Annotated in this window: 47 protein-coding genes (1 of these 47 running past the window's edge); 25 read left to right on the forward strand and 22 right to left on the reverse strand. The window is 62.1% G+C overall.

Annotation, left to right across the window (positions count from 1 at the left end; all coding sequences use genetic code 11):
- Positions 1–517 precede the first annotated feature (517 nt).
- The 5 genes from B0919_RS20610 to B0919_RS20630 all read right to left on the reverse strand — a co-directional run bounded on the left by B0919_RS20610 (position 518) and on the right by B0919_RS20630 (position 8,577).
- A complete protein-coding gene (locus tag B0919_RS20610) occupies positions 518–1,792 on the reverse strand; it encodes a M16 family metallopeptidase (RefSeq protein ID WP_078014187.1) in 1,275 nt (424 codons plus the stop codon).
- Between the two features lie 3 nt (positions 1,793–1,795).
- Entirely contained in the window at positions 1,796–2,989 is a 1,194-nt protein-coding gene (gene porV, locus B0919_RS20615; RefSeq protein ID WP_078014188.1) for a type IX secretion system outer membrane channel protein PorV, read from the reverse strand.
- Between the two features lie 53 nt (positions 2,990–3,042).
- Positions 3,043–7,017 (reverse strand): type IX secretion system sortase PorU, encoded by a 3,975-nt coding sequence (gene porU / locus B0919_RS20620; RefSeq protein WP_078014189.1) that lies wholly within the window; start codon positions 7,015–7,017, stop codon positions 3,043–3,045.
- A 135-nt stretch (positions 7,018–7,152) separates the two neighbouring features.
- Complete coding sequence (locus tag B0919_RS20625) at positions 7,153–7,926, reverse strand: CDP-alcohol phosphatidyltransferase family protein (RefSeq protein WP_078014190.1); 774 nt, start codon at positions 7,924–7,926, stop codon at positions 7,153–7,155.
- Positions 7,927–7,938: 12 nt separating this feature from the next.
- Positions 7,939–8,577 (reverse strand): MBL fold metallo-hydrolase, encoded by a 639-nt coding sequence (locus B0919_RS20630; protein ID WP_078014191.1) that lies wholly within the window; start codon positions 8,575–8,577, stop codon positions 7,939–7,941.
- 90 nt (positions 8,578–8,667) lie between these two features.
- On the opposite strand from B0919_RS20630, the gene B0919_RS20635 reads away from it, so the two are divergent.
- The 8 genes from B0919_RS20635 to ccsA all read left to right on the forward strand — a co-directional run bounded on the left by B0919_RS20635 (position 8,668) and on the right by ccsA (position 19,708).
- Positions 8,668–9,765 (forward strand): NAD(P)/FAD-dependent oxidoreductase, encoded by a 1,098-nt coding sequence (locus B0919_RS20635; protein WP_078014192.1) that lies wholly within the window; start codon positions 8,668–8,670, stop codon positions 9,763–9,765.
- Positions 9,766–9,798: 33 nt separating this feature from the next.
- Positions 9,799–13,032: a PD40 domain-containing protein gene (locus B0919_RS20640; RefSeq protein ID WP_078014193.1), complete on the forward strand. Its 3,234-nt coding sequence runs from the start codon at positions 9,799–9,801 to the stop codon at positions 13,030–13,032.
- A gap of 127 nt (positions 13,033–13,159) precedes the next feature.
- Positions 13,160–14,707: a T9SS type A sorting domain-containing protein gene (locus B0919_RS20645; protein WP_078014194.1), complete on the forward strand. Its 1,548-nt coding sequence runs from the start codon at positions 13,160–13,162 to the stop codon at positions 14,705–14,707.
- Between the two features lie 186 nt (positions 14,708–14,893).
- The gene (locus tag B0919_RS20650) at positions 14,894–15,526 is read left to right on the forward strand and encodes a heme exporter protein CcmB (protein WP_078014287.1); all 633 of its coding nucleotides are present in this window, start codon (positions 14,894–14,896) and stop codon (positions 15,524–15,526) included.
- Between the two features lie 82 nt (positions 15,527–15,608).
- Positions 15,609–16,280 (forward strand): cytochrome c biogenesis protein, encoded by a 672-nt coding sequence (locus B0919_RS20655; RefSeq protein ID WP_078014195.1) that lies wholly within the window; start codon positions 15,609–15,611, stop codon positions 16,278–16,280.
- The gene (locus B0919_RS20660; RefSeq protein ID WP_078014196.1) at positions 16,261–16,512 is read left to right on the forward strand and encodes a CcmD family protein; all 252 of its coding nucleotides are present in this window, start codon (positions 16,261–16,263) and stop codon (positions 16,510–16,512) included. The genes B0919_RS20655 and B0919_RS20660 overlap by 20 nt, the downstream gene beginning before the upstream one ends.
- Before the next feature lie 109 nt (positions 16,513–16,621).
- Complete coding sequence (locus B0919_RS20665; protein ID WP_078014197.1) at positions 16,622–17,050, forward strand: cytochrome c maturation protein CcmE; 429 nt, start codon at positions 16,622–16,624, stop codon at positions 17,048–17,050.
- Between the two features lie 57 nt (positions 17,051–17,107).
- Positions 17,108–19,708, forward strand: coding sequence for a cytochrome c biogenesis protein CcsA (ccsA, locus tag B0919_RS20670; RefSeq protein ID WP_317043903.1), 2,601 nt, complete (start codon positions 17,108–17,110; stop codon positions 19,706–19,708).
- 103 nt (positions 19,709–19,811) lie between these two features.
- Here ccsA and B0919_RS20675 read toward each other — a convergent pair whose 3' ends face one another.
- The 3 genes from B0919_RS20675 to B0919_RS20680 form a co-directional block, all read right to left on the reverse strand.
- Positions 19,812–21,710, reverse strand: coding sequence for a T9SS type A sorting domain-containing protein (locus B0919_RS20675; RefSeq protein WP_078014198.1), 1,899 nt, complete (start codon positions 21,708–21,710; stop codon positions 19,812–19,814).
- A 299-nt stretch (positions 21,711–22,009) separates the two neighbouring features.
- Complete coding sequence (locus B0919_RS24900) at positions 22,010–22,540, reverse strand: hypothetical protein (RefSeq protein ID WP_139362295.1); 531 nt, start codon at positions 22,538–22,540, stop codon at positions 22,010–22,012.
- Between the two features lie 18 nt (positions 22,541–22,558).
- Positions 22,559–24,511, reverse strand: coding sequence for a T9SS type A sorting domain-containing protein (locus tag B0919_RS20680; protein ID WP_078014199.1), 1,953 nt, complete (start codon positions 24,509–24,511; stop codon positions 22,559–22,561).
- Between the two features lie 259 nt (positions 24,512–24,770).
- On the opposite strand from B0919_RS20680, the gene B0919_RS20685 reads away from it, so the two are divergent.
- From B0919_RS20685 to B0919_RS20755, 15 genes are all read left to right on the forward strand, one after another.
- Positions 24,771–25,559, forward strand: a complete 789-nt coding sequence (locus B0919_RS20685; protein ID WP_176133158.1) for a Rossmann-like and DUF2520 domain-containing protein — start codon at positions 24,771–24,773, stop codon at positions 25,557–25,559.
- A gap of 169 nt (positions 25,560–25,728) precedes the next feature.
- Positions 25,729–26,061 carry a 2Fe-2S iron-sulfur cluster-binding protein gene (locus tag B0919_RS20690; protein ID WP_078014201.1) on the forward strand — a complete coding sequence of 111 codons (333 nt, stop codon included), beginning with the start codon at positions 25,729–25,731 and terminating at the stop codon, positions 26,059–26,061.
- Positions 26,062–26,199: 138 nt separating this feature from the next.
- Entirely contained in the window at positions 26,200–26,436 is a 237-nt protein-coding gene (gene iscX, locus B0919_RS20695) for a Fe-S cluster assembly protein IscX (protein ID WP_078014202.1), read from the forward strand.
- 119 nt (positions 26,437–26,555) lie between these two features.
- Positions 26,556–27,032 carry a KdsC family phosphatase gene (locus tag B0919_RS20700; RefSeq protein WP_078014203.1) on the forward strand — a complete coding sequence of 159 codons (477 nt, stop codon included), beginning with the start codon at positions 26,556–26,558 and terminating at the stop codon, positions 27,030–27,032.
- A 114-nt stretch (positions 27,033–27,146) separates the two neighbouring features.
- Positions 27,147–27,341: a cold-shock protein gene (locus B0919_RS20705; RefSeq protein WP_078014204.1), complete on the forward strand. Its 195-nt coding sequence runs from the start codon at positions 27,147–27,149 to the stop codon at positions 27,339–27,341.
- Positions 27,342–27,479: 138 nt separating this feature from the next.
- A complete protein-coding gene (locus B0919_RS20710; protein ID WP_078014205.1) occupies positions 27,480–28,388 on the forward strand; it encodes a geranylgeranylglycerol-phosphate geranylgeranyltransferase in 909 nt (302 codons plus the stop codon).
- Positions 28,389–28,505: 117 nt separating this feature from the next.
- Complete coding sequence (locus B0919_RS20715; protein ID WP_078014206.1) at positions 28,506–29,693, forward strand: BamA/TamA family outer membrane protein; 1,188 nt, start codon at positions 28,506–28,508, stop codon at positions 29,691–29,693.
- Positions 29,694–29,868: 175 nt separating this feature from the next.
- Positions 29,869–31,044 (forward strand): BamA/TamA family outer membrane protein, encoded by a 1,176-nt coding sequence (locus B0919_RS20720; RefSeq protein WP_078014207.1) that lies wholly within the window; start codon positions 29,869–29,871, stop codon positions 31,042–31,044.
- Between the two features lie 179 nt (positions 31,045–31,223).
- Positions 31,224–32,804 carry a bifunctional phosphoribosylaminoimidazolecarboxamide formyltransferase/IMP cyclohydrolase gene (gene purH / locus B0919_RS20725; protein WP_078014208.1) on the forward strand — a complete coding sequence of 527 codons (1,581 nt, stop codon included), beginning with the start codon at positions 31,224–31,226 and terminating at the stop codon, positions 32,802–32,804.
- 184 nt (positions 32,805–32,988) lie between these two features.
- Complete coding sequence (locus B0919_RS20730) at positions 32,989–34,014, forward strand: rod shape-determining protein (protein ID WP_078014209.1); 1,026 nt, start codon at positions 32,989–32,991, stop codon at positions 34,012–34,014.
- Between the two features lie 96 nt (positions 34,015–34,110).
- On the forward strand, positions 34,111–35,034 hold the full coding sequence (mreC, locus tag B0919_RS20735; RefSeq protein ID WP_078014210.1) for a rod shape-determining protein MreC: 924 nt from the start codon (positions 34,111–34,113) through the stop codon (positions 35,032–35,034).
- Complete coding sequence (locus B0919_RS20740; protein ID WP_078014211.1) at positions 35,034–35,558, forward strand: hypothetical protein; 525 nt, start codon at positions 35,034–35,036, stop codon at positions 35,556–35,558. Before mreC ends, B0919_RS20740 begins: the two co-directional genes overlap by 1 nt.
- A gap of 163 nt (positions 35,559–35,721) precedes the next feature.
- Positions 35,722–37,569: a penicillin-binding protein 2 gene (mrdA, locus tag B0919_RS20745; protein WP_078014212.1), complete on the forward strand. Its 1,848-nt coding sequence runs from the start codon at positions 35,722–35,724 to the stop codon at positions 37,567–37,569.
- Between the two features lie 20 nt (positions 37,570–37,589).
- Entirely contained in the window at positions 37,590–38,882 is a 1,293-nt protein-coding gene (gene rodA, locus B0919_RS20750) for a rod shape-determining protein RodA (RefSeq protein WP_078014213.1), read from the forward strand.
- 96 nt (positions 38,883–38,978) lie between these two features.
- Positions 38,979–40,280 carry a hypothetical protein gene (locus tag B0919_RS20755; RefSeq protein ID WP_139362296.1) on the forward strand — a complete coding sequence of 434 codons (1,302 nt, stop codon included), beginning with the start codon at positions 38,979–38,981 and terminating at the stop codon, positions 40,278–40,280.
- On the opposite strand, the gene B0919_RS20760 is transcribed toward B0919_RS20755, so the two are convergent.
- Positions 40,242–41,360, reverse strand: coding sequence for a hypothetical protein (locus B0919_RS20760; RefSeq protein ID WP_078014215.1), 1,119 nt, complete (start codon positions 41,358–41,360; stop codon positions 40,242–40,244). The two genes, B0919_RS20755 and B0919_RS20760, sit on opposite strands and share 39 nt — an antisense overlap.
- Before the next feature lie 12 nt (positions 41,361–41,372).
- Positions 41,373–42,701 (reverse strand): hypothetical protein, encoded by a 1,329-nt coding sequence (locus B0919_RS20765; RefSeq protein WP_078014216.1) that lies wholly within the window; start codon positions 42,699–42,701, stop codon positions 41,373–41,375.
- A 41-nt stretch (positions 42,702–42,742) separates the two neighbouring features.
- Here B0919_RS20765 and B0919_RS20770 point away from each other — a divergent pair, with 41 nt between their 5' ends.
- The gene (locus B0919_RS20770; RefSeq protein ID WP_078014217.1) at positions 42,743–43,069 is read left to right on the forward strand and encodes a 2Fe-2S iron-sulfur cluster-binding protein; all 327 of its coding nucleotides are present in this window, start codon (positions 42,743–42,745) and stop codon (positions 43,067–43,069) included.
- Positions 43,070–43,269: 200 nt separating this feature from the next.
- Here B0919_RS20770 and recO read toward each other — a convergent pair whose 3' ends face one another.
- The 7 genes from recO to B0919_RS20805 form a co-directional block, all read right to left on the reverse strand.
- Positions 43,270–43,992 carry a DNA repair protein RecO gene (recO, locus tag B0919_RS20775; protein WP_078014218.1) on the reverse strand — a complete coding sequence of 241 codons (723 nt, stop codon included), beginning with the start codon at positions 43,990–43,992 and terminating at the stop codon, positions 43,270–43,272.
- A gap of 80 nt (positions 43,993–44,072) precedes the next feature.
- Positions 44,073–46,403 (reverse strand): T9SS type A sorting domain-containing protein, encoded by a 2,331-nt coding sequence (locus tag B0919_RS20780; protein ID WP_139362297.1) that lies wholly within the window; start codon positions 46,401–46,403, stop codon positions 44,073–44,075.
- Between the two features lie 58 nt (positions 46,404–46,461).
- Entirely contained in the window at positions 46,462–47,088 is a 627-nt protein-coding gene (locus tag B0919_RS20785) for a thymidine kinase (protein ID WP_078014220.1), read from the reverse strand.
- Positions 47,089–47,241: 153 nt separating this feature from the next.
- Entirely contained in the window at positions 47,242–47,673 is a 432-nt protein-coding gene (locus B0919_RS20790) for an FKBP-type peptidyl-prolyl cis-trans isomerase (RefSeq protein ID WP_078014221.1), read from the reverse strand.
- A gap of 17 nt (positions 47,674–47,690) precedes the next feature.
- Positions 47,691–48,233: an FKBP-type peptidyl-prolyl cis-trans isomerase gene (locus tag B0919_RS20795; protein WP_078014222.1), complete on the reverse strand. Its 543-nt coding sequence runs from the start codon at positions 48,231–48,233 to the stop codon at positions 47,691–47,693.
- Positions 48,234–48,326: 93 nt separating this feature from the next.
- On the reverse strand, positions 48,327–49,346 hold the full coding sequence (locus B0919_RS20800; protein ID WP_078014223.1) for an FKBP-type peptidyl-prolyl cis-trans isomerase: 1,020 nt from the start codon (positions 49,344–49,346) through the stop codon (positions 48,327–48,329).
- Between the two features lie 113 nt (positions 49,347–49,459).
- Positions 49,460–50,500: a DHH family phosphoesterase gene (locus tag B0919_RS20805; RefSeq protein ID WP_078014224.1), complete on the reverse strand. Its 1,041-nt coding sequence runs from the start codon at positions 50,498–50,500 to the stop codon at positions 49,460–49,462.
- A 367-nt stretch (positions 50,501–50,867) separates the two neighbouring features.
- Here B0919_RS20805 and B0919_RS20810 point away from each other — a divergent pair, with 367 nt between their 5' ends.
- Positions 50,868–51,287: a nucleoside-diphosphate kinase gene (locus B0919_RS20810; RefSeq protein WP_078014225.1), complete on the forward strand. Its 420-nt coding sequence runs from the start codon at positions 50,868–50,870 to the stop codon at positions 51,285–51,287.
- A gap of 145 nt (positions 51,288–51,432) precedes the next feature.
- Here B0919_RS20810 and B0919_RS20815 read toward each other — a convergent pair whose 3' ends face one another.
- The 5 genes from B0919_RS20815 to B0919_RS20835 form a co-directional block, all read right to left on the reverse strand.
- Positions 51,433–52,554 (reverse strand): AAA family ATPase, encoded by a 1,122-nt coding sequence (locus B0919_RS20815; protein ID WP_078014226.1) that lies wholly within the window; start codon positions 52,552–52,554, stop codon positions 51,433–51,435.
- Positions 52,555–52,679: 125 nt separating this feature from the next.
- Positions 52,680–53,969: a nucleoside permease gene (locus B0919_RS20820; RefSeq protein WP_078014227.1), complete on the reverse strand. Its 1,290-nt coding sequence runs from the start codon at positions 53,967–53,969 to the stop codon at positions 52,680–52,682.
- 146 nt (positions 53,970–54,115) lie between these two features.
- Positions 54,116–54,730, reverse strand: a complete 615-nt coding sequence (locus tag B0919_RS20825; RefSeq protein ID WP_078014228.1) for a superoxide dismutase — start codon at positions 54,728–54,730, stop codon at positions 54,116–54,118.
- A 234-nt stretch (positions 54,731–54,964) separates the two neighbouring features.
- Entirely contained in the window at positions 54,965–55,426 is a 462-nt protein-coding gene (locus B0919_RS20830; protein WP_078014229.1) for a nucleoside deaminase, read from the reverse strand.
- Positions 55,427–55,700: 274 nt separating this feature from the next.
- Positions 55,701–57,671: the 3' portion of an ABC transporter permease/M1 family aminopeptidase gene (locus B0919_RS20835; protein ID WP_254846637.1), read on the reverse strand. It continues 1,674 nt past the right edge of the window; only the last 1,971 of its 3,645 coding nucleotides appear in the window; its start codon lies beyond the right edge, outside the window; the stop codon is at positions 55,701–55,703.

Genomic DNA, 57,671 nt, shown 5'->3' on the forward strand with positions numbered 1-57,671 from the left:
GTTAAGCCCCGGAGCGCCCATGGTACTGCCTTCGCCGGCGGGAGAGTCGGTCGCCGCCAACCTTGTCCCTCGCTTCGCCCCCTCGCGGTTCGCCCGCCGAGGGGGCGTCGCTGTTTCTACCCCCCCCCACGGCCCCGCCCTAGGCGCACTCCTCCCGCGTGAGCTGCTCGTTGCAGCTGATGGCCGCCTGCGCCCCTTCCGCCGCCGCCACCAGCGCCTGCTGCGCCGCCGGCGTGGTGTCGCCCGCCGCGTACACCCCTGGAACTGTCGTTAGAATTAGAGCATTATGGGCAACTTTTGCTGTAGCCTATGCCTACACGATATATAGGGCCTGGGTACGTCATGGCCTACGGTATACTATGTATAAGGACGAATCGAGTATTATGAAGTGGCATGCGGGAGTGTGTTGCTCGCCTTAGTCGTATTCTATCGACTGTAAAATCATATACCTAAACTGCTACCATCAGGTACAGATCTAAAAAAGGGAACCTGCATTAATGCAGATTCCCTTTTGCAGTTAGAGCTGGGGGCCAGCTATTACTTCGGTTAAAGAGCTCGGCGACAGATATTCTTGAGCCAGGTTTAGTAACTGTTCAGAATTAACTGATTCTACCTCCGTCAGGAAGCGAGTGTAAAAGTCTGTTGGTAGGCCTAAAAGGACCGTGGAGCGATATTTATCCGTTTGTTCGAAGATGGTACCCAACTCGTTCAAGAACTTGCCCAGAATGTAGTTTCGGACGGTTTCCAGTTCATCAGTCGGGATGGGTTCCTCCTGTAGACGAGCCATTTCTTTGTGTATTTCCGCTACGGCTACAGAGGCATTGCTGGCGTTGACATCAGAACCGATGATTAATGAGCTGGCGTGCTCACGATGCGAGATGCTAGCGTAGATACCGTAAGTAAGCCCCTTGTCTTCGCGAATGTTCTTCATTAGACGTGAGCCAAAGTAGCCGCCTAAGACTTTAACGAGTACTTGGAGGCGGTGGGTCTCGCTGTACTGCGCATTAGGCCATAGACGCCCTAAACGCAAGCTTGCCTGGAGGCTTTCAGCTACAGTTACGTGGTCTAAGCTGGGACCCGGGGTAATGGTCGCGTTAGAGGAAAGAGGAGAGGTGTCGTTTGACGCAGTACCCAAAGCATCGGCAAGTTCACTGATCTGCGTAGGGCTTACATCGCCACAGAGAAATATCTCAGCTTGGGTTAAGTTGTAAGCTTGCTGATGAAATGCTTGCACAGCTTCCGCCGACAGTTGCTGGAAAGTGCTTTCGTTGAAGGCAGAGCCGTAGGGGTGCGTGGGGCCGTAGAGGTTCTGAGAGAATCGCTCAACGGCGCGGTAGCTGGTTTTTTGGCGCTCAACCTTAATGTTCTGAATGGTGCGGGTTTTTATCTGCTCAATTTCAAAAGCCGGGTAAGAGGCGTTGAGCAGTATATCCTGCACCAGCGGCAGCAACTGGCTGAAATGCCGCGACAAACAGAAGAGCGTAAGGGTAGCACGGTCAAACCCTTGTTCGCACTCAAGCGAGGCACCATAAAACGCAACCTGCTCGGCAATCTGCCGAGCGGTACGGGTAGGAGTTCCTTCGAGTATTGCGCGAGCAGCCAGCAGCGACGTGCCGGGCGCGGTGTCGTACCAGCGGCCGGCGGGCAGCACTACCTGCAGGCGAATTACGGGTTGGGCATCGTGAAGCAGCACGTGTAGGCGGGCACCGTTGGCCAGCTGCGACACTTCGGCCGTAGGCAAATCGACCCGGCCAAGTGGCCGGGTCGGGGGAGGAGCAAGACGGTTGAGCATAGATTAGTTGGAGGGCGTGTCGCTGGGAGCCGTGTCGTCGTTTTGGTTGCCGTTGAAGTTGAAGTGCAACGATACGCGGATGGTGTTGGCCAGCGGATTGGCCTGGGAATTGGGAACCAGATAGGCAGCGTCGACGCCGAACACCTGGTACCGCAGGCCCAGACCCAACGACAAGTAGCGACGGTCGCCTTTCATGGGGTTTTCGTAGAAGTAACCTACGCGGGCCGATAGTAGGTCGTTGTACCAATATTCGGCACCGGCCGAGATGTTGATTTCTTTCAGCTCTTCTTTGAAGCCGCCGGGAGCGTCACTGAAGGAGCCGAGAATACCGCTAACAACGCCTTTATTGGCAATTTCCTGGTTTTTGGCTACCACCTGGGCATTGTTGTTGGGCACACCGTCAATGTAGTACGGCGTAGGCACCAGCAGCTTGTTGGCATCGACGGTGAGGGTAATCTTGTTGTAAGCATCCAGCTCGCGCGTGATGGCGGTACCCAGCTTCAGGTTGGTCGGCAGGAAGTCGGCCTGATTGGCGCGCGTGTAGGTGATTTTGTTGCCGATGTTGGACACCGCTGCCCCGAACGAGAGATTATAGTCGGAGGCGGCGATGGTGACGTCGCGGGAATAGTAGGCTCCCAGATCAACGGCTACGGCGTTGCCCGGGCGGCTGTCCTGGCCCTGGTTGCCGGTGAGGTTGGAGCGGATGTAGCGCGCCGTGGCCCCGATGCCAAAGTACTCGCTAAGCTTCTGGCCATACGATACACTGACCGAGTACTCCTTCGGGTTGAAGGTGCCGGTTTCGATGTTGTTGTTGTCGCGGAACTGAATTTCGCCCAGATCAAAGTAGGTGAGCGAAGCAGCCAGCGCCGACCGTTGGCCGAACTTTTTGTACCCCGACAGTGCCGAAATGCTCATGTCGTCGGTCACGTTGCGCAGCCACGGCGTGTAGGAAGCCGATGCGCCGTAAGGGTTCTGCAGAAACCCAAGCTTGCCCACGTTGTGAAAGGGCGCATTGGCATCGGGTGACGTTGCTGCTCCCGCATCACCGAGGGCGGCAGCCCGGGCATCGGGGCTGATCGTGACGAACGGAACGGCCGTAGTGATGGTGTTAGGCTGTTGCTGGGCCTGAGCAGAGGCAGCCCAAGCGAGCAGGGCGGGCAGCAGCAAATGCGAAGCCGTCGGTTTCGGGAAAAACATACGCGAAAGAAGAGTTCGGGAAAGTCGGAAGGTAGACAAAAGGCAGAAAGTGGTTAGTTGAGCAACACCAGCTTTTCGAATTTGCTGACTTGCGCGTCGCGGGAGGTGCGCACGCTGATGCGGTACACATAAACGCCCCGCGCCAGCTGATCATTGTAATCGTCGCGCCCGTCCCACGAGATGCTGCGCACGTGCGAGTCGCTATTGGGAATATTAGCAATCAGGGTACGTACAAGCTTACCGGAGACGGTGAAGATTTGTACCTGCACGTCCAGGTCCTCGCCGAAGCGGTTGTGGTCGAAGTGGAAGGTGGTGTGGTTGGCAAACGGGTTGGGGTAGTTCAGCACGTGGTCCAAGGCCATCTTATCATTCTTGGCCACGATGAACTCAATTTCCTTCTCGGACGAGTTGTTGAACGTATCCCAGGCCTTGACACGTAGCACGTGAGGCCCTACGGTCAGGTTTTTGAACAGGTACCGCACTTCCCCGCGCGTCAGGCTATCGGTATCGGCTGAGTAGAACTCGTTCAGGACCGTTACCTTGGTGGGGTCGTTGTCGAGGGTAGCGGTCAGCTCGTGGCCGATGCCGGTGCCGGCCGTATTGATGCCACTCGCGTCGCGGAGCTTGGCAATAAGCTTGGTATCTGTCTTGGTCAGGCCACCAAACACGAATGCCTCGGTATCCATGGCCAAGCGGATGTTGGGCGGAATGGTGTCGTTGAGGGCCGTGGGGGCAGCGCCGCCTACCACTACGCGCGGGCTGGAGCCGTGCGCATCGACGTTATTCTGCTCGTCGTAGGCGTAGAAGCTGATCTTGCCGAACCCGTAGCGGTAGTTAATGTCTTTGGGCACCACAAACTGCACGGAGAAGCGGCCGCCGGTGACGGTGGCTTTGCCGTCGTAAATCACGTCGCGCTGCACGCGCACCGACACCGTATCGTTTTCGTTGCCGAGGGTGCGTACGAGCGAGGGTTTCTCATATACCGTGATTTGGGCTTCTCCCTTGAAGCCCGCTTGCAGGACCCGCGAAGTCGGATCAATTACCTCCCCTTCCAGCTGCACCCGTTGCAGAGCCCGGATGGTGTCGAGGGGCGCGTGGTTGGGGTCGTTGGCGGCGCTGAGGCGCGTGGTGCGCACGGCGAGCTGTGGCAACGCCAGGCGCATGGTGGGGTCGCCAATCAGAGTGAAGTTGCGGTTGACGACATCCAAGCCATCGTTGTTCTTGCCAAACACGATTACATCACCCAGACGCGGCCAGCTACCATTGGCGTTGCGCTTGAACTGAGCTTCGTAAAAGCGGCTGGCCAGGGCTTGGTTGTTGTTAGAGTACACCAGGCGAGTAGTAGTGAACAGCCCGATGGCCCCGGCGGGGGTATCAGTAAATACCTGTTCGCCCGCCGATACAAACTTCGGGTCGTCGTACCAGGCGAAGTCACAGGTAGCGGTGAGCAGGAAAGACAGGCGCTGCTGGTTTTGCAACTGCGCAATCGAGGCGTTGTTCAGGATCTGTTCGTCGGTCCAGCCCTGCGGCCCGCCGTGCCCCGAATAGCTGACCATCAGGGAGCCTTGCTCCAGGGCCGCATCCAGGGCCGCGCTGGCGTCCGGGGAGCGTTGGCCGCCCGAGGTGCTCAGCTGCGGGTACATATCCAGGTATACTTTATTGACCTGGAAATCTGGGCGGTTCTGAACAAACGGGGCCGTGGCGGTTTCCGAGTCGTAAAGGTGCAGGTTGGAGTCGCCGTCATCGGCCACGAAGGTGAGACGGTTGCGCCACTTGCCCTGGGTGCCGCTAGCTTCGCCAGCCCGGTCATAGGCTTTGATTTTGGCTACCAGCCCGGTTGCATCGAGCGTGGCCGTGCCCTGCGTATTGCGCAGGCGCACCGGCAGACGTCCAATCGCCGCATCCATCATATCATTGCTGGCGGAGCCATCTTCCGCCCACTCGCCCTCCTCGTCGTCCAGGTAGCCGTAGTAGTCATCAGAGCAGTAGGAAGGCTGCACGCCTACCTTGGCGAAGGACGAGATAGACTCGTAAGTGGGAACGTAGTTCTGGTTGTCGGCATCCTTCAGCACGCGGTTGCTCCACCAAGCGGGCAAGTCGGCGACGCTGTTCGACGGGTCGCTCTTGTAGTCGTAGGACGCGTCGCCGAAGAGGAGCACGTACAGCTTGCCGGTCCGGCCGGTGGGCCGGTCGTAGATCATCTTGATAAAGTCGCGGATAGCGGTAACGTCCTGGCCACCCGAGCTGAACTCGTTGTAGATCTGGTTGGTCGTAACGACCTGCGGGTGAAACCCGTCGTGCGTTTCGCGGTAGCGACCCAACTCAGTGGCCTGCGCCACAAATGCCGGCGACGTAATAATGAGGAGGTCAACGGGGGAGGTAGTGGCCAGCGCGTGCAGGTTTTGGCGGCCTACCCGGCCAAACGCACGCGGCGTGCTCGTGCTGGTGCTACCGGGCGTAAAGGCGACGTATTCGCGCACAGCACTGGTGCTGGCCAGAAAACGGCCGCTACTATGTGCGACGTTTTGTACCTGCAGCGGGTTGGTAACGTCCCAGACAACGGTATTGGCGGCCACGTTCTGCACCTCAAAGGTGCTGAGGGCGTTCGGGGCTACGTTCGTGAGTGAGCGAAAGAGCAACGGGGTGCCGCCTAGCGTAAGTTGGCGCCGCGCCTGGATTTCGATGTAGTCGAGGTAACCAACGGCCGAGGGGTCGACGGCAGATCCGTTGAAGGTGAGTTCTACGGTCAGATCCGTCGTGCCAGCGGGGGCCAGCGTGGAGTACGTCTTTACGTCAGTATTGGCAAGCTCGGGGTAACAGTACGGCGTGCTGGGGTCGCAGCTGAGGCTACGAACAGTTTGCGGCGCGCCGAGGCTGGTGCCATTGAGCGTCAGACCGAAGCTACTGGGGGCAAAAACCTGCCCGGGCAGCGACGTGGCCGCTACCGATGAGGTAACCAGCAGCGGGGAGCCGGGCACCAGGTTGGTGATTTCGCGGAACGGCGCCGTCTTGGAGGTGTTCGGGTTCAGCCCTTCACCCAGCCACTGGCGGCCGGAGTGAAGCAGGTTGATGTACTCCCGTTCGTAAAAGAAGTGGTCGGTGTACTCGCGGATGGTAGCCGTGGGCGTACCACTGACGGCAGGCCGGTTGGTCACGCGCCGGCCGTTGGTATTGCCGACCGTCAGAAAGTAGTAAGCGGTATCGGTGTAGATGTTAAGCTGGTGGGCAAACTGCTGGTTCTGGAGCTTCCAAGTGTGCGGGCCCGACGAATAAAACAGGAAATACTCGTCGCTGTCGAAGGTGGCGTTGTTGCTGCCGTTATCGGCGAAGTAGATGGCATTTTCCACCAAGTCGTCGGGGCGGGCGGCGCGGTTGGACTGCGGAAGCATGCCGAGGCCGTAGCCATACAGCTGCAGGCGGCGCGGGTCAAGCGACTGAACAGGCAGGCCCAGGGCCTGTAGAAAGTTGCGGTCGAGCTTGAACACGCCCCCATTACCAACCTCGTTGCTGGGCACGCCAATCTTAAACCAGTCGCCGGTGTTCAGGGCCGAAGTGGTGGCGTACGTGCGCGTGGTGCGGGCCTGCGGCGGCGTTTCGGTGCGGAACGTGTATTGGAAGCTGGTAAGCTTTTCCAGTTGCCCGCTGAGGGCATTGCGGCGTACGGCCGTCACGGAGGCCAGCGTCAGAGCCTGGTGGTTGGAGGTGCCGTGATGCAGCGTAACCTGAGCGGCCGCCGGCACCTGAACGCCGGCAAAAGCGGCGGCTTCCTGGGTGGTAAAAGCCGCGTAGCGCGGCTCCACGATCTGTACTTCGCTTACGTAGCCGTCGAGGGACAGGCTCACGCTCGGAATGCGCTGGCCGGGCTCAAAAACGGCATCGGTGAAGCTAGGAACCCGGACGCCCGCGCCGCGCGTGGGAAATACCGTGGCCTGACCGCTCCAACTCAGCGTCACTGGCGCATTGGTAGCCTGGCCGTGCGCCTGCCACGTAAAGCTTACCAGTACCAACAACAAAGTAAAAAGCCGCATAAAGAGCAGATAAGTGGGTGGTGAAGCAGGAGCGGGGTATGCCGGGTGGCCCCTAAACAACTAAGCAGACTAGTGCGTTCAGTTAGCGGAACTTACAACTCACCGGCGCGCAAAATATTGTGCAGCTGCTATGCCTTAATGAGCCGGGGCGGGGCGGCTGACCAACGACAGCACCACGTACAGCAAGATAATCAGCGGGACGGCGGCGGCGTGCAGCAGCACCAGCAGGGCCACTGACAAGAGCAGAAACACGAAACGCAGGGAATTGTCGCGCCAGGTGAAGTTTTTGAACTTGAGCGCAAACAGCGGTAGCTCGGCCACCAGCAGGCCCGACATCAGGAACGTGAGGCCCAGCAGCACCCACGGGTTCAGGATAATATTGTGCAGGCCAAAGCTGTCGTAGGCCAGAATCACCGGCAGCGACACAATCAGCATGGTATTGGCCGGGGTAGGCACGCCGATAAAGGAATCGGACTGGCGGGTGTCGTTGTTGAACTTGGCCAGGCGCAGCGCGGAGAAGATGCTGACGGTGAAAGCCAGGTAGGCAAGGCTATTGGGCAGCTGCGTCTGCAGCAGCGCGTGCTGCAACATCTTAAACAGCACGGCGCCCGGCACTACGCCGAACGACACCATATCGGCCAGCGAATCCAAGTCCTTGCCGATGGGGGAAGAGACGTGCAGGGCCCGCGCCACGAGGCCGTCGAAGAAATCGGCCACGGCCGCAATACCGATCAGGTAGGCGGCCGGCACCAGCAGCGACCAGGGCGAGTAGCCGGGGTCGGTGGACAACTCCTTTTCGTGGACGATAAAGGTATCGGGCCCGTAGCTCAGGATGATGCTCAGCGCCACGCAGCCGCACAGCAGATTCAGGCAGGTGAGGGCGTTGGGTAGGTGGTTTTTGATAGCCATCAGCGAATAAGACTAGCGCAGGAAAGGATTGGAAGCACGCTCGACGCCGACCGTGGTGGCCGGGCCGTGGCCGGGGTACACGGTGGTATCGTCGGGCAGGGTGAGCAGCTGATCCTGGATGCTGCGAATGAGCGTGTCGTAGTCGCCGCCAGGCAAATCGGTGCGACCGATGCTGCCGCGGAAGAGCACGTCGCCGCCGATGACGGTCTTGGTCGGCGCGTGGTAGAACACCACGTGGCCGGGCGCGTGGCCGGGCGCAAAGCGCACTTCCAGCTCCGTCTGGCCGAAGCGCAGCGGCTCGCCGGGCGTCAGAAAGCCCGTGGGCTCGGCGGGCGCGTAGAGCGGAAAGCCGTAGTTGGGCGCGTACGTCGGCACGGCGCGCAGGGTGGCCAGGTCGGCTTCGTGGATGAGAAAGGGCGTGCCGGGGTAAGTATCGAGCACGAACTGGTTGCCGAACACGTGGTCGATGTGGCAGTGCGTGTTCAGCAGCAACTCCACCCGCAGGTTGTTGTCGGTGATAAACTGACGCAGGGCCTGCTGCTCGGCGCGGTCGTAGCAACCCGGGTCGACGACGGCGCAGGCACCGGAGGCATCGTGCAGCAGGTAAGTGTTTTCGGAAAAGGCGTTGAACGTAAAGCCTGAAACGGTCATGCAGATAGGAAAAAGCCCGGCCACACGGCGGGCAAAGAAGGGGAGGGAAAGTTACACAATCAGCCGCGCAAAGTCCGTATTTTGCCCGGAATGCAAGAACAAGCCGATTACCTGATAGTGGGCCACGGCCTGGCCGGCGCCACGCTGGCCTGGGAGCTGCGCCGCCGCGGCCGGAGCGTGCTGGTGCTCGATGCCTACCAGCCCGACTCGGCTACGCGCGTAGCTGCCGGGCTCATCAACCCGGTGGCCGGTAAGCGCTTTGCCCTGGCCTGGCGCATTGATGAGCTGCTGCCCGCCGCGCGGACTTTTTACCGCGCCCTCGAAGCCGAATTCGGCCAGCTACTCTTCTTCGAAAAGCCCATTCTGAAGCTATTTAGCTCGGTACGCGAGCAAAACGACATTCTGGCCCGCTCAGCCGGCAACCCCTGGGGCGACTACGTGGCCGACCCCGTCCGGCCGCTGCCCGAGGTACCGGGCGTGCAGCAGCCCTTTGGCGGGCTGGAGCTGCGCCGCGGCGGCTGGGTGGATACCACGGCGGTACTGGAAAACCTGACGCAGGCAGGCCGCGAAAATGGCTGGCTGCGCGCCGAAACTTTTGTGCCGGAGCAGCTTGTTGCCGATGCAACCGGCGTCAGCTACGGCCCCGGCTTGCGCGTTGGGCGCGTGGTGTTCTGCGAAGGCGCCGCCGTGACGCGCAATCCGTGGTTTAACTGGCTGCCGGTGACTCCCAACCAAGGCGAAGTGCTCGACGTGGAAGCGCCGGCGCTGCCCACCAATTACGTGCTCAACCGCGGCGCCTACGTGGTGCCGCTCGGCGACGGGCGCGTGCGGGTGGGGGCGACGTACCGCTGGCCCCCGTTTGCCACCGAACCCACCGCCGACGCCCGCCAGGAGCTGACCCAGCGCCTGCGCGAGTTGACCACGGTGCCGTTCCAGGTAACGGGCCAGCGGGTGGGCGTGCGGCCCGCCGTGCGCGACCGGAAGCCACTGTTGGGCACGCACCCGGCGCATCCGGCGCTGGCCGTGTTCAACGGGTTGGGCTCGAAAGGCGTGCTGCTGGCCCCGCGGCTGGCGCAGGTACTGGCCGACGCTTTAGAAACCGGCGCGGAAGTGTGGCCGGAAGTCAATATTATTCGTTATCAGGCGTTGTATATGGCTGCGCCGCCTACGGCCGTAGCACCTGCCTGATCTTCTTCTCATTCTGCCATTTCACGGCTGTTTATGAAGCACTTGTCCTTACTGTCGCCCCGCCTGCGCTGGGGCGCGCTGAGCTTGCCGGTCCTGGGGCTGGCGCTGCTGGTCCCCGGTGGGCCGGTGCAGGCTCAAACGGCGCAGGAAAGCTTTGGCCGTACCCGCATTCAGTACAAGACGTTTGAGTGGCAGCTGCTGAGCACGGCCAACTTCAACGTGTACTACTACCAGGGCGGCGAGGCCATGGCCCGCCGCGCCGCCGAGTACGCCGAGCAGGAGCTGCAGCGCATCACCGCGCTCATCGGGTACTACCCGTACTCGAAGACCACTATCATGCTCTACAACTCGGTGGGCGACCTGCGCCAGAGCAACATCGGGCTGAACGACGACAAGTACCAGATGGGCGGCGAAACCTCGCTGCTGCGCATGACCAAGGTGCAGCTGGCCTTTCAGGGGCAGCAAACCCAGTTCAAGCGCGACCTGAGCTACCAGGTGACCAAGGTGCTGCTCAACGACATGATGTACGGCGGCTCGCTCAAGGAAGTCATCCAAAGCAGCTACCTGCTACAGCTGCCCGACTGGTTCGTGTCCGGCGCTTCGGCTTACGCGGCCGAGGGGTGGAGCGTGGACATGGACGACTACATGCGGGACATGACGCAGAAGATTGAGAAGGACAAAGCCGCTCAGTTCTTCGTGCGCAACCCCGAGCTGGCCGGCCAGAGCATGTGGAACTACATTGCGGAGCGCTACGGCTACACCAGCATTCAGAACATCCTGAACCTGACGCGCATCACGCGCGACGTGGAAACCGGCATCAGCTCCTCGCTGAACGTGCCCTACAAGCAGTTTGTGCGCGACTGGCTGGGCTACTACCGCCAGCTGAACGCCCAGCCCGAAACGGCCTACGCCCTGCCCGACGAGCAACATCAGCTCATGCGCCGCAACAAGCGCGGCCTGAGCTACAACGAGCCCGTCATCAGCCCCAACGGGCAGCTGCTGGCCTACACCGAAACCGACCGCGGCCACTACCGCGTCATCGTGTCGAACGTGGACGGCTCGGGCAAGCACTTGGTGTACAGCGGCGGCTACCGTTCGCCCGACCAGGAGGTGGACCGCCGCCTGCCGGTGCTGGCCTGGCGCAACAACCAGCAGCTGGCCGTGGCCGAAGAAAGCCGCGGACACATGGTGCTGCGGTTGCGCTCGGCCAACGGTGGCGCTTTTGGTATTGTGGCCCGCTTAAAAGAAGCCCTGCCGTTTGTGGGCGACCGGGGCAGCAGTGTGTTTAATCCGTACTCGCAGGTGCTGAGCATGGGCTACTCGCCCGATGGCAAAGCCTTAGCCTTTAGCGGCGTGCGCAACGGGCAGGCCGATCTGTACCTGCTGCGTGCCGGCAGCCGGCAGCCCGAGCGGCTCACCAATGACGTGTTCGACGACGTGCAGCCGGTGTTCCTGCCCGACGGGCAGTCCCTCGTGTTCAGCTCCAACCGCTGGCTCGACTCGGCCGGCACGGCCCGGGGCTCCTTCAAGGCCGTCGTCAACAACTACGACCTGTTTCGCTACCGCCTCGACGGCTCGGCGCAGCCCATCGAGCAGCTGGTGGCTACCATCTCCAACGAGTCGCGGCCGCGGGTGCTGTCGCAGGACGAGATACTGTACCTGAGCGAGGAAAGCGGCGTGCGCAGCGTGCAGCGCTACAACCTGACCACCAAGCAGCACACGCCCGTCACCAGCTTCTTGAACAACCTCAAGAGCTTCGACTACAACCCGACGACGGGCGCGCTGGGCTTCGTGGCAGCCGACCGCTCGCGCGACTTCGTGTACGCGTATCCCAAGTACGAGCTGCCGCAGGACCTGAAGCTGAGCAAAACGGCCCGCCAGGAAATTCTGGAGGACCGCTCGGCCGCCGCGGCCCGCCCCAAGCCCAAGCCGCAGCCGGCCCCGGTGCCAAACAACAGCGACGCGAACATTCAGCAGGCAGCGCCCCCGCGCAACCAGGGCGTGGACGTGAGCGACTACCAGTTTGAGGAGGATGCGCCCAAGTCGCGCCAGCGCCGCCCCGCCACCGTGGTGAAGAAACCCACCACGGCGCCGGCTCTGGGCGTGACCGGCCCCGTGCGCTACGACACGCGCTTCAGCCTCGACAACGTGGTGTCGACCATCTACACCGATCCGCTGCTGGGCTTTGGCTTTATCGGGCAGGCCAGCATGTCGGACTTGTTTGAGGACCACCGCATTCGGGCGGGCATCTTCGCGCTGACGGACCTGCGCACCAGCAGCATGTTTGCGGAGTACACCAACCTGAAGCACCGCTACGACTGGAGCATCGGCTTCCAGAAGCAGAGCTACTACGTGAGCAACGAGTCCATTGCCAACATCTACATGGGCCGCTACGAGGTGACGCCGGGCATTTCCTACCCGCTCTCGCACAACGTGAGCGTGCGGGCCAACCTGCGCTACGTCAACACCACGTACTCGAACCTGGACGATATCGGCCTCTCCGACCGCCGCGACAATTTCCTGGGCGGCAGCGGTGAGCTGGTGTTCGACAACTCCATTGCCACAGGAGTAAACATGCTGGAAGGCACCCGCATGAAGGTGGGCGTGATGAAGCTGAAGGAGCTGGACAACCCCGACGGTGACTTTGGCAAGGTGTACGTGGACCTGCGCCACTACCAGAAGGTGCACCGGCAGATCATTTGGGCCAACCGCGCCAGCTACGGGCAGTTCTTCGGCAACTCGCCCAAGGTGTTCCGGGTAGGCGGCATGGACAACTGGCTGAACTCGCGCACCGACGACGGCCGCGAAGTGGTGCCGCAAACCGGCGCCTCACCCGCCGACTTCTTCTACCAGCAGTTTGTGACCAATCTGCGCGGCTTCAACTACAACTCCCGCTCGGGTCCCAAGTTCGTGCTCTTCAACTCGGAGTTGCGCGTGCCGATAGTCCAATACCTGTCGCGCAAGCCTATTTACTCGGGCTTCTTCCGCAATCTGCAACTGACCGGCTTCGCCGATGCTGGCACGGCCTACAAGGGCGCTAACCCCTTCAACTTCAACAACTCGGTTAACACGGTGGATTACGCCGGCAACGGCAACTCCTTCTCGGGCACGGTGACCAACTTCCAGAACCCCTTCCTGATTGGCTACGGCGCGGGCATGCGCACCACGCTGCTGGGTTTCTACGGCAAGCTGGACGTGGCCTGGGGCCGCGAAAACGGGCAGGAGAAAGGACCGAAGTTCTACCTCTCGCTCGGCTACGACTTCTAAGCTGCTTCGCCGTGCTTATCATACAAAACGCCCTGCCCATCGGCAGGGCGTTTTGCGTTTATGACTTGGCGGCGGCACAAGATGCCGTTCCGCTGTTTCTTTGTGGAATCACTTTCCCTCGCTCGCTATGAAAAAACACCTACTGCTATTCCTGTTGCTACTCAGCATCGTGCCCGCCTGGGCGCAGTACCAGACCCCCGGCACCGGCCGGCGCTTCACCCTGGCCCAGCTCAGCACCGCGGCCGGTGCCGGCTACGTGGCCCAGGCTGGCACTGAATGGCGCATCAACGACACCATTCGTCTCTCGCCGACGGATACGCTCAGCATCACCACCAACGAAACCATCCGGCTGGCGGCGCTGGCGTTGGTATACATTGATGGCACGCTACTGATCAACCCGCCGGACTCGGTGAAGCTGACGGCGCAAAACCCGGCCATGCCTTGGCACAGCCTCGCGTTTTCGAGCACCAGCGGAGCCTCGCGCCTGCGCCGCACGGTGATTGAATATAGCGCCGGGGTGCGGGCCAACGGGGCCAATATTCAGCTGCTAGGTTGCGTGCTGCGGCGCAATGTGGCCACGCTGACCACGCCCTCGGGTACGCGTTCGATCAGCAACGGGGCCCTGAGCTTGTCGGGCAACCGGGCGCTGGTGCAGGGCTGCCGCTTCGTGGCTAATGCCCGCTCGGGTATTATTTCGCCGGCCAACATTGCCACGTCGCCCATCATTCAGGACTGCCAGTTTCTGCTCAACAACACCGACAACGGTAACTACCCGCAGATCAACCTTGGTCCCGGCGACCCGGCGCAGCCCATTCAGGTGGAGCGTTGCCTGATTGTGGGCAGCCTGGCGACGAACATGGCCGGCGGCATTGGCTTGTCGAACCTGCTGGGCGGCTCCTCGGTGACGCAGGCGGTGGTGCGGCGCAACATCATCCGCAACAACCGCTACGGACTGACGGTAACGGCCACCAACTACAACGCCTACATCACCCAGAACCTCATCGAGAACAACAACACCAACCCCAACACCCAAACCGGCGGCAGCGGGCTGAACTTCACCGGCACCCAGTCGCAAACCGGCGTGGTGTCGCGCAACATCATCCGCGGCAATCAGTGGGGCGTGACCGTCCTGAAATCGAGTACCACGGCCGCGGGCGGGCCGCGCATCAGCTTCGGTAACTTGGCCAGCGCCGATACCACCGACCGCGGTTTCAACGTGCTGGCCGGCAACGGCAACAGCGGTGCGGTCTACGATCTGTTCAACAACAACGTCACCACCGACACCATCCGGGCCGAAAACAACTGGTGGGGCACCGCCGTGCAGGCCGATATCGAGGCCCACATCATGCACAAGACCGACAACGCCACGTACGGCTTCGTGGATTACCAGCCCTTCCGCACCCTGGGCCCACTGGCGACCCGCTCCGCGAAGCCACTGGCCCTGGAAGTATACCCCAACCCCGCCCGTGAGGCCGTGACGCTGCAAGCCCCGGCCGCCGGCCGCGTGGCCGTGACGCTGCTGGACGCCGCCGGCCGCGTGGTGCGCCAGCAAACCCTGATGGCTACTGCCGATGGGCGCGTAGCACTGAAGCTGAGCGGCTTAGGCAAAGGCTTGTACCTGTACCGTGCTACCCAAGGGGAGCGTACCGCCAGCGGGCGTCTGCTGGTCGAGTAAGGCGGCTGCGGCAGTAACATCTTTAGGCGAGCCGGCTCCTTCAGGGGGCCGGCTCGCGGCTTTTACGCGCGGCATGCCTCACATATTCAAGGGGCCACACCCCCTTTCCGGCTATTGGGTTGTATCTTTGCAGTCCCGCAACCCACCCGACTGGCCGTGCAGCTGTTACGCGAGATTTGGTACCTGATGCAGAAGGACTTCCGCCTGGAATGGCGGCAGCGCTCCGCCCTCAACGGCATGCTGTTGTACGTGGGGAGCACCGTCTACGTCTGCTACCTGAGCTTCGTGCGCGGGGGGCAATTGCCGGCGCCGGCCTGGAATGCTTTGTTGTGGATTATTTTGTTGTTCACGGCTATTAACGCCGTGGCCAAGAGTTTCCTGCAGGAAAGCCGGGGCCGCTTGCTCTATTACTACACCCTGGCGCGGCCCGAGGCCGTGATTCTGGCCAAGATTGCCTACAACACCCTGCTGCTGCTGGGCCTGGGGCTGGCCGCTTTCGGGGCGTACGCGGTGGTGCTCGGCAACCCGGTGCAGGACCTGCCGCGCTTCACGCTGGTGGTGGCGCTGGGCGCCGTAGGCTTCGCCACCGCCCTGACGATGATTTCCGGCATTGCTGCCAAAGCCGCCAACAGCAACACGCTGATGCCGGTGCTGGGTTTCCCGGTGGTCATCCCCATTCTGCTGCAACTCATCAAAGCCGCCAAAAACGCCCTGGATGGCCTCGATGCCTCCCCGCAACCGCTGTACATGCTGCTCGGGCTGAGCCTGCTGGTGGTAGCGGTGTCGTACCTGCTCTACCCTTTCCTGTGGCGAACCTGACTGGAGAGAGTTCAGGGCCGAAGGCTGAGTAGCTAGCTCCCGGCGTTCTGCAACTGGTTTCAGTTCTAACTTCTAACGTCTCATGTCTAAAAACTGGTGGAAAGTGCTGACGGTGGTGCTGCTGGTGTACACCGTGGTGATGGGCCTGCTGGGCCAGGCGCCGCGGCTGGCCATCCTCAACGAAACCATCCGCAACCTCTACTTCCACGTGCCGATGTGGTTCGGCATGACCATTATTCTGTTTGCCTCGGTGGTGTACTCGGTGCGCTACCTGCGCAAGCCCTCCGACCGGCTCGACGTACTGGCCCACCAAACGGCCCAAACCGGCGTCATCATGGCGGTACTCGGGCTGGCTACGGGCAGCATCTGGGCCCGCTTTACCTGGGGCACGTGGTGGACGGCCGATCCGCGCCTGAACGGCGCCGCCGTGGCCGTGCTCATCTACGGCGCTTACCTGGTGCTGCGCTCCTCCATCACCGATGAGCAGCAGCGCGCCCGCATTTCGGCCGTCTACAACATCTTCGCCTTCTGCGCCGCCATTCCGCTGCTGTTCATCCTGCCGCGCCTGACGGACTCCTTGCACCCCGGTGCCGGCGGCAACCCCGGCTTCAGCAAGTACGACCTCGACAACAACATGCGCTTGGTGTTCTACCCGGCCGTCATCGGCTGGACGCTGCTCGGAGTGTGGATTACCAACGTGTCGGCGCGCCTGACCTTCGTCAAACACAAGCTGTATGAAAAGCAACTGGCTTAACTGCCTCTCGCGCCGCGCCCTGCTGGCGCTGGCCGCCGTGCTGCTGCCGATGCTGTCGGCCGTAGCGCAGCAAACCGCTGCCGCCGGCCCCGAAATGGCCGACCAACTGCGCCAAGACGGCAAAATCTACGTGGTCGTAGCCGTCATCGTGGTCATCCTCGTCGGCGTGCTGGGCTACCTGATCAGCATCGACCGGAAAGTGAGCCGCCTGGAGCGGGAACTGCGCGACTAACAAAAATCATTTCGAAGCGGCGGATTTTTTCCGCCCTTTGCGGTTGTTTCAATGGGCTGACTGCCGAGCGGTCGGTCCAATTTTACCGGCTGCTGTTGCCTTAAGCACCATGAAAAAAACACATTTGCTCGCCCTCGTCGTCATTGCCATTGCCATCGGCATCGTGGTGGCCACCGCCGGCGACGCGTCCGTGTACGTCTCGTTCAAAGAAGCCAAGGAGCTGGCCGCCGACGGCGACCTGCGCAAGGTGCACGTGGTGGGCCGTCTGCCGCACGACGGGCAGAAAAACATCATCGGGATGCAGTACAACCCGACGCTGGACCCCAACTATTTCACCTTTATGCTGGTTGACACCAACAAGGTGCAGCAGCAGGTGGTGTACTTCAACCCCAAGCCTCAGGATTTCGACAAATCCGAGCAGGTGGTGATTACCGGCAACATGCGCAACGACGTGTTTGTGGCCGATAAAATCCTGCTGAAGTGCCCGTCGAAGTACGTGGAGAAAGACGTGAAAGGCGCCACGGCGTCCATCAACTAACAACCATACCAATGAGCAACGACCGGAGCAGCTGCGTGCGGCTCGTGTCGTTGCTCATTGTTCATTGAGCAGAGCATGAACATCGGCGACTGGGGACATTTAAGCGTTATCGTGGCCTTCGTGGCGGCGGTAGTGTCGACATTGGGCTACTACATGGCCTCGCGCGGCCGGGCGCTGGGCGACACCGACGCGGCGTGGCTGCGCTTCGGGCGCGGCGCCTTCGTGGTGCACGGCGTGGCCGTTATCGGCGTCATTGTGGCGCTGTTTGGCATCATTCACGGCCACCGCTACGAGTACTACTACGCCTGGTCGCACTCCAGCAACCACCTGCCGGTGTACTACATGATTTCCTGCTTCTGGGAAGGACAGGAGGGCTCGTTCCTGCTGTGGATATTCTGGCACGTGGTCATCGGCGCCTTCATCATCCGCGGCTCGCGGCAGTGGGAAGCGCCGGTAATGGCCGTGTTTGCCTTCGTGCAGATCTTCCTCATGTCCATGATTCTGGGCGTGCTGGTGGGCGGCCTGAAGCTGGGCTCGTCGCCGTTTATCCTGATGAAGGAGTTCATGCCCGATCTGCCGGTGTACAAGCTCAACCCGGACTTTGTGCCGCAGGACGGCACCGGCCTGAACGCGCTGCTGCAGAACTACTGGATGGTGATTCACCCGCCTACGCTGTTCCTGGGCTTTGCCCTCACGCTGGTGCCCTTCGCCTACGCCGTGGCCGGCCTCTGGAAAGGGGAGCTGACGCAGTGGGTGTCGCCGGCCATTCGCTGGAGCCTCGTGGGCGGCGGTGTACTGGGTGTCGGCATCATGATGGGCGCTTACTGGGCCTACGAGACGCTGAACTTCGGCGGCTACTGGAACTGGGACCCGGTGGAAAACGCCGTGTACATTCCGTGGCTGGTGCTGGTAGCGGCCCTGCACGCACTGGTGCTCTGGCAGCGCGGCAAAACCGGCCTGCGCACGGCCTTTAGCCTGGTAGTAGCTACGTTCCTGCTGGTGCTGTACGCTACTTTCCTCACCCGCTCGGGCGTGCTCGGCAACGCCTCGGTGCACTCCTTCACCGACCTGGGCCTTTCGGGCCAACTGCTGGTGTACCTCATGGCCTTCGTGGTGCTGAGCATCGCGCTGCTGGTGTGGCGCTGGAAGCAGATTCCGGTATCGGAGAAAGAGTTGACGATGTACAACGCTGAGCTGTGGGTGTTTGTGGGCGCGACAGTGCTCTGCCTCGGGGCCTTCCAGGTGCTCTTCACCACCAGCATTCCGGTGTGGAATGCGTTGGTGGGCTTCTTCGGCATCAAGTCGAACCTGGCTCTGCCGGCCGATCAGATTGCTCACTACACCAAGTTCCAGCTGTGGCTGGGCGTGCTGGTGGCCCTGTTCTCGGGCATTGCGCAGCTGCTGTGGTGGCAGCGCAACGACAAGGAGACGGTGCTGAACTCGATTTCTATCCCGGCCATTCTCACGCTGCTCGGCGCTAGCCTGGGCATCCTGCTGGTGCGCCAGAACGGGGCTCATCAGATGTCTCTGCCCTACATCGCGCTGCTGACCACCGGCCTGTTCGGGGTGCTGGCCAACCTGAGCATGCTGCTGCAGCTGGTGCGCCGTGGCGTGCGCCTCTCGGGCGGCGCGGTGTCGCACATCGGTATTGCGCTCATGCTGCTGGGCATTCTGGCCTCGGCGGGCTACTCCAAGATTATTTCGCAGAATACCTCGGGCCTGCTCTACTCGCGCCAGTTCTCGGAGGAGGACAACCGCGACAACGTGCTGCTGTGGCGCAACGACCCCGGCAAGATGGGCCCCTACGAGCTGACTTACACCGGCCAGTACTTCGACGCGCCCGGCGTGCCGGAGTACGTGAGCAAGGAGCTGCTCTTCCCTGTAGTCAACGACGAATACAAAGCCGTGGCCCGGGGCGAAATCAAGGTAGGGGAGAAGGTGTACTACAAGGCCGGCGACACGCTCGAAATCCGGCCCGAGGACACCTACTACCGCGTAGCCTACAAAAACCAGGAGTCCGGCGACGAGTTTGTGCTCTTCCCGCGTGCCCAGGCCAACGAGGAAATGGGCGGCCTGCTCGCCTCGCCCGACATCAAGCTGTTCTGGGACCACGACATCTACTCGCACGTATCGTCGGTGCCTGATCCGAACAAGGAAAAAGACTGGTCGGAAGTGAAGCAGTACAGCGTGGCTATGAATGACACGCTGTTCCTGAACGACTACTTCGCCATCTTCAAGAACGCCGAGCCGGCGCACAACACCGCCGGGCTGGGCCTGAACCCCGGCGACGTAGCGGTGCAGGGCGACATCATCGTGTACGGCGAAAAGAACAAGCAATACCACGCGCACCCCATCTTCATTGTGGGCAAAAGCGGTATGGTGGGCCGCGTAGCCGACGAAGTCGAAGACCTGGGCCTGCGCATCACGCTCGACAACATCGACCCGCAGAAGGGCAAGTTCACTTTTGGCGTAGCTACCACCCAGAAGGACTACGTCATCCTCAAAGCCATGGAGAAACCCTTCATCAACCTGCTCTGGAGCGGCACGCTGCTCATGGGCCTGGGCTTTGGTATAGCGGTAGTGCAGCGCGGCCGCAAGCCGAAGCCCGTGCCAGCGGCCAAAGTGCCCCGCGGCGCCAAGCAGGTGCAGGCGGCCTAAGCAGCCCATAGATCAATAAACACAACGCCCCGGCCAGCAGCTGCTGACCGGGGCGTTGTGTTTCGGGGCAAGGCCACCGCCCGTGGGCGGTGGCTCGTGCGCCTTACTTCTGGATGGACAGGTTACGAATCGTGAATTCGTTGCCGGCCTTCACCTTCAGCACGTACATGCCGTTGGCCAGGGCATCCAGCCGCAGCTTGTTCTCGAAGTTGTCGCGCACCGTGCTCTGGAATACGCGTTGGCCCAGCATGTTGGTGATTTCCACCTCCAGGCCGTTTTTGGCGTTGGCGTTGCGCACTTCCAGCGTAACGGCGCCCGTGCTCGGGTTGGGGTACACGTTGATGGCGCGGCTGAGGATTTCCGAGTTGCCCGTAACCGCCGTTTGCGTCACTTGCAGGTCGTCGACGGCGATGAAGAACTGATCCGCCAGGCTGTAGGCGTGGAAACCGATGTAGTACACGCCGTTGGCCGTCGGGGTGATGGCCGTAACGGCCGGAGCCGTACCCACACCCGTCGTAACGTAGGGGTTGGTGGCAATGTTGGCGTTCTGCCAGATGGTCGTCGTCTGGTCGGCGGGGGTAGCGCCGGTGCCGTACTTCACTTCCATGCGCTCGGGGTAGTTGGTGCCGCTGTTGCGGTACTTAAACGAGAGCTGGTAGGTGTAGCCGCTGCGCAGGAACAAGCCCGGCGTGAAGAACCAGTCGTCGGCCGGGGTGGTGCCGTCTTCGTTGTAGTAGTAGACGATGGCATTGGGGCTCGACGAGCTTACCGGCGCCGGGCCTTGGTCGGTGGGTACCGTGCTGCGCACAATCCACGGGGTGTTGTCGTTGTTGTTGTCGGCCACCGTAATATCGCAGGGCGTATCGCCGCTGGCCACGCCGTCGAAGTTCTCCGTGTAGGGGAACACCGACACGATGGAAGCCGGGCTGCAAGCGGCACGCAGGCGGAAGGGGCCGGCCAGCGTGCTTTGGGTGGTGCCTCCGCAGTTGGAGCGGATGTACACGTCGTAGACGTTACCCGCCGTCAGGCCGCTGAGCGTGTAGGGCGAAGCAGTGGCCGTAACGGTGGTGCCAGCCGAAGCCGGGTTGAAGCCCGACGGGCCGTAGATGATGCTGTAATCGGTACCGGCGCCGGGCACCGTGAAGTTGGCTACCGCCGAGGTGGTGGTGATGCTGGTGAAATTCAGGCCAGCGGGCGGCGAGCAGGCATCGGGTGCAAAGCGGAACGTCTGGCCGGCGGTGGGCAAGTTGTTCTTGTCGTACTCAAAGTACGTCGTGGTGTAGTTCGTGTTCTGGAACGTCGGCGAAGCCCACGGCGTGGCGGTCGTTTTGACGGCCAGCAGCAGCTGACCAGTCGCCGGACCCGAGCCCTTGAGGCCTACGCCGCCCACTTGCTCATCGGCGGTAGAGCCCGGGGTATTGGGGCCGTACACGAACTCGATGTTGTTCGTGGTTTCGTAGAGCTTGACCTGAAAGGTGAAGTTGGTGAACTGCGCCGGAATGGGGCTGGCCCGCGGAACGTACTCCGTCATGTTGCCCCACTGAATGGTGCACACGCGGTTGGGCGCGGTGCCGCTGGTGGCTACGCGGTAGCTGGTGCTGGTGCCCACCAGGTCATTGAAGAGCGGGAACAGCAGGTTGTTGTCAGCCGGGTCGCTGCTGCTGAAGAAGTCGTCAAACACGTCGCTGGTCGGCGTGTTGCCCAGCTTCATAAAGCCGTTGGTGCCCAGCACGAATTGGGTAAACACCTGCCCGTTGTAGGCAAACGGAAAGCCGATGCTTTGCGGGTTGGAAACGTCATCGTCCGGGTCGGCTACGTTGATAACCGTGCCGTTGGTGCCCAGGTCGACGAACGAGGTAGTGGTGCTGGTAGCACCGCTGGTACCGTAGTTCAGCCCTTGGGCTTGGGCGCCGACGGTGCCAGCCAGCGTGGCCAGCAGCGTCGCCAGGGTCAGGCGTTGCCAGGCCGAAGCCTTGCGCCCTGCTTGGTAGAGTTTGTTCATGGGTGGTGATTGAGGGGTAAACAAAAAGACGCTTGGTAGGTCAGCGCCGACTGCAAAGTAATAGGCAGGCAGTTAGCAACGGTTAAGCAACACGGGTGATAAAGCATTTGGCCTGTATAGTACAATATGTGTGCTGAATTAAATGCAAAACGGTCGGCGCGCGAGAGCGGGCCGACCGTTTTGTAAGCTAAATACTCATTTAATATTGCTACCTGCGATAGGCAAAGTTGCCTTGTTTATGAAATAGTTACGAATAGATGAGTATTGATTATTATCTAAATTTTATATTATATGATTAGTCATATCTCACATATTGGGGCGTTGTTTGAATTATTTATTAAAATACCTTTGCTTGGGTCAGTTTCCCTAGAATCAGTTGATGAACGTAAAGGAATATTTTCAACTATTAAAGCGTAATTGTACCTAGGTGAGAATGGACTTGCAAATCCGCCAGGAATATTGGCTGGTATAATGGTATTGTGCGGAAAAAGACACTGAGAGCTAATAGCAACGTTAGATTCAATAAGGTATCGATTGCAATTGCCACCAAAGTCGGTTTGTTGTAGATAAACGTTGAAATACGTGGTAGAAGTAGGCTGACCTGTGCAAGGAAATTCTACTCGCCATTTTAAAAGGCTGCCAGCTGAAAAACCAGAGCTGAGCTCGGAAGGCGTATTAGTTATTACTAGATTAAATAAATAATTTGTGCTGTTATTACTTGTTTTTGCAGAAATATCATAGCCTTTCGGGAGTAGCTGCTCTGATTCTTCACAACCACTAACTATTGAAGTTAGTGCAAAAGCGGCGATTAGGTATGCAAAAGATTTCATGGGGTTCTAGTGATTAGCTTACTTGCGGATGCTGATGCTGCGGGTCATGTACTGGTCGCCTTGGCTGAGCTTCAGCGTGTACAGGCCGTTGGCCAGGTTGGAGAGGTCCAGACGGTTCTCGAAGTTGTCCTTAGCCGAGCCGCTGTACACGCGCTGGCCAAGTAGGTTGGTCACCTCTACCTGCAGGTTGCCTTTGGCGTTGGCGCCGCGCAGCGCAAGCGTGAACTGGCCGTTGTTGCTCGGGTTGGGGTACACGCTCACGGCCGCCTCCAACGCCTTCGATACGCCCGTCGTCGTGCTCATGACGGCTTCGATCATCGGAAGGCCTGCATTGCCGGCAGCCGCATCAGCTAGCACCTGCTGACCCGTGCCGGTGAAGGCCCGAATGGTGTAGCTCGCACCCGGACGGGTTGGCGTCTCATCCTGCAGCGTGATGGGATAATAAATCAGGTTGCTGGTGGCGTAGGTGGATACCAGGCCCACGAAGAAGTCGCCGGGGGTAACGGCTATCGGCGTGGCGAAGGTAAACGTCTTATCCGCCAAGATGTTGACGTCGTTGGCCTGAACTACGTAGTTCGGGGTGCGGCCCAGCACCGTGCCGGTGGCGTCCAGCGCCACGGCGTATACCGTCTGCCCAACCGTGGCGGCGTTGGTGCTGGATGCGTTGGCGCTGGCCAGGCGCACGTTCACCGCCGTTATCGTGCCAGCCGAGTTGGTGGTATACTTCACCACGTTGGCCGTAGCGGTAGCCCCCGTAGCCGGCGAAGCCCCGAAGATATAGGTGCCAACGGTGCCGTTGTCGTAACGGAATGCGTTGCTCGTTACTGCTTGGCCGAAGAGCATCGTGTTGTTGGTCACGACTTCATCGTTCGGGAGGCTCACCGTCACCACGTTGTTGCCAAGCGCAGAAACCGTGTACGGATCGAAGGTCACCGTAGTCGAAGCCCCGGCCGCCAACGAAGGAATGGTTTTGGTGTTGGTGTACGTGTTGACGCCTCGCACGTTCAGCGTGACCTGCAGCGACTGTTGTTCGTTGGTGCCGGCATTGCGAATAACTGCCTGCACCGCGTGGGGACTGGCAAGGCGCGGGAGCTTGCCAAGGGTGTAAATGGCCCGTACCTCGGCGTCGTTGGCCGGGGCCCCGTTGAAGCGGTAGGTCCGACCCTGGTCGGGCGGGAAGGTGTTGCGCACGAAGTGCGAAGGAGGGTACGTGATGCCATTCTGCACGACGTCGGCGCTGAAGGTCGTTACGCTCCACGGCGTAGCGCTGGAGGGCTTCGAGGCAAACAGACGGTCGGCCGAGTTAGGTGTGGATCCTTTCAGACCAATCAGGAAAGGCTGGCCGGTAGCCGTCGCCGAGTTGGGCGTCCAGGTGCCGTACACAAGCTCGATGTTGTTCGTGGTTTCGTACAGCTTGATCTGAAACTGCATGGAGACGAACTGCGCCGGAATAGTCGTGGTGCCCGACACCGTAGCTTTATCGGCTACGTTCTTAAACTGAATCGTGCACACGCGGTTGGGGGCCGTACCCGTGGTGACCATCCGGTACTCCGTCGGCGAAGGAGACTGGTTGGCAGCAGCCTGCAAATCCACCCCGCCAGCAGCCGAAATGATGTTTACGTCGGCGGGGCTGTTGGTTAAGAAGTTGATGAGGTTGTCGGCCGAGGGGCTGGTGTTGCCCAGCTTGATAAAGCCGTTGGTGTTCAGTACAAATTCAGTGAACTGCTGGCTGTTGTACCGGAAGGTAAACCCAATCTGCTGGGGCTGGGAGGTGGCATCGTCGTTGTTGGCCGTAACGATGGCAGTACCGGTGGCGCCCAGGTCGTTGTAGGTTCCGGTTACGTTCTGCGCGGTGGCTACGGTATAGCCCAGAACCTGCGCGTTAGCGGCGGTGCCAGCAAAGCCAAGCAGGCCCAGCAGCGCCAGACCACGCCAGTTGCTCACACGGGCAACGTGCTGAATGAAATCCATGTCGGAGGGTAAAAGTGGGTGAATAAGAAAGAGAAAAGGTGAGTGAGCGGCCTGTAGGGCTCGTGCAAGCTATTTTGCGCCCCTAAAATGCGGAATTTTCACCGGCGAAACGCTGATTCTAGCACCTAAATCTTTGCCGGAGCAGGCCACGCCAAGTCCATTTCCATACGGGTTGCTGGTTCTGCACCGTATGTAACAAGTACATAAGCGGGCTACGCTTCGGTCTGGCGGCCCCGTTCACGTCCTCCTTTTGCCCACCGTGCCAACGCCTTTTACCATCATCCTGCTAGGAGCCGGCCGGGTAGCCAGCCAGCTGGCTCCAGCCCTTGCCAGCGCCGGACACCGTCTGGCGGCCGTGTGGAGCCGCCACGAAGCCTCGGCCCGCGCCGTGGCCGCCCCGCTGGGCGGGGCCGTGCTCAGCGGCCCCGCCCCCGACTTCACCGCCCTGCCTTCGGCCGACCTCTACCTGCTGGCCGTACCCGATCATGCCGCGCCCGCCGTGATAAGCGCTGCCCGCTTTCCGGCCGGGGCGTTGGTAGCGCACACCTCGGGCGCATTGCCCCTGGCGTTGTTTGCGGCCCAGCCCGCGGTGCGGGGCGGCGTATTTTACCCCTTACAGACGTTCAGCCCCGGTCGCGTTATTGACTGGCCCGCCGTGCCCATGTGCCTGGAAGCCGCCGACGAAGCCGGAATGCACACACTTACGGCCGTAGCCCATACGCTGAGCCAGCGCGTGCTGGCCGTGGGCTCGGCGCAGCGGCAGCAGCTGCACGTGGCGGCCGTGTTTGCCAGCAACTTCACCAACCACCTGCTGGGCCTGGCCGATGCGCTGCTCAGCGAGGCCCGCTTGCCCGCCGACTTGCTCCATCCGCTGGTGCGCGAAACCGTGGGCAAGGCCCTGGCCAACCCGCCCTTCAGCGTGCAGACCGGCCCGGCCGTGCGCCACGACGAGGCCACCATTGCCACGCACCTGGCCGCCCTGGCGGCGCACCCCAGCTGGCAGACGCTGTACGCCCAGCTGACGGCCAGCATTCAGGCAGTCAGCTAAAAAGGGCCTTGCTGCGCAGTAAAGCCCGGGTTTGATTTACCGGGCCAGACGCTGCCGAGCCCAGACAAAGTGGCTGCCGCTCAAACATCTGCGCGGGTTTCGGACTTTATGCACCGGCCTGCGTACCTTTGCGGCCTCATTTTGTACCCTGCACGCATTTACCTTTTCTGTGAAAGCCGTTAACATCACCTTCAAGTTTTCGGACGGGCAGCCCGAGCAGACCCACGTGGCCGCCGAGGGCGAATCGGTGCTCGACGTAGCGCTGAACAACGGCATCCAGCTGCAGCACAACTGCGGCGGCGTGTGCGGCTGCAGCACCTGCCACGTGTACGTGCTACAGGGTGGCGACGAGCTGCCCGAAATCAGCGACAAGGAAGAAGACTTCATCGACCGCGCCGTGAACCCGCGCCTGAACTCGCGCTTGGCCTGCCAGTGCGTCGTGCAGTCCGCTACCGAAAACCTCGTCATCGAGATTCCGCACCAGGACTTCCTGGGCCATTAATTTTAAAATGTGCGGAATGTGGTTGAGTGTGAGTAATGTGCAGAATGCGGTTGGGCTGCATGTCTGATTGCTAGCACAGTAGCTCATCTTGATTTCCACATTTAAGCCCATTCACCCCACATTTTCCACATTCGAAAGATGACCCACTTCGAGCCGCCGATAAACTGGCAGGACCATGAGGATATTGCCATGGCCCTCTACGAAAAGTTTGGCGACGACTTCACCGAAGCCAAAATCTACCGCATCCGCTTCACCGATCTGCTGGAGTGGGTGCTGAGCCTCCCCAATTTCGAGGGCACCCGCGAACAGGCCAACGAAGGCCACCTGGAGCAGATCCAGGCCAAGTGGGTGTACGAGTGGCGCGACAACCAATAGCAGTTGGAGAGTTAAAGAGGGTAGGAGTTTACGAGTTGTCGTGCTGATGACTCCTAAACTTCTACCCTCTTCCACTCCCAAACTCCCAGACTCGTTAACTCCTAACCTTGATAGAGCCCATGGCTCCTGACTTTTCCGCCATCGAGGCCTTTGTGTTCGACGTCGACGGGGTGCTGACCGACGGCACCCTGCTGGCGCTGAGCACCGGCGAGCAGGCGCGCACCTTCCACATCCGCGACGGCTACGCCATCCGGCACGCATTGCGCCGCGGCTACCGCGTGGTCATCATTTCGGGCCGCGAGGAGGAGGGCGTACGCAAGCGGCTACAGTCGCTGGACGTGACGGAAATCTACCTCGGCGTCGACGACAAGGTGAAGGTATTTGCCGCCTGCGGGCTCGATGCGGCCCGCGTGGCGTACATGGGCGACGACATGCCCGACCTGGACGTGATGCAGCGCTGCCTCCTGCCGGCGTGCCCGGCCGATGCCGCCACCGACGTGCGTGCCATCAGCCAGTACGTAGCCGAGTTGCCCGGTGGGCGCGGCGCCGTGCGCGAACTGATCGAGGCGGTGATGAAAGCCCAGGGACGCTGGTAGCCCGGCGGGCTTCATAATTTGTTCACAAGACGTTGGTAAGGGGCTACTTGCAAGTGTGCGATATTCCGGTACATTTACCGGACATTTGTTCACCTTTCTCCTTTTCGCTTACCAATGAAAACAGGAACCGTCAAATTCTTTAATGAGTCGAAGGGCTACGGCTTCATTACGGAAGATGCCACCAAAGAGGATTTCTTCGTGCACATCACTGGCCTCAATGGCGTGCAGGTGCAACAGCACGACCGCGTCGAATTCGAGACGCGCGACGGCCGCAAAGGCGTTAACGCCGTTAACGTAAAGAAGGTCTGAGAAAACGCTACACGACTTCCCTATTGCAAAAGCCCTTGCCCCGCAGCAAGGGCTTTTTTCTTGGCGGTAGGCCCGCCGGGGCGCAGCCCGTAATTTTGTCGTCCGCCTATTGTTGTAGGTGCTGTTTCCGCTGCCGTTATGCCTCCATCCGTGAGCGAGTCGCTGTCTTCGTCTGCCTCCGCAGGTGCCCGCTGGCGCCACCTGGTACGGCTGGTGCGCCTGCCCAACCTGCTCATCATGGCCCTGACGCTCACGCTCACGCAGACCTGCCTGCTGGCGCCCGAGCAGCCGCTGGCGGCCCTCGTCGACGTGCGGTTTTTGCTGGTGAGCCTGGCCATGCTCTGCGTGGCGGCGGGCGGCTACATCATCAACGATTACTACGACGTCAAAATCGACGCCATCAACCGGCCGGGTACGCTGGTGGTGGGGCATACCGTGGGGCGGCGCACGGCCATGATGGCCCACTTGGTCCTTTCGTTTGAGGGCGTGGTAGTGGCGGCCGCGCTAAGCAAGGTAGTGGGGCTAGTGACGCTGGGCGCGGCGCTGCTGCTCTGGGGCTACTCGGCTCGCTTCAAGCGCCTGGCCCTGGTCGGCAACCTGAGCATCGCGGCCCTGACGGCGGCGGCCGTGCTGCTGCCCGAGTTGCTGCGGCGCACCGGCGACTCGGCCGTGTGGGCTTACGCGCTGGCGGCCTTTCTGCTGACGGTGGTGCGCGAGATTGTGAAGGACATCGAGGATATGCGGGGCGACGCCCAGCACGACTGCCGCACGCTGCCCATCGTGGCGGGCGTGGCACGCAGCAAGTGGGTGGCGGGCCTGTTTCTGCTGTGCCTGGTCACGCTGGTGGCGGGCGGGGTGTGGGCGGCCCTGCAGGTAGGGCACTGGCGACTGGGGCTGTGGCTGCTCGGCACGGTGCTGGCGCCGGCGCTGGTACTGGGTCAGCAGCTGCGCCGCGCCGACCGCCGCCGCGACTTTGCCCGCCTGAGCATGATGTGCAAGCTGATTATGCTCGCGGGCGTACTTTCGATGCTGGTGCTCGGGCGCTAGCCGACAACCGTGGGGCGGGCGGGCCCGTTAGCGAAGCGTTGCCCGCTGCGTTGGCAAGCCGCCGAGGCGTAGAGGCCCGCGGCAAGCTGTCAGGCGCAGCCTAACCCGCTACTACCCATGCACACCCGCTACACCACACTACTGAGCCTGTCGCTACTGGCGCAGCTGGCTCAGGCCCAAAACACCAGCCCCGCCGACTCGCTGGCTACTACTCCGGCTGCTGTCGCCCCCGCCAGCACGCTGCCGGAGCCGCCCAAGGACCCGCGCGACAAACCCAGCTTTATTCCGGCACCGGTGTTCTTCTACCAGCCCGAAACCGGCTTTGCCCTCGGCGCCGCCTTTCTGCCCGTCTGGCGCTTCGGCCGCGACTCCACCACCACGCGCAAATCCAACGCCCGCCTCATCGGCTGGTACTCGCAGAAAAAGCAGACGAGCCTGCAACTGCTCCACAACGTCTTCACCCGTGACGAGCGGTGGCTGCTCACCGGCGAAATTAGCTACTACGACTACCCGATCTTCTTCTACGGCATCGGCAACGACACCAAAACCCGCGACGAAAGCGAAATTTCGTACCAGCTGCTCACCTTCGACCAGCGCGTGCTGAAGAACGTAGTGGGCCGTTGGTTTCTGGGTGCCCGCTACCGCCTCACCGACCTGCGCAACATCCAGGTCGATGAGCCCCTGACCAACGACGAAGGCTCGCAGCGCCCCAACCTGCTCTACGACCTGCCCGCCCGGCAGCGCGAGAATACCATGGTGTCGGGGCTGGGGCCGAGCCTGATCCACGACGGGCGCGACAACATTCTGAACACCTACCGCGGCCATTACCTGGAGCTGCAGGGCCTGTTCAACACCAAAGGCCTCGGCTCGGACTACACCTTCACGCGCTACATCCTCGACGCGCGCCACTTCGAGCAGCTCGGCGGCACCAACACCATCTGGGCCTCGCAGCTGTACGCCCAGTTTCACAACGGCGACGTGCCGTTTCGGGAGCTGGCTACGCTGGGCGGTGCCAACCTGCTGCGCGGCATCTACGAAGGTCGCTTCCGGGGCCGGCAGCTGGTAGCCCTGCAAACGGAGCTGCGCAAGCACCTGTTCTGGCGCATCAACGGCGCGGCTTTCGTGGGCGTGGGCCAGGTGGCCAACCACCTCGACGACCTGCGCTTCACCGAATTCAACGTGGCTGGCGGCGCCGGCCTGCGCTTTCAGTTCAACCGCCGCGACCGGCTCAATATCCGTCTCGACTACGGGGTAGGCTCGGGCAAGTCCAGCGGCTTGTACTTCGGCGTGAGCGAAGCATTTTAATAAAGTCAGGTTTCGAACCCATAAAAGCCCCGCTGAATGCCTGCAAGAGCCTCAGTAGAACTTTAACTTAAAGTCTGATTCTGCCGACAATTGACACGTGCGGAGTAGGATAATCTGAACAATAATCAGGTACATTTAGCAGCCGTCCAAGTTGGGCGGCTGCTGTTGTATTCCGATGTATCCTCGATTTTATTACCTGGCAATAAGTGGGTTGCTGCTGACCGCCGCAGCGGCTACGCAGGCCCAAACCCTGCCACCGACCAGCACTCCCGAAACGCCATCGGATGTGCCCGTGCCCGCGGCGCCCCGTAAGGAGCGGCGGGTGAAGGTGGCGGCGCTGCCCATCGTGTTTTCGCAGCCCGAAACCGGCATTGCCTACGGCGCGGCTGTGCTGCCCGTGTGGCGCTTTGGTACCGATACCACCACGCGCAAATCCACTGCCCGCCTGCTGGGCTACTACACGCAGCGCAAGCAATCCAGCCTGTCCCTGACGTACACCGTCTTCACGCCGCACGAACGGTTTATCCTGGGCGGGGAGGCCTTTTACTTCAACTTTCCCTATTACTACTACGGCATCGGCAACAACACGCGCAAGGCCGAGAAAAGCGACATCTCCTACAAAGTCATCATCGTCACGCAGCGGGTGCTCAAGAAGCTGCGCCCGCACACCTTTGCCGGCCTGGGCTTCCGCCTCACCGACCTGCACCACATCCGCCTCGACGATGACTCGACCGACGACCGAACCCGGCCCAACCTGCTGCTGCTGCGCGACCCGCGCGAGCGGCAAACCACCCTCACCGCGGGCCTGGGCCCCACTTTTCTCTACGACAGCCGCGACAACGTACTAAGCACCTACCGCGGCAGCTACCTGGAAACCAGTGCCCTGTTTATGGGCCGGTACCTCGGCAGCGACTACCGGTTTTCGCGCTTCCTGCTCGATGCGCGCCACTTCCGCTCCCTGCGCAAGACCGACAACCGCACCATTCTGGCCGGGCAGCTGCTGGCGCAGTTTCACACCGGCAAGGTGCCCTTCCGCGAGCTGGCCAACCTGGGCGGGGAGAAGATGATGCGCGGCATCTACGAAGGCCGCTTTCGCGACCGGCAAGCCGTGGCCGCGCAGCTGGAGCTGCGCCAGCAGCTGTTCTGGCGGCTAGGCGCCGTGGTATTCGGGGCCGCTGGGCAGGTGCACGACCAACTCGACCAGTTCCGACCCAACGACTTCAACGTAGCCGCCGGAGCCGGCTTGCGCGTGGCCGTGAACCGCGCCGACCGCCTGGCCATCCGCATCGATTACGCCGTGGGCTCGGGGCAGTCGAGCGGGCTGTACTTTGCTTTCAACGAGGCGTTTTAGCTGGGCCAATACCCTGCTGGGGCCCGCGTGCCGTCCGAGAGGTAGAATGCGTGCAGCCGGGCACTAGTATCAGGCACAAACAAGTGCGGTAACAATTCGGTAATACAGGCGGGGCCGCCGCTCCCGGCCGCGCGGCCTACCTTCGCGGCGCGTTTCACCCCCAAACCTTTCTGTTTGCCATGAGTTCGTCCCCGTCGTCATCCGCCACTCTGGAGCCGACCACCGCGGAGCGTTTGCCCATCCGCGGGGCCCTGGTTTCCGTGTACTACAAAGACCGGCTGGAGCCGCTGGTGCGCCTGTTGCAGCAGCACGGCGTGCAGATGTATTCCACCGGCGGCACCCTAAAGTTCATTCAGGAGCTGGGCCTGGACGTGACGGCCGTGGATGCGCTGACGGGCTTTCCGGAGGTGTTCAGCGGCCGCGTGAAGACCCTGCACCCGAAGGTATTCGGCGGTATTCTGCACCGCCGCCACGAGGCCGGCGACGTGCAGCAGGCCCAGGAGCACCAGATTCCGCCCATCGACCTGGTCATCGTTGATCTGTACCCCTTCGAGGAAACCGTGGCCAGCGGCGCCACGGAGCAGGACGTCATCGAGAAAATCGACATCGGCGGCATTTCGCTGCTGCGCGCCGCCGCCAAGAACTTCCGCGACGTGCTGGTGGTCAGCTCGCGCGACCAATACGCCGCCGTCACGGAGCTGCTTGAAGCGCAGGGCGGGGGCACTACCCTGGAGCAGCGCCGCCACTACGCCGCCGCCGCCTTCCAGCAGACTTCGCACTACGACACGCATATCTTCAACTACCTCGCCCAGGGCACCGATGTGGCCGGCACGGCGCTGAAAGTCAGCGAAGGCCCAGCCACGCCGCTGCGCTACGGCGAGAATCCGCACCAGCAGGGCACGTTCTACGGCGACCTGTCGGCCCTGTTCGAGCAGCTGCATGGCAAGCAGCTCAGCTACAACAACCTGGTGGACGTGGACGCGGCCGTGCTGCTGATGCAGGAGTTCCAGGACGGGCAGCCCGCCGTGGCCATTCTTAAGCACACCAACGCCTGCGGCGTGGCCCAGGCTGCTACCCTGCACGAGGCCTACGTCAACGCCCTAGCCTGCGACCCGATTTCGGCCTTCGGTGGCGTTATCATCGTCAATAAGGAAGTTGACGCGGCCACGGCTGAGGAGCTGAACAAACTCTTCTTCGAGGTGCTCATCGCCCCAGGCTTCGCGGCTGACGCCCTGCCGACGCTGCAGAGCAAGAAAAACCGCATTCTGCTGCGCCAGAAGCCGGTGCAGTTCCCCGCCAAGCAGGTGAAAACGCTGCTCAACGGCTTCGTGGAGCAGGACTTCGACCGCGTGGTGGAAGGCCGCAACGAGTTCCGCGCCGTCACGGAAACCACCCCGACGGCGGAAGAAGTGGAAGCGCTGGAATTTGCCCTCAAAGTCTGCAAGCACACCAAGAGCAACACCATCGTGCTGGCCAAGGCCGGGCAACTGCTGGCCTCCGGTGTGGGCCAGACCTCGCGCGTGGATGCCCTGAAGCAGGCCATCGAAAAAGCCAAATCCTTCGGCTTCGACTTGCAAGGCGCCGTTATGGCCTCGGACGCCTTCTTCCCTTTTCCGGACTGCGTAGAAATTGCCGGTGCCGCCGGTATCCGCGCCGTGGTGCAGCCTGGCGGCTCCATCAAGGATCAGGATAGCATCGATGCCTGTAACCGCCTCGGCATGGCCATGGTGCTGACGGGCGTGCGCCATTTTAAACACTAAGCGACGAGCAACTTAGCCTGAAAAAGGCCCGGCCGGCACACTACCGGCCGGGCCTTCGTCGTTTAGGGCGCCCGCCTCGCCGAAGGCCAATACGAAAGGGTTGGCCTTCGGCGAAGGTTGCTTACCTTTGCGCACCTTTTTGCAAGCGCGCAACCCGCGCTGTTTCTTTTAATTGCCGCACTCAATGGGATTCTTCAATTTCCTGACCAGCGACATTGCCATCGACCTGGGAACGGCTAATACGCTCATCATTCACAACGACAAAATCGTGGTGGATGAGCCGAGCATCATCGCGAAGGACCGCACTACCAATAAAGTCATTGCCGTGGGCCGGCAAGCGCAGCAAATGCATGAGAAGACCCACGACAACATCAAGACCATTCGTCCGCTGAAGGACGGCGTCATTGCCGACTTCCACGCCGCCGAGGAAATGATCAAGGGGCTGATCCGCATGATTGACACGCGCAGCCGCTTGTTTCAGCCTTCGCACCGCATGGTTATCTGCATCCCCTCGGGCATTACGGAGGTAGAGAAGCGCGCCGTGCGCGACTCCGCCGAGCATGCCGGGGCCAAGGAGGTGTGGATGATTCAGGAGCCCATGGCCGCCGCCATCGGCATCGGCATCGACGTGGAGCAGCCCGTGGGCTCGATGATCATTGACATCGGGGGCGGCACTACCGAAATTGCGGTTATCGCCCTGTCGGGCATCGTCTGCGACCAGTCCATCAAGACGGCCGGCGACGTGTTCAACCAGGACATCCTCGACTACATGCGCCGCCAGCACAACCTGCTGATCGGCGAGCGAAGCGCCGAGAAAATCAAAATCGAGGTGGGCGCGGCCCTGACTGAGCTGGAAACCACCCCGCCCGACTACGAGGTGCGCGGCCGCGACCTGATGACCGGTATTCCGAAAGTTATCAAGGTGACTTCGGCCGAAATTGCCATTGCCCTGGACAAGTCGGTGGCCAAAATCGAGGAAGCCGTACTGAAGGCGCTGGAAATTGCCCCGCCCGAGCTGTCGGCCGACATCTACGACAACGGCATTCACCTCACGGGCGGCGGCGCCTTGCTGCGCGGCCTCGATAAGCGCTTGGCCGCCAAGACCAAGCTGCCCGTGCACGTGCCGGAAGACCCGCTGCGCGCCGTGGTGCGCGGCACCGGCGCGGCCATCAAGAACATCACCGGTTTCCGCAGCGTCCTGCTTTCCTAGAAATGAGAGGTGAGACATGAGAAGTGAGATGGATGCCCCGCGCGGCCGGGCGTCAGTCTTACTTCTCATGTCTCATTTTCTCATGTCTCCACCGCCATGGGTAATCTGCTCGCCTTCCTCTTCCGCTACCGGGGTGCCCTGGTATTTGCGTTGCTGGAAGTCGTGAGCCTGATTTTGCTGGTGCGCAACAGCTCGTACCAGCGGGCGGCGTTCTTCAACTCATCGAATGCCTACGTAGGGCGCGTGCTGGAAGTGCGCACCCAGATTTACGACTACTTCCGCCTTGTCGACGTGAACCAGGCCCTGGTGGCCGAAAACGCCCAGCTACGCCGCCAGCTCTACCGCTCGGACCAGGCTGGCCGCATGCCCGATAGCCTGCGGGCCACGGGCGACTCCACCGGTACCCGCCTCGGCCCCGATACGGTGCTGCTGGGCATGCAGCCCCTGCTCACGCGCGCCGCCGATTACCCGCTTATCCCGGCCCGCATCGTCAACCAGACGCTGCGCCGCGTGGATAACTACCTGACCCTGAACGCCGGCACCGCGCAGGGTGTACGGCCGGGCATGGGCGTGCTCAGCGCGGCGGGCGTGGTGGGTCGGGTGCGGCAGGTCAGCGAGCATTACGCCACCGTCACCTCGGTGCTGCATTCCAAAACCAACATCTCGGCCAAGCTGCGGCGCGACGGTACCTTCGGCACCATCAAGTGGCTGGGCGAGGACCCCACGCACGTCATCCTCGACTATATTCCGCGCCAGAACAAGCTGCTGCGCGGCGACACGGTGGTCACGTCGGGCTACAACCAAGTGTTTCCGGAAGGCGTCATGATTGGCACCGTCGATTACTTTGCCAAGGAGCAGGACAAAAATTTCTCGACGGTGCGCGTGAAGCTGGCCGTTGACTTTTCAAAGCTAACCTACGTGTACGTAGTCGGGCCCCAGCCGCGGGCCGCCGAGCGCGACACGCTGGAAGCCCGCTCGGGGCTGCGCGCCGCCGGCGAGGAAGGAGGGGAGCAACCCTAATGGGCAACGCGCTGCAACTGCTGCTTTCGGCCCTGCGCTTTTTCCTGTACGCGGGCATTCACGTGCTGCTCATCAGCCGGCTGGCCCTCTTCGACGTAGGCTGGTGTTTCTTTTACTTGGGCTTTCTGCTATTTCTGCCCATTGCCACGCCCGTGGTGCTCACCTTGCTGCTCAGCTTCCTGATGGGCTTCACCATGGACCGCTTCTACGACACGGGCGGGGTGCACGCCGCGGCCGCCTTGCTGCTGGGCTACCTGCGGCCCTGGGTGCTCCGCCTGCTCACCCCCCGCGACGGCTACGACGCGCAGGACGCGGTGAACATCCACCAGATGGGCTGGCAGTGGTTTCTGGTGTACCTGATGCTGCTGGTGAGCATTCACCACTTTGCGTTTTTCTTTCTGGAGCTGGGTTCGTTCTCCGCCGTTGGCCTGACGCTGCTTAAGATTCTGGCCAGTACCTTGTTTACGGGCGTTACCATGCTCATCGTGCAGCTGCTCACGTTTCCGGCCCGGCGCAGGCGCTGAACTTTCGCTCGGCCGGACATCGTTTCCGGGGTCAGATTGGGAAACGGCTGATTCAAAACGAACGGCTGTTTGCCCGGTTGCTGGCAAGCGACGCCTTCATGCAGTACCTTTGCGGGCTGATTGCATTCGAGGCAGTCAACTCACCTTCAGTTCGTAACGCGTCTTGCAGTACTTAGAAGGCCGCAAATTTGTCGTGCTGGGTATTTTCCTGGCGGTGGCGTTGGTGTTTGCGGTGCGGCTCTTCCACATTCAGGTGCTCGACGGCAGCTACAAGCTAGCGGCCGATAAGAACACGCTCCAGCGCATCGTGCAGACGCCGTATCGCGGCGTCATCTACGACCGGAACGGGCAGATACTGGTGCAAAACACGCCGGTATACGACCTCATGGTCATTCCGCGCGAGGTAAAGAAGCTGGATTCGGCCCGCTTCTGCCAGCTGCTGCAGATGCCCCTGCAGGAGCTGCGCGACGGGCTGCGCGCGGCCAAAACCTACTCCCGCGGCAAGGCCTCGCCCCTGGTGCAGAACCTCTCGACGCAGGAGTTGGCCGCCATTCAGGATAACCTCATCGACTTCCCGGGCTTCAGCATAAAGCCCCGCATGGCCCGCTCGTACAAGACGCAAAACCTGGCGCACGCCCTGGGCTACGTCGGGCCGGTGTCGCCGACGATGCTGGAGAAGCCCAAGTACGCCAAGTACGTGCCCGGTGACTTCCTCGGCATCAGCGGCATCGAGTCGTACTACGAGAAGGAGCTGATGGGCCGCCGCGGCGTGCAGTACCGCATGGTCAACGTGCGCGGCATCGAGAAGGGCGCTTTCCGCGACGGGGAGTTCGATACGCTGTCGGTAGCGGGTCAGGATTTGCACCTGAGCATCGACCCGGAGCTGCAGAAATACGGCGAGTTCCTGATGCAGGGCAAGAAAGGCTCGGTGGTGGCTATCGACCCGAAGACCGGCGAAATTCTGGCTTTCGTTTCGGCTCCGTCGTTCGACCCGGCCATGCTCACCGGCAAGGGCTCGGGCAACCGCTACATGGAGCTGCTGCGCGACACGGCCCGGCCGCTGTTCGACCGGCCGCTGGCGGCGGCCTACTCGCCGGGCTCGGTGTTTAAGCTCGTCAACGAGGCCATTGCTTTGCAGGAAGGCGTGGTGACGCCCCAGACGGGTTTTCCATGCAACTGGAAGCTGGTGCGCTGCACCCACCGCCACGAGTACCCGGCCAACCTGACCCTGGCCACCAAGAACAGCTGCAACCCGTACTTCTACCAGGTAATGTTTGCGGCGCTGCGCCAGGGCCGCTCGCCCAGTAAGTACGAGGACGTAGCCATCGGCCTGACGGAGTGGCGCAAGCACGTTACCTCCTTCGGGCTGGCCCAGCACCTAGACGTGGACCTGCCCGGTGAGCGGATGGGGCTGATTCCGTCGCGCAACTTCTACGACAAGCGCTACGGCCATCACCGCTGGACCTACAAGACCATTTATTCGTTGAGCATCGGGCAGGGCGAGGTGCAGGTGACGCCGCTGCAGATGGCCAACCTGATGTGCATCTTCGCCAACCGCGGCTACTACTACGCTCCGCACTTCGTGCGCTCCGTCGGCAACGGCGGCCCGCTGCCGCGCTTCCGCGAGAAGCACTTCACTTCCGTGGATCAGCGGCATTTTGAAGATATCATTCCCGGCATGCAGGCGGTGGTCGACGGCCGCGGCGGTACCGGCAACTACGCCTCCCTGCTCGACGTGGGCATTTCGGTGGCCGGCAAAACCGGTACCGTGCAAAACCCCCACGGCGAGGACCACGCCACCTTCGGCGCCTTTGCCCCAGCCGAAGACCCGCGCATTGCCATTTCCGTGTTCATCGAAAACGCCGGCTTCGGTGGCTCTTCGGCCGCGCCGCTGGCCGGGCTGATGATGGAAAAGTACCTGCGCGGCAAAGTAGCCCCCTGGCGGCAGCGCTGGGAAAACTGGTTGCCCGGCTCCGCCGACCGTTTCGTGACTCACCGCAACCGCCGCTAGGCGCCGCACTTCTTCGCCGCATGTCCGCCACCGTCCGTTACTCGCGCAGCATCGATTGGGTCACCCTGCTCATCTACATCCTGATGGTGGGCGTGGGGCTGCTCAACGTGTACGCCGCGTCCTACTCGGCCGAGGTGCCCTTCTCGCGCGTGTTTTCCGCCGACTGGAGCGGGCTGATGGCCTTCAACTGGTTTAAGCAGCTGGTCTGGCTCGGCGTGGCCGTGGTGCTCATCGTGGTGCTCGTGGTCATCGACTACAAGGCCTACGACACCTTCGCCTACGTGCTCTACGGCGGCATGATTGTGCTGCTGCTGCTGACGCTGGTGGTGGCGCGGCCCATTGCCGGGTCGCGCTCCTGGCTGGAGCTGGGCCCCATGCGCCTGCAGCCGGCCGAGTTTGCCAAGTTCACCACGGCGCTGGCGGTGTCGCGCTTCATGGCGGGCATCAACCTGCGCCAGCAAGCCTTCAAGCAGCAGCTGGTGCTGGCGGGCCTCACCCTGCTGCCGCCGCTGCTCATCATTGCCTCCAACGAAACCGGGCAGGCGCTGGTATTCGGCGCTTTCCTGCTGGCTTACTTCCGGGAGGGCATGTCGCCGCTGATCCTGCTGATTCTGGCCGCCGCCGGCATCGTGCTCATCCTGTCGCTGCTGGTGCCCAAGCTCTGGTTGGTGGGCGCATTTACCGTGATTCTGGCCCTGGTGTTCGTGTTCAATACCCGGGTGCTGCGCCACCATTTGCCGCTGGCCCTCTCCACGTACGCGGTGGTGCTGGGCATGGTCTTCGGCGTCGATTTCTTCTACAACAACGTGCTGCAGCCCCACCAGCGCAAGCGCATCGAGGTGTTGCTGAACCCCTCGGCCGACCCGCTGGGCGTGGGCTGGAACGTGACGCAGTCTAAAATAGCCATCGGCTCGGGTGGGCTGGCCGGCAAGGGCTTCCTGGAAGGCACCCAGACGCGCTTCGACTTCGTGCCCGAGCAGAGCACCGACTTCATCTTCTGCACCGTGGGGGAGGAGTGGGGCTGGCTGGGCACCATGACGGTCATAGTCCTCTTTATGAGCTTACTGGGGCGGGTTATCTTCGTGGCTGAGCGGCAGAAATCCGTGTTTGGGCGCACCTACGGCTACTGCGTCGCCAGTATTATCTTTTTCCACTTCTGCGTCAACATCGGCATGACCATCGGGCTGGCGCCGGTGGTGGGCATTCCGCTGCCGTTTTTCTCCTACGGCGGCTCCTCGCTCTGGTCGTTCACCATCCTGCTCTTCATCCTGCTGGCCATTGATGCCTACCGCAAGCAGGACCTCGTGCGCTAGCGAGTAGGCAAGCCGAACCGTTTCGGCGCTAACTTGCGGGCTATGCCAGCGCCTCCGCCCCAGCCACTTTCTGCCAGTAAAGCTCCCGTAGCGCGGGTGCCCCGGTGGTTTTGGGCAGGACTGGTGCTGTTGCACCTGCTGGCTTTGGGCTACCAGCTCGGGCAGCGCCATTACCTTTTCCCCGACTCCGACCGTTACCTGACCGAAGCCGCCAACATCGGCCGCGCCGGCGAGTTTTACGCCTGGCCGCTCAGCGGGCCGCGCTCGGTCCAGGAGTACACCATTCGGCCTCCCGGCTACCCGCTCTTTCTGCTGCTGACGGGTGGCACGCTGGCCCTGCCCCTGGGCACGCTACTGCTCCAAAACCTGCTGAGCCTGCTGAATCTGGGCCTGATGGCGCAACTGCTACGCCGGTTTCAGCCTTCCGCGCGCGTTTGGGGCGCAGTGCTGGCCCTGATAGCCCTGTATCCGGCTCAACTCATTTATGCTAACGTGCTGATGAGCGAGCTGCTGTTGCAGACCTGCGTGGTGGGCTTGCTCTGCGTGGGCACGGCCTTTCTGGCGCACCACCGGCGCCGTGACGCGCTGCTACTAAGCTTGGTGGCATCGGCCGCCATGTTGATAAAGCCGGTATTCTACCCCTTCGCGGCGGTAGTGCTGGCCGTGAGCATGTGGGCCGCGTGGCAGCGGCGGTGTTGGCAGCTGGCTTTGTTTGGCACAGTGCCGCTGCTGGTGGCGCTGCTCTACCAAGGCTGGAACTACCAGCGCACCGGCTACTTCCACTTTTCGAGCATTGCCGAAATCAACCTGCTGCGCTACAACGTGCGCGGGGTATTGCGCAAAACGCAAGGCACAGAAGCCGCCGAACACTTCGTAGCCGCTACCGTGCGGGCCGGCGAGCAGCAGCCGAGCTTTGCGGCTCAGCAACGCTACATCACCGCGCAATGCGCTCAGGTGCTGCAGCAGCATCCCATGGCCTATGCTGCGCTGCACCTGCAGGGCATGGCCAACTTCTTTCTCGACCCCGGTCGGTTTGATCTGGTGCACTTCCTCGGGTTGCCCGAATCATCAGAAGGCGGCCTGCTGAACCGCTTCAACGCCCACGGTTACCGCGCCATCTGGGAGTACCTGCAGACGGCCCCCATTGCCCTGCTACTGACGCTGGCCCTGGTAGCCCTCGGCAACGTGGTGCGCACACTGGCGTTTGCGCTGTTCCTGTTTGATAGCAAGGCGCCCGCAGCCCTACGGGTGGTAGCGGGCGGGCTGGTGCTCTACGTTGCGGCGCTGACTGGCCCGCTGGGTGCGGCGCGCTTCGCCGTGCCAGTGGCGCCGTTGTTGCTGTTGGGCGTGCCGTTCGCGCTAGCGCGCCTGCGCCGTTTCCGGGCGCGGCGCACCTGACTCGACCAGAGGCGCATCGGTAGCTAAGCTTAAGCGCAGCCAGGCAAAGGCAGGATGATAGGTAATAACCAACGACAGAGCCGCGGCGAAAGCCGGTGCTGCCAAATAGCCCATGCGGCCTAGGTCGCCGGAAAGAAGCATGTGTACCAGCACCACCGCGGCTAAACCCAATTCGGGCCAGCCCAACAGGCCGAACCAGCGCTGGCGCATCGCCGAGCCACCGCGCAGCCCCGCCAGCAGCACCAGCCAGAAGAAGCCAAAGATGCTGAACAGCTCGCCCACGCCCTTGATCGAGAACATGCGGCGCAACGAGTAGCCCAGATTTTCCAAGTGCTCCAAGGCGTTATTTACGCTTTCCTGGGGCGGAGCACCCACTTGCGCATCCACCCAGTGGCGTACCCCATAGGCCAGTCCTGCAGATACGGCGAGTAGGGCTGCTTGAGCCGGCCAGCGCAGGGTGCGTTGCCCGAAAAGCAGCAGCCAGGGCGCCAGAAATACAAACGATTCCTTGGCGTGCGGCCCCAGCACGATGCAGGCCACCAAGGCGGGCACCGAGCCGCTGCGCACCGCGTACAGAGCCAAGGCAAACACCAGCATGTACAGGCTGTCCACCAGCGGTAGGCCGGCAATGTACACGGCCCACCGGCTCGTCAGCACCGCTACCAGGGCTACGGCGGCCGCGCCCGGCGAAGCTCCGTAGAACAGGCACGTGCGGAACATCAGTAGTCCGGCCCCGGCGAGCAGAGCCGTGTTCACCAAGTAAAAAGCCAGGCGCAGGGGCCACTCATTGCTGGCGCGCTGCGGCCACAGGCGGACGTATACTTTCTCCACCGGCCAGGCCACGGCGGCGGCAGCCAGCGGCACCACCACCCGGTAACGGTGTGTGACGCGGACGCCCTCGAACTCGCCGCGGGCCATGCGCAGGTAGCTGCGCGTGTCGGGGGAGTGCGAGAAATCGAAGTGCACGTACATAGTGTAGGCACTGCCCGCCAGTACACCCACGGCCAGCACATACACCAGTAGCAGCTGCCGCCAGCGCAGGCGTGCGTTGCGCAGAACCGAGGCGGCCAGCTCCGTCATGCCGAGGTGGCGTTAGGCAAACTTCCGGTCGATGAGACGCAGCAGCTTGTTGACGTGCTCTTCCTTGCGCACCCACTGGTAGCGCTGGGCCAGGTCTTCCGTCACGTAGCGCTTGGCCGCATCGGCCGAGGGTAGCGCGTCGAGGTGCTCCACAGCGGCGTGGTATTCCATGTTTTCGCCGTTGAACAGCTCATTGATAAAGCTGAAGCGCTGGTTGATGGAAATGGCGCTGCGCAGCGACTCCACCTTCGGCTGGGCCTCCGCCAGGATGGGGTGCGGCGCCGTGCTCGAAGCCAGCTTTTCGTTCAGCGTGCTCGTCGGGCCGGCCGTGGCGGCCAGTTTATCGGCGAGGGTACTGGCTGGGGCTACCGTAGCGGCCAGCGGCTTGGGCCGTTCGGCCGGCACTGGTTCAGGAGCGGGCGAAGGGGAGGGCACCGCTGGCTCGGCGGCTACGGCAACCACCGGCGTGGCCGATGCTGCTGGCACGGCAGGGACGGCTGGCTCCTCTACTTCAATTACTGGTTTAGCTTCAGCTACCGGCACGGCTACAACGGGTGCTGCCGTTACGGCGGGCGTAGGTGCTGCGGGAGTTGCTTCCGACACCGAGACGGCGGCGGGGGCAATAGAAGGCGTAATCGGGGCAGAGGGCGAAGCAGGCACCGGAGCTTGAGCCGCAGTGGCCAATGGCTCCGAAACTGGCGCTAGGCCCTTACGCAAGTCAGTTTCCTGCACCGGCAGCACGGCGTTCAGCTCCGTCAGGAGGGTAGCGAGGGGTTGCTGCTCTTTGAAGTGCGCGTCGCGGTACAGGCGGAAGCGGCTCAACAGAAACTCCCGGTCCTGGGCCAGGTCGGCCGGCAGGCTGTCGATGAAATCCTGGAACAGCGGCTTGTTGATGTCCACGTAGCGCAGCGCATCGCGCAGCTGAGCCGGAGTGGCCGAGAGCTGATCCGATGGCAGTAGCTTATTTTCGAAGGTGGTTACCGGGTCGAGGGCCGTACGCAAGGTGTCGGCGACGGCCTGGGCCAGCAGCGGCTCGTAGGTAGCCCGCGTCAGCCGGATGCGGCGCGAGAGCAGGTTCATGAGTTGGGTGAGGGCCTGGCGCACCGCCGGGTCTTCGTAATCGAAGTACGGGCTGCGCAGGCGCGCCATTTCCTGCGTCCATTGCGCCAGCAGTTGCTGTACCACGTACAAGTTCAGCTGGCGCACTGGAGCCAGCCGGAGCACGGCGGGACCATCAAGCGTAGCGCCCACTGGTTGGGTGGCGAAGTATTGGTCGCAGAGGCGAGCGGCTAGCCGGCGGCCGTAAGCCTGCAGCTGGTCGTTGCTATACGTATCTTGCATCCTCAAAAAAAAGCCTGCTTCAGCAGGCAAGTTAAGCCAAAATGCCTACACTGACCGTGCAAAACCTGCCCGGCGGCTCTATCAACGTAGGGCCCGGCCAGACGTTGCTTCGGGCCCTGCACGAGGCCGGCCACGACTGGATGCACGCCTGCGGGGGCAAGGGCCGCTGCACCACCTGCCGCATCGAGCTGGTAGCCGGTGCCGAGCACCTGGCCCCGCCCACCGCCAACGAGCTACGCTACCTCACCACCGGCCGGCTGGCGGCTACTGCTCGCCTCACCTGCCAGGCGCAATTGCCGGAAGGTCAGGTAGTAGGCCGCGTGCCCGAGGCTACCAAGTTGCCGCACGTGCAGTATATAGGCGAGTAGTAAGGACGAATACCCCTGTCATTGCGAGCAGAGCGAAGCAATCGGTCCTGGTCTCAGGCCAGACGACAAAAAAGCACCACCCGAAACCGGGTACTCCAGTTTCGGGCGGCGTTGTTTTGGGAAGATGTTGTGACGTCGTGCCGCGAGCGGGAAAAGTATCGGGGCTCGCATTTTCGCAGTAGCCGCGGAGCAGAGGGCTGCTACAGTTCGGCCAGCACTTCCGATAGCACATCGAGTGAGCGAATATCGCCCAGACCTTCGACGTGCAACTGGTAGTAGCGCAGCAGAATCAGCAGTAACTCGCGCCGCACGCGGCCGTTGGGCACGGTCGCCGATGCTATGTCGCCCTGCAGCAGCTCGTCGAAGAAGTGCTCAAACTCCTGAAAGCGCAGCACCGTGGGGCGGCTGGTGGCCGTCAGGTTCACGTCGGTAGCAAAGGCCACCTGCTCGGTAATCTGCTGCCCGGAGTCGGGCCCGAAACCCAGGTAATGGGAGAGGTTCAGCAGAAACAGCAGGGCGAAATTCTCGAAGCCGGATTCCTGCTCGTCGAAGGCCACGATGCTGCGGTAGAGAAACTCAAACAACGCGGGGTTTTCTTCTTCCTCGCGCAGCGTGCGGCTCACCACTTCCGAGAGGAACAGCACCACGCTGCTCTTGCGCACATCGTAGGGCAGGGTACGGAACGGGCGCAGGCAGCGAAACTCGGAGAGGCGCGTGAGCCCGCCGCGCGGCGACACGTAGGCCACCATATCGAGCAGGGTAAAGGGCTGAAACAGGGCAATGCGGCCCGGCGGCTTGGCTTTGCGCACCCCGTTCACCACGTAGGACTGTACGCCGCGCTGCTCGGTGTAAATGCGCGCAATGATGCTGGTTTCGCGGTATTTCAGGTAGTTCAGGACAATGCCCCGGGTCTTGATCAGCATGCGGCTAGACGGAAGGTGAGGAAGGCGTAAGGGAGAATAAACACAACAATTCCGGCGCGTGATTTTCTCCCGAGGCCTGCCTATTTCGTCAGTACGGCTACTTTGGAAATGCAGCCGTTCTGCCCGTTGGCATCGGCCGTCAGCACCAGGTACACGCCCGACTGCACGCGGCGGCCGTTGTAGTCGGCCAGGTTCCAGACCACCGTGCCGCCCGCCGCGCGCGTCTGGTACACGAGCGTGCCGGTCACGTCGGTTATTTTCACCTCCGCATTGTTGGCCAGCCCCGAAATGCCCACCTGGCCCACAAAATCCTGCCGCACGGGGTTCGGGAATACCTTGGCGCAGCTCGGCTTGCCCTCCGTGACGGTAGCCGAGCCACGGTAGCTCACCACGCCGGCCTCCGTGCCTACCCACACCTCGCCGGTGCGGTCGTCCACGGCCACGTCCACGATTCTGTTGGAGGGCAACGGGCTGTTGTCGGTGGTGAAGTGCAGCAGGCTTTCGGTGACGCCTTCGTTAAAGAGCCACAGCCCGTTGTCGGTGCCGAACCACTTGCGGTTGCCACCGTCGATGGCCACGCTCCGGACTACTTCCGAGTTCAGCGCGTCGAAGCCGGTGCCGGGGCCGCGCGTCACCAGGGGCTTGCGGAATTTGGAGGCGTCCGGCTCGAATACGTCGGCAGGGTTGTCGTACACGGCCACGCCCTGGCCGGTAGCCGCCCAGATGGCGCCGGTGCGGTCCTTGGCCAGGTCCCAGATGATGCCGCTCGGGAGCCCCCCGTCGGCCTGGGTAAAGTTGCGCGTCAGGTTGGTAGTAGGGTCGTAGGCTACCAGGCCGGCGCTGGTGCGCCGGGTGCGCCCCGTCCACGCGCGGCTGAGGTCGTCGAAGGTCAGGCGCTCCAGGCTTTCGGAGCCGGCGAAGGCCGACAGCGTCTGCCAGCGGTTTTCGGCCGGCACGAAGCGGAACAAGCCCGGCTGCCCCTGCTTTTCGTGGCGGTTCACCACCCACACGCTGCCGTCGGGCGCCACGGCCACGTCGGTGAGGCGGGTGTAGTTGGGGTCGGAGGGGATGGCGCTGAGCAGCGGCGAGCCGGGCGTACCCTGCGTAAACTGCCGCCACTCGCCGGGGCCCTTCCACTCCAGCAGACCCGCTCCGTAAGCCGCGACGTACAGCGTGCCGTCGGGCGTGCGGGCGCCGCGGCTCAGGTCCTGCAGGTTCGGAAACTCCGCCGCGTTGTAGGTGCGCGAGGTGACGTTGGTCCACTGCCCGTCGGCATCGTAGATGTAAAAGCCGTCCCGGGCGTTCTGCTGAACCGAGTTTTCGTTGTAGCCGCCCGAGAATACCGTCACCGTGCGGCTGGGCGCATCAGTCAGGATGTTGAAGGCCTTGGCCGTGGCCGGCCCGTTGGCCACGAAGCGCTCCGCGTCGTTGCGGTCGGGCGTGGCGCGAACCAGGCCGTTGGTGAGGTCGGCCACGTACACCGGGCCGCTTTGCGAGCGAATGGCGTCCTGCACGTTGTCGAGCAGCGGACTCTGCACGCGGCTGCGCACGCGGTTGCTGCGCGGATCAAACACGTCGACCTGCCGCGGCATGCCCACCAGCAGGCCGGCAGCCGAAGAGCGCAACGAGCGGAAAATGTAGCTGCCGTAGCTCTGCGCTGCCCAGCCCGCGCCCACCGCGCGGTAAATGTTGTCGTTGTTGACGCCTGCGTACACCTTGCCCTGGTGCGTCACCAGCGTGCGGTACGGGTCGCCGGAGCGCGCACCGAAGCCCGTGGAGACGCGCCAGTTGGTGTAATCGAGCAGGTTGGTGCTGAGGCGACCCCGCATCAGGCCCGCGCTGGTGGCCGCGTACAGCGAGTCGTTTAGCACGGTGGTGGCGTATACCCGCGGCACGGTGCCGCCGGGGCCGAAGCTGCTGTAGGTGTCCTTGACCTGGTAGCGCTGCAGATCCAGCACCACAATGCCGAAGCTGGTGCCCAGGTAAGCCAGGCGCCGCGCGATGTTGATGCTGTAGATGGTTTTTTCGCCCGCAATGGTCTTGCGCTTGATGTCCGTGATGGACGTGACCACGCGGCCGTCGGGCGCCAGAATGTCGATGGCGCCGTTGCCGTAAGCTACGACCACCTGCTGCGTGAGCGAGTCGTAAGCGAGGGCGCGCACGCCCACGTCGCTGAGTCCGTCGCGCCGCGACAGGCGCTGCACCGAGGCCGATTCCTTATCGAATGTGTAAAACGACGCTTCGGCGGCTACAAACAAGCGCTGGCCCGCATCCACCACCACGCGCGACTGGTTGGTGGGCAGGTGCAGCTGCCAGTCGCCGTACCCGGCGGTGCGTTGGGCCCAGGCCGAAGAACCCATAACGAGGCCAAAGCCCGCCACGAGGCAAGCAGTGCGTAGCGCTTGTGTCATGCGATAAGAAGAAGGCAACTAAGATACTACCGCGCCGCATAACGCCGCGCCTCCGGAATTAGTGCTTCGTGGCTTCGGCCACCGCATCGGCCTCCGATTTCTCCTGCTGCCCTTCCAGAAAGCAGTGCCGGCAGCGCGCTTCGTAGGAATCGGTTTCGCCCAGCAGTACCTGCTCGGCCGAGGCTGCCTTGCGGAAAGAGTAGGTGGCAATGTCGCCGCAGCGCACGCACACGGCGTGTACCTTGGTTACGTACTCGGCCACGGCCATGAGCTGCGGCATCGGGCCGAAGGGCTGGCCGAGGTAGTCCATGTCGAGGCCCGCCACGATGACGCGCACGCCGTGGTCGGCCAGCTGGTTGCACACTTCCACCAGCGAGTTGTCGAAGAACTGCGCTTCGTCGATGCCCACCACGTCGCAGCTGCTGGCGGGCAGCAGCATTTCCTGCGGGAAGGCAATGGGCGTGGAGCGGATGCTGTTCGCGTTGTGCGACACCACGTCCTCGGCGTGGTAGCGCGTGTCGAGGGCCGGTTTGAAGATTTCGACCCGCTGGCGGGCAATTTTGGCCCGGTTCAGGCGCCGGATCAGCTCCTCGGTCTTCCCCGAAAACATCGAGCCCACTACCACCTCAATCCAGCCCCGGCGGGGCAACTCGCGGCTAGTGCCGACGCGGGGTTCAATAAACATGCTCAGGCGAAAAAGAGGCGGATTAGAAATCCGAAGTTACACCGACGAGCCGGGCATTTTCAAGCCACGGCCCGAAACCGTTGGCGCAGGCGGCGGCCTGGCTCAAACAAAAACCGGCCGAAACGTCTGAGGGTTAACGTTTCGGCCGGCCGGTTAATTCACGTGCACAATCTCCAGTTCGAACACCAAATCGGTGTTGGGCGGAATGCGGTACTTGGTCTCGTCGTCGGGGTCGCGCTGTCCACCGGGGCCGTAGGCCAGTGCCGCCGGAATGCGCGCCCACACGCGGGCGCCGGCCGGCAGCAGGGGCAGCAGCTCGTCCCAGCCCGGAATGACTTCACCCCGGCCGAGGCGCACCCGCAGGGGCTTCCCGTACGTGGCCGAGGATTCGAAAAACTTGCCGTCGGGCAGAAAGCCGGTGTAGTGCACCCGCACCGCGCCCTTGGGCCCCGCTGCTTTGCCCGCGCCGGGCTGGCGCAGCACGTACTGCACGCCGCCGGGCGTACGCAGCGTGTCGGCGGGGGAGCCGGCCAACGCCGGCAAACTCAGCAGCAGCCCGGGCAGCAGACGCAGCAAAATTTTCATTGCGGAGCCCGAAGCCGTTATTGCCCTACATTTATCAGCTCGACGTCGAACATCAGCGGCGTCCACGCTGGAATAGCACCCCCTTGGCCCTGGTAGCTGTACGCCAGGTGCGAAGGAATCAGCAGCAGGGCGCGCTGCCCCTTGTAAAGCTTGGGGAAGGCCTCGTTCCAGCCGGCAATGACGCTGCCAAGCACGAAGGTAGTGCAGCCGCAGGGGGTGCCGTTGTCGACGGAAGCGTCGAAACGGAAGTTGTCGGATATGCGACGCCCGATGTACTTCACCGAAATCGAGCTGCCCTGAACCGGCTGCGGGCCAGAAGTCACCGTGTTCAGCCGTACGATGTACAGGCCCGTGCTGGTGCGCTCGTAGTTGGTGATGTTGTTGTCCTGCAGGTATTTCTGGATGGTAGCGTCGTCGAGAACTTTGTGTTCCTCGATCTGCTTCTCCAGTTCTTTCATGTCATCGGTTTTGTTGTCGCAGGCTCCGAGTACGAGCAGTAGCGGCAGCAAAGCCAGAAAAAAGCGGCGGGCAAAGGTGTACATAGAAAAAGGGGTACGCATAGGGTGTGAAAACAAAAAAGCGGGCGGCCAGCTGGATGAAGAGCCGGCCGCCCGCCGGCGGGTTGCACGAAGCCCCAGGGCTAATTTAACACATTAGCGGCCTTGCGGAGCACCCTGCGGCATGCCGCCGGGCATCATGCCGGGAGCAGGAGCCGCAGCTGGCTTGATGTCGACCAGTTCCACGTCGAAACGCAGGACGGCGTCGGCCGGAATGTCGGCGCCGGCGCCGCGCTGGCCGTATGCAAGGGCCGAGGGAATAATCAGCGTGGCCTTCGAGCCTTTGTTGAGCAGGGCAATGCCCTCGTCCCAACCCGGAATCACGGCGCCCACGCCCAGCGGGAATTCAATCGGCCGGCCGCCGTTGCCTTTAGCCGAAGAGTCGAACTCCTTGCCGCTGAGCAGCGTGCCGCGGTAGTTCACCGATACCGATTCGCCCTGCTTCGGCGTAGCGCCCGAGCCCGGCTGGGTAATCACGTAGTAAACGCCCGAAGCGGTTTTCTTGGCCGGCAGGTTGTTCTTCTGCACGTACTCTTGGATGGTTTTCTCATCCAGCGGCTTCTGCGCGGCTTCGTGCTGCTGCATTTTGGCCTGCATTTCCTGCATGGCTTTCTGCTGTGCGGCCATGGCGTCGGCCTGGTTCTGGATGGCGGCCACCTTCACGAACAGCGTCATCGTGTTGCCGTGCTTCTTGATCTGGGGCGGAGCCGGCTGGCCGGTGGTTTTCAGCGACAGGGAGTCGGCATTGAAGCGGAACACGCCCGAGTCGCCGGGCTGCAGCAGCGAAATAGCCTCTTCCAGACCACCCTTGCGGGTTACTTCCTGCAGCGGCACGCGCACCGGGAAGCCCATCTGCTGCTTGCGCGACTGGAACAGCACCGAGTCCTTGGCCGTGTGGTACTCCACGTGCAGGGCAATGATCTGCCCGACGTTCTTTTTGTAATCGGCGGCGGCGGTTTCGGGCTTGATGTCCTTGGCCTTACCGGACTTGTCGAAGATTTTGTATTCGATGCCCGACTTGGTCTTGGCAAAGTTGGCGTTGGCCTGGTTGCAGGCGTTCAGACCGACGGCACTGGCCACCACGGCCGGCCACAGAAGAAGGGATTTGCGGAGCATGAAAGAGGGAAAGAGAGACAATGCGGAGCTAAAGGTAATTAGCGCTCAGAGCTTAGCCGCAGCCAGCTGGAATTTAACGGGTAGGGCAACGGCCGGCGGCCGCCGCGCAATTATTAGTGGGGCGGGGCCACGGCCAGCGGGGCCGTCACCAGTTGGGTTTGGTAGTCGGGCAGCAGGCTCAGGAAGCGCTGCACCGTGGCGTCCAGCGGCTCGTGGCTGATGCCGCCGGCCGCGTTGTGGTGCCCGCCGCCATTGAAGTGCCGGCGCGAAAACTCGCTGACTGAGAAGTCGCCCACCGAGCGGAAGGAAATCTTTACGGCGTTGACGCGGTCGATGAGGATGGCGGCGAAAACGATGCCCTCGATGCTCAGGGCGAAGTTTACCAGGCCCTCGGTGTCGCCGGTTTTGGAGTGGTAGTGCTTCAGCTCGTCGGCCGTAATGGCGATGTAAGCCGTGTTGTACTCGCGCAGCACCGTGAGCTTATCCTTGAGCACGAAGCCCAGGAAGCGCAGCCGCTCCTCGGAGTGCGAGTCGTAGATGCGCCGGTGCACGGCCGAGAGGTTGATGCCCGCGTCGAGCAGCTCGGCAATGATCATGTGCACGTTGCGCGAGGTGCTGGGGTGGCGGAACGAGCCCGTATCCGTCATGATGCCTGCGTACAGGCACTCCCCGATTTCCGGCGTGATCAGCGCCTGGTCGCCCAGGTCGCGGATGAGCTCGAACACCAGCTCGGCCGTGGCCGCGGCCGTGGGGAACGAGAAGGCGATGTCGGCGAAGGACTCCGGCTGCTCGTGGTGGTCGACGAGGACCTTGGTGGCCGAAGAGCGGCGCACAAACTCGCCCAGCTCGTGGATGCGACTCAGAGCCGAGAAATCCAGGCAGAAGATGACGTCCGTCTGGTTAAGAATCTCCTGCACGCGCCGGTCGTTGCGACCGGGTTCGTGCACCACCACTTCTTCGTTGCCGGGCATCCAGCTCAGAAAGTCGGGGTAGTCGGATGGCGTGACCACCGTCACGTGGTGGCCCTTCTTGCGCAGGTAGCCCGCCAGGCCCAGCGACGAGCCCAGGGCGTCGGCGTCGGGTTTGTGGTGCGTGGTAATGAAAATGCGCTGCGGCTCCCGTAGGAGCTCCTTCAGTGCCGTGACGTCGTGCATTGCCGGCTGATAGGTGACTGACTTTGCGACCCTTACGGGGTAGCAAGGGGGCAAATTTCGGGAATGATTCCCAAAGTTGTTCTCGGGCTCAACAACCGGGCGGGTCTTTTCGGTTCGGCGGGGGGCCAGAACGACGCCCTGCGGGCCGGGCCGGGCGGCCTGCCGGTACCCTGGTTCGGGATTTTAGGGCCCGGCTGTCCCCACTAATCTCGTTGAGTAGCCAGTGTAACTTGCTTAATTACTTGCGTCCGGCACGGCGCTATCGGGACAAACCCCTAGTTTTGCGGCCGAAAATTAAAATCTCCCGTAGCCGGCCGGGGTGCTTTCGGCACCCGGCGATTCTCATCCCTACATTTCCCTGACCGACATGGCAACGAACCGCACGTTCACGATGATTAAGCCCGACGCTACCCAGGAAAACCACATCGGTGGCATCCTGAGCATGATCGAGGCCGGTGGCTTCCGCATCGTAGCGCTGAAGAAAACCCTGCTGACGGCCGAGCGCGCCGGCCAATTCTACGCCGTTCACAAGGAGCGCCCCTTCTACGGCGACCTGGTGAAGTACATGTCGTCGGGCCCCATCGTGGCGGCCATCCTGGAGAAGGACAACGCCGTGGCTGACTTCCGTACGCTGATCGGCGCCACCAACCCGGCTCAGGCCGAGGAAGGCACCATCCGCAAGAAGTACGCGAAGAGCATCGAAGCCAACGCTGTACACGGCTCCGACTCCGACGAAAACGCCCAAATTGAAGGCGACTTCTTCTTCGGCTCGGACGAGCAGTTCTAAGCTCTGAAACCCAAAGGCCAAAAGCTGCTTGTTTGGGTAGCTCTCGGTCTTAACCAACAAAAAAGCCTCTCTGTATCATGCAGAGAGGCTTTTTTGTTATACTGGTTTTGTGCTCGATTTATACCAATTTTATACCTACGAGCTTTTACCGGCTGCCGAACCCGATGCGGGCGTTGCTGCCGGTAAGCTCGAAAGCGGGCGTTTCGCGGTTGTAAATATCCGCCAGGGCCGTGGCTTCGGTGAGAGCATCGGTATGCCCTAATTCGGCCGCCAGGGCTTGGGCTTTTTCCTGCACCAGCGGTTGAAAGTGGTAGGCGGCAATCAGGCGGCCCTTGCGCAGCAGCGCGCTGTCGATGCGCGAGAGGTCCGTGTTGAAGGTACACACAATCTGGATGTGAAAGCAATCAGCCAGCAGCCCGTCGGAGAGGTTGAGTAGGTTGCTCACGGCGCTGGAGCCGCCCTGGCCCGCGTCGCGCTTCATCAGCAGGGCTTCTGCATCCTCGATGACGAGGATGGAGTTGGTGTTGTCGTGGAGCAGATTGATGAATTCCGGGTCGGCGATGCGCGCGGCCAGGTTGGGCGGGATGAACAGCTTGGGCTTGTCGGTGAGGCCGCAGAGGTGGCGGATGTAGCTGGTTTTGCCGGTGCCGGGCGGGCCGTGCAGGATGACGATGCCCTTGTCCTGGGGCTGCTGCAGGCGCTGCACGATGGCCTCGTGCACGGGCGGCAGATCGTCGTTGTAGTGCGTGGCCAGGTCCAGCGCCGGAATTTTGATGTTGAGCGGGGTAAACTCCAGGTCGTTGTAGGCCAGGCGCAGCACGTGGATGCGCTGCCGCTCCTGCTGCCCGATTTCCAGGTGCGTGTTTAGCAACTCGCGCAGGCTGGCCAGCTCAGCGGCGTCGGTGTCGGGGGAATAGAATACCTGCACGCCCCGGTCGCTATAGGCGCCGTGGTCTTCTACCAGCACGAGCAGGTGCGGGGCCAGGTGCAGGGCCCACACGTTTAGCTCGGGCTCCTTGCCCACCTTCTCGATGTAAACGGAGTGCGCGACGGTGGCCGCTTCCAGGTCGTAGCGGGCGGCCAAGGTTTGGAGCACGGCTTGGCGGGCTTCGTTGCTGGCCAGCTGGAAGATGAGCTTGCGTGGCCGCACGCCGAAGTGCTGATGGAACCAAGCGACGGGCAGAAAGTAATTTGATTTATCGAACGTAGCGGATAAGTCGACGGCAGCGGGCGGAGAAATAGCAGCTCGTAGGGTAGATGTACTCATGGTATAAAGAAAAGAAGAAAAAATAATAGATGAAAAAAGAGGCGCCGTCGGCGGCCGCGTGTACCGCGGCCGCCGACGGCGCCTTCTGTAAGGGGCTGGCGGCGCTCCTTGTGCCGCCTCGGCACTTAGGCCTGCTCTACCGACAGCACGGGCTCGGTGTGCTCGGCGTCCTGCACTTCCTGCGAGTTGTGCTTGTGGCGGAACAGCACCACGAACAGCACGGCAATGACCAGCGCGTAGGCAGCAAAAGCCAGCCAGATGCTGTGCCAGTCCTTCGTCACGCCATCGGCGGCGGTGAAGTACCGCTCGATAACGATGCCGCTGACTGAACTGCCGAGTACGGCCCCAAAGCCGTTGGTCATCATCATAAACAAGCCCTGGGCCGAGGCGCGGATGGACGGGGCCGTCTGCGTTTCCACGAACAGGGAGCCGGAGATGTTGAAGAAGTCGAAGGCCATGCCGTAGACGATGCAGGAGAGGATGATCATCCACAGGCCCGAGCCGGGGTTACCGTAGGCGAACAGGCCAAAGCGCAGCACCCAGGCAATCATGCTGAAGAACATCACCTGCTTGATGCCGAAGCGGCGCAGGAAGAAGGGAATAGCCAGGATGAACAGCGTCTCGGAAATCTGCGAGATGGACATGATGATGGCCGGGTAGCGCACCGTCAGCGTGTCCTGGTACTCCGCGTTCTTGTCGAAATCGTGCAGGAAGGTGTCGCCGTAGGCATTGGTGAGCTGCAGGGCGGCGCCGAGTAGCATGGCGAACAGGAAGAAGGTGAGCATCTTCGTGTCGCGCAGCAAGGCGAAGGATTTTAGGCCCAGTATGTCGACCAAGGAACGGCTCGGCGTGTCGCGCGCGGTGGGCGGGCACTTGGGTAGCGTAAACGAGTACACGCCCAGCAGAATGGCCGCGGCGGCCGCTACGTAGAACTGGTTGGCCGACTTTTCAAAACCCAACAGGCTCACCGTCCACATGGCCACCACGAAGCCGACGGTGCCCCACACGCGGATGGGCGGGTAGTCCTTCACCACATCAAGGCCCTCACGCTTGAGCACCGAGTACGACACGGCAATGCTCAGGGCCAGCGTGGGCATGTAGAAAATCATGTTCAGCAGAATCACCCAGAAGAACATGCCCGGGTCGGTGACCAAGGGAATGGTCAGCAGCACCAGGCCGCCGAGGATGTGCAGCACGCCGTAGAGCTTCTCGGCATTCACCCACTTATCGGCCACGATGCCCATGAGCGAGGGCATGAAGATGGACGCGATGCCCATGGTGGAAAAGATGGCCCCAAACTGCGCCCCCGACCACTGCTTGGTCTGAAACCAGTACGCGCCGATGGTTATCAGCCACGAGCCCCAGATAAAGAACTGTAGAAAGCTCAGGATGGTGAGACGAAGCCTAGTACTCATGCGGGTGCGGTTGGGAGGGGAATGAATAAGCCCATAAAGATACAAGTTTTTGACAGCGGGAAACGTACCCGCCCAGCCGGGGCAGGCGGCAATAAAAAGCCCCACAGCGGGGGCTGCGGGGCTTTTTGTGAGCAAGCGGAGGCGCGTTAGGCCTGGGTGTCTTCCGCGAAGCGGCGGTTTACCTCATCCCAGTTGATGAGGTTGTAGAAGGCCTGAATGTAGTCGGGCCGGCGGTTCTGGTAATTCAGGTAGTAGGCGTGCTCCCACACGTCGAGGCCCAGCAGGGGCGTGCCGTTGCAGCCCGTGTCGGGCATCAGCGGGTTGTCCTGGTTGGGGGTGGAGCAGATCTGCAGGTTGCCGTCCGTCATCTTGCACAGCCACGCCCAGCCCGAGCCGAAGCGGGTGGTAGCAGCCTTGGTAAACTCCTCCTTAAACTTGTCGTAGCCGCCGAACGTCTTCTGAATGGCCTCGGCAATGGCGCCGGTGGGCTCGCCGCCGCCGTTGGGCGAGAGGACTTTCCAGAACAGGTCGTGGTTCCAGTGGCCGCCGCCGTTGTTGCGCACCGCCGCCGGAGCCTTAGCGATGTTGTGCAGGATTTCCTCCAGCGACTGATTTTCCATCTCAGTGCCGGCAATGGCGTTGTTCAGGTTCGTGACGTAGGCCTGGTGGTGCTTGGTGTGGTGAATCTCCATCGTCTTGGCGTCGATGTGCGGTTCCAAAGCATCGTAGGCGTAGGGCAGCTGGGGCAGTTCGAAGGCCATAGCAGTTTGGGGTAAGGAGGTTAAGGGGTTGAAGGCAAAGCGTCGCCGGACGGCCGGTACCAGCCCGCGGCGGCAAGCAATTTCGTCGGTAAGCTAACCGCCGAAGGGGCACGGGGGTTACAAAAAACGGCGCGGCGGCCAAAAGTAACCACAGATGAAACGGATTTCTAACGGATGATAATGATTCGGGCGCTGTACCCCCAACCTCACCAGACCAGTACACCTTAGCAACAATCAGCGCCGCCGCTCGGCAAAGAAGCGCTGCATGAGGGCGGCGCACTCCTCGGCCAGCACCCCCGTAACGACCTGGCAGCGCGGGTGCAGCAGCTGGCCGTGGCGCGAATAGCCTACTTTGGGCTCGGGCGTGCCGTACACCACGCGCGGCACCTGGGCCCAGGCCGTGGCCCCGGCGCACATCACGCAGGGCTCCACCGTCACGTACAGGGTGCAGTCGTGCAGGTACTTGTTGCCCACGAAGTTGGCGGCCGCCGTCAGGGCCAGCATTTCGGCGTGGGCCGTCACGTCGCGCAGCTGCTCGGTCTGGTTGTGCCCGCGCCCGATGATCTGGCCCGTGGCCGTGAAGGCCACCACCGCGCCGATGGGAATTTCGCCGGCCGCGTAGGCCCGCTCGGCCTCGCGTAGGGCCTGGCGCATGAGCCGTTCGTCGTTGGCGGCGGTCGGAGGGGACAGTTTCATGAGAAAAGACGCGGGCAAAGATACGCCGGGTGGCCCCGCACCCCGTTGCGGAACCTCGCCACCGGTGGCTGCTTATGCCGAAGCCAACCAAAGCAAGCAGCTGGCGAAAGGCCGGTCAGAACTGTCGCAGAAGGAGAGGGCCCGTCGTGGCCGGGGCTCAAACGCAGTGGTGCCACGACTTCCAAAGTCGTGGCACCACTGGTTTAATCGTCCACAAAATCCGTGAAATCCTAACTAAAGGTCGGCGTAGCTAAGAGTCCGTCTGACTCCGTGGTCAGGCTTTCTTCTCCTCCGGAATCTTCACGTTATCGTCCGGGTTGCGGTCGATGAGCTTGTTGAAGGGGTCGATGCCCACGCGCTCGGGCTTGCTGGGCACGGTCAGCTCGATGCGGGAGCGGCCAGGCGGCAGGCGGCGCTTCTGCACCAGCACGGGCACGTCGTGCCACTTGCCGGCTTTGTCCTTCTCACGGCCCATGATGCCTACGTCGATGAAGTCCTGGGTTTTGGCGGCCGTTTCGTTGCCCAGCGAGTCGGCGTAGAACTTCTTGGTATCGACGGTGAACTGCACGCGGTACTGGCCGTTGGGCAGCTTGCGGTAGGAGGCCGAGTCGACCTTGTTCTCGTAGAGCGTAATCTTCTCGAACATGTCCGTGACCAGGTACTGCAGGGAGTCGGGCGTGTGCTTGCGCAGGTAGCCCACAAACTCCACCGAGTTGGTGTACGGGGCGCGCTGGAAGGCCACCTGCTGGCGGTATTCCTTGATGGCGGCGTTGACGGCGTCTTCGCCCAGGTAGTCCTGCAGGGCGTACATCACCAAAGAGCCCTTGCGGTAGTGGATGTAGGGCTGGTTTTCAACCAGGTACAGCGGTACCTCCTTTTTCTGCTCCAGGCCTCGGCCCGAGAGGTAGGAATCCAGCTCGTAACGCAGAAACTTCTTCATCTTCTCCGCTCCGTAGAGGTGCTTCATCACCATCAGGGCGCTGTACTGGCTCAGCGTTTCCGACATCAGCGTGGAGCCCTGCACGTTGCCGCCGATGATCTGGTGGGCAAACCACTGGTGGGCCACCTCGTGGGCCGTCACGTAGAGCGGGTAGTCGATGTCCTTGGGGTCGGTGCTGTCGACTTCGGCAATGAAGCCGATGCTTTCCGAGAAGGGAATCGTGTTCGGGAACGACTGCGCGAAGCCCGCGTAGCCCGGAAACTCCAGGATGCGCACCTGCCGGTGCTGGTAGGGGCCGAAGTGCGTGGTGTAGTACTGCAGGCCCTCTTTCACGCCCTTGGCCATGCGCTGGAGGTTGTACTCGTGGCCGGGGTGGTAGTAGATTTCAATCGGGACGTTGTTCCACTTATCCTTGTAGACCTGGTAGCGAGCCGAGAGGAAGGAGTAGAAGTTCAGGATGGGCGCGTCCATCTTGTAGTGGAAGTAGCGGCGGCCGTCCTGGGTCCATTCCTTCTGCAGGTAGCCCGGCGCAATAGCAATCTGGTCGGGCGCGGTGCTGACGGTGGTTTCGAAGCGAATCCAGTCGGCGTCGTTGCTGATGTAGGTGTTCCGGCGCGCCACCGAGTCGTTGACGGCGGCCATGCGCGGCTTGGGCTTCAGGTCTTGCTCCTTGCGCGTGTCGTCGTCGCCCAGCTCCCAGTCGGGCTGGTAGCCGATGTGGGGCAGCAGCTGGGAGTTGACGAAGGTGCCGTTGTACACGATGCTGGTGTTGGCGCGGGCGTTCTTGAAGCCGGGGTTGGTGTAGGCTAGGTCGAAGTTGAGCTGCACCGAGTCGCCGGGCTGCAGGGGCTGCTGCAGGCGCAGAATGCGGTAATCCACGTCGCCGACCTTGTCGTGCAGCACTTCCTTGGCCGGGCGGGCCAAGGCCAGCTGCTTCACCTCGGCTTCGGCCACGCCCATCAGGTGCAGCGAGTCGATGGCCTGCCGGCTGCGGTTGACCAGCCAGTACGAGCCGCGGAAGCGCACGTCGCGCTCCTGGGGGAAGATATCCACATCTACCTTGACGGCCGAAATGCGCGGCTGCACGGCCTTCTCGTAGCGCTTGTACTTCCGCTCATAGCTGGCCGTAAGCTCTTCGTCTTCGTCGGAGGAGCGGTACTCGTTCAGCACGTTGGTGTTGTAGAAGATGTAGCCGCCCACGCCCACGAAGGCCAGCAGCGCGCCGCCCGCCACGCCCGCCAGGGCCGGCGAGAGGCCGTAGCGGGCCTGCTGCCAGCGCCACGAAAAGCGCGTTTCGGTGCCGCG

It is taken from the genome of Hymenobacter sp. CRA2 (assembly GCF_002007105.1).
Lineage (GTDB): Bacteria > Bacteroidota > Bacteroidia > Cytophagales > Hymenobacteraceae > Solirubrum.

Excerpts from the sequence above, each read along its gene's own strand:
- B0919_RS20665 (WP_078014197.1), top strand. The coding sequence starts at position 16,622 with ATGAAAAAAACACATTTGCTCGCCCTCGTCGTCATTGCCATTGCCATC.
- purH (WP_078014208.1), top strand. The coding sequence starts at position 31,224 with ATGAGTTCGTCCCCGTCGTCATCCGCCACTCTGGAGCCGACCACCGCG.
- B0919_RS20795 (WP_078014222.1), bottom strand. The coding sequence starts at position 48,233 with ATGCGTACCCCTTTTTCTATGTACACCTTTGCCCGCCGCTTTTTTCTG.
- mreC (WP_078014210.1), top strand. The coding sequence starts at position 34,111 with ATGGGTAATCTGCTCGCCTTCCTCTTCCGCTACCGGGGTGCCCTGGTA.
- B0919_RS20720 (WP_078014207.1), top strand. The coding sequence starts at position 29,869 with ATGTATCCTCGATTTTATTACCTGGCAATAAGTGGGTTGCTGCTGACC.
- B0919_RS20805 (WP_078014224.1), bottom strand. The coding sequence starts at position 50,500 with ATGCACGACGTCACGGCACTGAAGGAGCTCCTACGGGAGCCGCAGCGC.
- B0919_RS20700 (WP_078014203.1), top strand. The coding sequence starts at position 26,556 with ATGGCTCCTGACTTTTCCGCCATCGAGGCCTTTGTGTTCGACGTCGAC.
- B0919_RS20825 (WP_078014228.1), bottom strand. The coding sequence starts at position 54,730 with ATGGCCTTCGAACTGCCCCAGCTGCCCTACGCCTACGATGCTTTGGAA.
- B0919_RS20610 (WP_078014187.1), bottom strand. The coding sequence starts at position 1,792 with ATGCTCAACCGTCTTGCTCCTCCCCCGACCCGGCCACTTGGCCGGGTC.
- B0919_RS20780 (WP_139362297.1), bottom strand. The coding sequence starts at position 46,403 with ATGACACAAGCGCTACGCACTGCTTGCCTCGTGGCGGGCTTTGGCCTC.
- B0919_RS20635 (WP_078014192.1), top strand. The coding sequence starts at position 8,668 with ATGCAAGAACAAGCCGATTACCTGATAGTGGGCCACGGCCTGGCCGGC.
- B0919_RS20680 (WP_078014199.1), bottom strand. The coding sequence starts at position 24,511 with ATGGATTTCATTCAGCACGTTGCCCGTGTGAGCAACTGGCGTGGTCTG.
- B0919_RS20760 (WP_078014215.1), bottom strand. The coding sequence starts at position 41,360 with ATGACGGAGCTGGCCGCCTCGGTTCTGCGCAACGCACGCCTGCGCTGG.
- B0919_RS20640 (WP_078014193.1), top strand. The coding sequence starts at position 9,799 with ATGAAGCACTTGTCCTTACTGTCGCCCCGCCTGCGCTGGGGCGCGCTG.
- rodA (WP_078014213.1), top strand. The coding sequence starts at position 37,590 with ATGTCCGCCACCGTCCGTTACTCGCGCAGCATCGATTGGGTCACCCTG.
- B0919_RS20815 (WP_078014226.1), bottom strand. The coding sequence starts at position 52,554 with ATGAGTACATCTACCCTACGAGCTGCTATTTCTCCGCCCGCTGCCGTC.
- B0919_RS20660 (WP_078014196.1), top strand. The coding sequence starts at position 16,261 with ATGAAAAGCAACTGGCTTAACTGCCTCTCGCGCCGCGCCCTGCTGGCG.
- B0919_RS20650 (WP_078014287.1), top strand. The coding sequence starts at position 14,894 with ATGCAGAAGGACTTCCGCCTGGAATGGCGGCAGCGCTCCGCCCTCAAC.
- B0919_RS20765 (WP_078014216.1), bottom strand. The coding sequence starts at position 42,701 with ATGCAAGATACGTATAGCAACGACCAGCTGCAGGCTTACGGCCGCCGG.
- B0919_RS20630 (WP_078014191.1), bottom strand. The coding sequence starts at position 8,577 with ATGACCGTTTCAGGCTTTACGTTCAACGCCTTTTCCGAAAACACTTAC.
- porU (WP_078014189.1), bottom strand. The coding sequence starts at position 7,017 with ATGCGGCTTTTTACTTTGTTGTTGGTACTGGTAAGCTTTACGTGGCAG.
- B0919_RS20830 (WP_078014229.1), bottom strand. The coding sequence starts at position 55,426 with ATGAAACTGTCCCCTCCGACCGCCGCCAACGACGAACGGCTCATGCGC.
- B0919_RS20645 (WP_078014194.1), top strand. The coding sequence starts at position 13,160 with ATGAAAAAACACCTACTGCTATTCCTGTTGCTACTCAGCATCGTGCCC.
- B0919_RS20730 (WP_078014209.1), top strand. The coding sequence starts at position 32,989 with ATGGGATTCTTCAATTTCCTGACCAGCGACATTGCCATCGACCTGGGA.
- B0919_RS20740 (WP_078014211.1), top strand. The coding sequence starts at position 35,034 with ATGGGCAACGCGCTGCAACTGCTGCTTTCGGCCCTGCGCTTTTTCCTG.
- B0919_RS20785 (WP_078014220.1), bottom strand. The coding sequence starts at position 47,088 with ATGTTTATTGAACCCCGCGTCGGCACTAGCCGCGAGTTGCCCCGCCGG.
- B0919_RS20800 (WP_078014223.1), bottom strand. The coding sequence starts at position 49,346 with ATGCTCCGCAAATCCCTTCTTCTGTGGCCGGCCGTGGTGGCCAGTGCC.
- B0919_RS20770 (WP_078014217.1), top strand. The coding sequence starts at position 42,743 with ATGCCTACACTGACCGTGCAAAACCTGCCCGGCGGCTCTATCAACGTA.
- B0919_RS20705 (WP_078014204.1), top strand. The coding sequence starts at position 27,147 with ATGAAAACAGGAACCGTCAAATTCTTTAATGAGTCGAAGGGCTACGGC.
- B0919_RS20675 (WP_078014198.1), bottom strand. The coding sequence starts at position 21,710 with ATGAACAAACTCTACCAAGCAGGGCGCAAGGCTTCGGCCTGGCAACGC.
- B0919_RS20790 (WP_078014221.1), bottom strand. The coding sequence starts at position 47,673 with ATGAAAATTTTGCTGCGTCTGCTGCCCGGGCTGCTGCTGAGTTTGCCG.
- B0919_RS20625 (WP_078014190.1), bottom strand. The coding sequence starts at position 7,926 with ATGGCTATCAAAAACCACCTACCCAACGCCCTCACCTGCCTGAATCTG.
- B0919_RS24900 (WP_139362295.1), bottom strand. The coding sequence starts at position 22,540 with ATGAAATCTTTTGCATACCTAATCGCCGCTTTTGCACTAACTTCAATA.
- recO (WP_078014218.1), bottom strand. The coding sequence starts at position 43,992 with ATGCTGATCAAGACCCGGGGCATTGTCCTGAACTACCTGAAATACCGC.
- B0919_RS20810 (WP_078014225.1), top strand. The coding sequence starts at position 50,868 with ATGGCAACGAACCGCACGTTCACGATGATTAAGCCCGACGCTACCCAG.
- B0919_RS20820 (WP_078014227.1), bottom strand. The coding sequence starts at position 53,969 with ATGAGTACTAGGCTTCGTCTCACCATCCTGAGCTTTCTACAGTTCTTT.
- iscX (WP_078014202.1), top strand. The coding sequence starts at position 26,200 with ATGACCCACTTCGAGCCGCCGATAAACTGGCAGGACCATGAGGATATT.
- porV (WP_078014188.1), bottom strand. The coding sequence starts at position 2,989 with ATGTTTTTCCCGAAACCGACGGCTTCGCATTTGCTGCTGCCCGCCCTG.
- B0919_RS20655 (WP_078014195.1), top strand. The coding sequence starts at position 15,609 with ATGTCTAAAAACTGGTGGAAAGTGCTGACGGTGGTGCTGCTGGTGTAC.
- B0919_RS20710 (WP_078014205.1), top strand. The coding sequence starts at position 27,480 with ATGCCTCCATCCGTGAGCGAGTCGCTGTCTTCGTCTGCCTCCGCAGGT.
- B0919_RS20715 (WP_078014206.1), top strand. The coding sequence starts at position 28,506 with ATGCACACCCGCTACACCACACTACTGAGCCTGTCGCTACTGGCGCAG.